This is a genomic window from Streptomyces sp. NPDC059166, assembly GCF_042755185.1.
GTDB lineage: Bacteria > Actinomycetota > Actinomycetes > Streptomycetales > Streptomycetaceae > Streptomyces.
The window spans coordinates 112,570-169,230 of record NZ_JBHZCI010000005.1 but is presented as its reverse complement, the minus strand read 5'-3'; the positions used below and the strand labels follow the sequence as shown (position 1 = coordinate 169,230).

Here is a 56,661-nt window from a genome sequence, read left to right as displayed (position 1 = left end):
GGCGTCGCCGGGTGCTGCAGCTGGCCCGCGGGCTGGCAGGTGTGGCGCTCGTCGGACTCGGGCTCGCCGCCTTCATGGTGGTGCGGGGCTCGGCCGCCCAGCTGGGGACCGCTCTGACCGCGGCCGTCGCCGTACTGACCGGCATCGCGCTTCTCGCCGGCCCCTACCTCGTGCGGATGACCCAGGACCTCTCCGAGGAGCGCCTGATGCGCATCCGGGCCCAGGAGCGCGCCGAGGTCGCCGCCCATGTCCACGACTCCGTCCTGCACACGCTCACACTGATCCAGCGCAACGCGGACGACGGCGCGGAGGTCCGCAGGCTCGCCCGTGCCCAGGAGCGGGAGCTGCGCAACTGGCTGTACGACCCGCAGGGCACCGGCAAGGACGAGGCGGAGGGGCCGTCGACCCTCGCCGAGGCCGTCAAGCGCGCCGCTGCCGAGGTCGAGGACAAGCACGGCGTCCCGCTGGAGGTCGTCGTCGTCGGTGACTGCCCGCTCGACGAGAAGCTCACGGCGCAGATGCAGGCCGCACGCGAGGCGATGGTCAACGCCGCGAAGTACGGTGGCGAGGGCGGCGCCGTACAGGTATTCGCGGAGGTCGAGGGCCGCACGGTCTTCGTCTCCGTACGGGACCGGGGGCCGGGATTCGACCTGGACGCCGTACCGGCCGACAGGATGGGCGTACGAGAATCAATCATCGGCCGGATGCAGCGCAACGGCGGTACGGCGCGGCTGCGTTCGGTGCCCGGCGGGGGCACAGAGGTCGAGCTGGAGATGGAGAGGTCGGGCGAATGACCGAGAACACCGAAGCGACCGGGGGCCCGGAGCGCCGGGTACGGGTCGTGCTCGTCGACGACCACCGGATGTTCCGCACCGGGGTCCAGGCCGAGATCGGCCGCACCGAGGAGACCGGGGTCGAGGTCGTCGGAGAGGCCGCCGACGTCGACCAGGCGGTGACCGTGATCACCGCGACCCGCCCCGAGGTCGTCCTGCTGGACGTCCACCTCCCGGGAGGCGGCGGGGTGGAGGTGCTGAGGCGCTGCGCCCCGATGATGGGCGCGGTCGAGAACCCGGTGCGTTTCCTGGCGCTGTCCGTGTCGGACGCCGCCGAGGACGTCATCGGAGTCATCCGGGGCGGCGCCCGGGGCTACGTCACCAAGACCATCACAGGGTCCGACCTGGTCGACTCGGTCTTCCGGGTGCAGGACGGCGACGCGGTGTTCTCGCCGAGGCTGGCCGGGTTCGTCCTCGACGCCTTCGCCTCGACCGACGCCCCGCCGGTCGACGAGGACCTGGACCGGCTGACGCAGCGCGAGCGTGAGGTGCTGCGGCTGATCGCCCGGGGATACGCGTACAAGGAGATCGCCAAGCAGCTGTTCATCTCGGTGAAGACGGTCGAGTCACATGTCTCGGCGGTGCTGCGCAAGCTCCAGCTGTCCAACCGGCACGAGCTGACCCGGTGGGCGACGGCGCGACGGCTGGTCTGAGCCCGGGGCTCCGCGGGCGGGATCCGGATACGGCCGTCGCCCTGGCGCGGCCTGGTCCCGGCTGTTCGGGCCGGGTCCCGTGTCCCGGCCGGGTCCCGTGTCCCGGCCGGTCCCGTGTCCGGGCCGGGGTCCTTCCCGTGTGTCCCGGCCGGTTCCGTGGCCCGTAGGCGTTCGCCGGGCGCGGACTCGGAGGGGCACCTCTCGGCCGGTTCCGCGCCGGAGTGCCCGGGGTGCTGCCCTCAGCGGGGAACCAGCGAGATGTTGAGCTTCTCGCCGGCCCTGCGGTACCCGATGCGCGCGTAGACCCGTTCGACGTCCGGTCCGCCCGGTTCCAGCCACACGCTGCGGAAGCCGCGGTCGAAGGCGGTACGGGTCAGCCAGGCGGACAGCGCGGCGCCGACACCGCGGTTGCGGTAGGACTCGGCGACGGCGAGACCGGCCAGTTCGCCGATGCCGCCGACCGGGGCCGAGCAGCCGCCCGCGCCTGCGGGGAGGTCGTCCACCGTGGCCAGTGCCGCGACCCCGCCGCTCGCGGCCGCCGCACGCAGCCACGCGATCTCGCCGTCGTCGGGGCCGCCTTCGCCGCCGAAGCCGGTGTGCTGGACGGCGGCCGCCGAGGCGAACTCGTCGGCACCGGCCGGCTCGGAGATGCGCAGGCCGTCCACCGGCTTCGGTGCGAGGAGTGTCCCCGGGGTGCAGACCATGACCGGAGCACGGCTCTCCTCGGTGAAGCCCGCGGCCAGCAGGGCCGGTTCGACCGCGGGCGCCCAGGAGGGCAGGTACTCCAGCCTGGGCAGCCGGTCACGCTCCCGGAAGGAACCGACCAGGTCGGCGACGTCCCGCGCGCTGGGTTCGGCTCCCTCGTCGGGGATCGCGTAGTTGGCGAACTTCAGCTCCCACTGCGGGTTGTGGCGGACCGTGAAGGGACCCACCCGGTAGTGGCCCGGGGAGCGGCGGGTGAGCGCCAGAGCGTAGTCCTGGATGGCTGTGTCCATGAGGACCGGAGCCTACGCGACCCGGGTGGCTCCCACGAAGGGCATGTCGTCGAGCGACGCGAACCGGACCGGGGCCCCGGGGCGTGGGGCGTGGATCATCTGGCCGTTGCCCACGTAGAGCCCCACATGCGTGACACCCGGATAGAAGAACACCAGGTCCCCGGGAGCCAGTTCGGACCGTGAGACGCGACGGCCCGCGTTGATCTGGGTGTAGGTGGTACGGGGGAGTGACACCCCGGCGGCGCGCCAGGCGGCCTGGGTGAGACCGGAGCAGTCGAACGAGGAGGGCCCGGTCGCGCCCCAGACGTACGGCTTGCCGAGCGCGCCGTGGGCGAAGGCGATCGCCTCGGCCGCACGGGCGTTGGGGGCCGCGACGGAGCCGCGCGGGCCGCCCCGGTCGGCGCGGGCGGCTCCGCCGTGCGCCGCGTCGGCCGAGCGCTCGTAGTCGGCGCGCTGCTCGGCGGTCAGGGTGGCCAGCAGCCGCTGCGCGTCGGCGAGCCGGGTACGGACGTCGTCCTTGTGCTTGCGCAGCGCGGTGCGCTGCGATGCGAGCAGGTCGAGCTGGTCCTGGGCGCGGGCGCGCAGCTGGGCGATCTCGTTGATCTGCCGCCGTACGCCGTTGATCGCGCCGGCCTGGCGGTCGCCCGCCCGGTCCTCGTAGGAGGCCCGCTCCAGGTATTCGTCCGGGTCCGAGGAGAGGGCCAGCCGGACGGCGGGGTCGATGCCCGCACTGCGGTACTGGGCGGTGGCATACGCCCCGAGGGCGTCGCGCGCGGTGTTGAGGCGCTCCGTCCTGCGAGCTGCCTCGTCCCGCAGGGCGTCGAGGGACTTCTCGGAGGCCTCCGCGGCCTCCTTGGCGCCGTTGTACTTCTCGGTGGCGGCCTCGGCGTCGTGGTAGAGCCGGTCGACCTTCGCCTTGACCTGCGCCGCGGAGAGCTGGGGGTCCGCCTGGGCGGAGCCCTCGAGGGCTGTCGCGGTGGCGGCACCGGCGAGGGCGAGGGTCGCCGCGGTGCGGGCAGCAGGCCCGGTGAAGAGGCGCTGCTTCGGTTTGCGGTGAGCGGCTTCTCGATGGGCGGGCACGGGGGTGGTGCGTCCTTCCGTTCGGCTGCCCGGCGGGGGGTGCCGGCGGGCCCGCCGGGGTCCGGCGGCGGGCCACCACAGGGGGGAGTGGCCCGCCGCCGGATTCCTGGCGGGGCGACCGGGGGTGCCGCCCGGTACGGGGGCGGCGGTGCAGATCCGGTCACCTGGGAGGGACGCTAAACCCGGCACACGCGGAAGAGGCGTAATGACAGCTATTGCCCGCATGTGCTGTTTCGTTTCCCTCGGATGACCGCGAAGAGTATGCGGAGTCCGGCATTTCGCGCAGATCCGGGATGCGCTCATCGGGAAGTCGTACCTGGCCGAAGAGTGCTGATATGGGCACGGTTAGGCTGCGGCCATGGACGTACTCATCAATGTCTTCGTGGCCCTGCACATCATCGGTATCGCCTCCCTGCTGGGCGGTTTCCTCACCCAGATGAAGGCCATGGGGGCCGGTACGGCCAGGTTCGTCCCGGCCATGCTGCACGGTGCGCTCACCATGCTCGTCACCGGTGTCGCGCTGGTCGGCCTCAACCAGGCGGACGACCAGACCGTGAACAACGTCAAGATCGGCGTCAAGCTGCTGGTCCTGATCGTGATCCTCGCGCTCGTGTACGTGAAGCGCGACGAGGAGAAGGTGAGCAAGGGCGCTTTCGCCGCGGTCGGCGGGCTGACCGTCGCCAACATCTTCATCGCCACCCTCTGGACCTGAGCCCGGCGGCCCGGGAGTCCGGACTCCCGGCAGCCCGGCGGCCCGGCAGCCCGGAATCCCGGGCCCCCGGGGGCCTGTCACTCCGAGCCGTGGTGCCCGTGCCGAAATTTAGTAGCCATGGACATAGTGGCTATGTACCCTATATTCATGAGCATGGGTTCACCGGGTCCCACTCCCGGCTTCCTGGTGTGGCGGCTCGCCAACAAGTGGCGTGTCGCCGTCGATCGCGCGCTGGCTCCACTGGGGCTCACGCACGCCCAGTACTCGCTGGTCGCGTCGCTGTACGGCATGCAGCGCGCGGGCGAGCGGCCCAGTCAGCGCAGGCTCGCCGACCACACCGGCCTGGAGGCGCTGTACGTCTCGAAGCTGGCGCGCGCGCTGGAGTCGGCGGGCATGGTGGAGCGCACCCGTGATCCCCGCGACCCCCGCGCCGTGCAGCTCGGGCTCACCGATCAGGGTGAGGCGGTCACGCGGCGGGCGGTCGAGGTGGTCAGGGAACTGCTCCAGCAGTTGCTGGAGCCGCTCGGCGGCCTCGACTCCCCGCGCACGAGGGCGTTCACCGACGAGCTGACGACCCTGCTCGACGTGAGTCTCGCTCCATCCGTACCGATCGACGAGAGCAATCGAGGGGCCACACCATGACTTCCGCGTCGACCACCGCACCCGCCGCGAACGCGCGCGACCTCGCCCTGGCCCATTACGCCGCCCGCGGCGTCCTGGAACACGTCCTGGCCGGGCACGGCGTCACCTTCCAGCAGCAGATCACCCTCCGTGCGGCCGCCACCGGCGAAACCCCGCTGACGGAGGACGGACTCCTCGCCCAGGTCCAGGGGTTCCTCAAGGCCGACCAGGCCGGGATACGGGCGACGATCGACGAACTGCTCCAGCGACGGCTGCTGGCCGCCGAGGGCGGACACCTCGTCCCCTCGGACGCGGGGCGCGAACTGCTCGCCGCGACCGGCGCCGAGGTCGCCCCCCTCAGCGCCCGCATCTGGGGCGGGATTCCGGCGGAGGACCTGGCCGCCGCCGGCCGTGTCCTCGCCCTGGTCACCGAGCGGGCCGAGGCGGAACTCGCGGCGCTGAACGCCTGACGGGCCGGCCGCCGCGCGCCTGGGGCGGCCGGAGCCCTCGAGGGTACGGGCTCTCCGGGAGGCCGAAGGGGCGGTACCCGCCGCGGTCCGGCGTCGGACGTACCGCCCCGCGAGGCCGTCCGGCGGAGTCCCGCGAGGCCGGCCGGGTGCCTCAGGCCGGGCGCACGCTGCCGTAGATCGGCATGTAGTAGATCGACTCCTCGCGCACGTTCGCGCCGGGCTTCGGGGCGTGGATCATCATCCCGTCGCCCTTGTAGATGCCGACGTGACTGATGTCGTCGTAGAAGAACACCAGGTCACCGGGCTGGAGATCCGCCGTGGCCACCCGGGTGCCGACCTCCACCTGGTCCCACGTGGTGCGCGGCAGGTCGACGCCGGCCGCCTTCCACGCGGCCTGGGTGAGCCCCGAGCAGTCGTACGAGGACGGGCCCGTCGCCCCCCAGACGTACGGCTTGCCGATCTGGGCGCGGGCGAAGGCGAGCACCTTCTCCGCCTTCGTGGCATAGCCGCTGTCGGAGGCCGTGCCACCCGTTTCGGTGCCGGTCCCCTCCTGTGAGGCCTCTTCCTTCGCGGCCTGCTCGGCCTTCTCCTTCTCCGCCTGCTGCCTGGCGAGCTCCTCGGCCTTCCGCTTGGCCTCGGCCTCCTTCTTGCGCTCCAGCTCCGCGAGCCGCGCCTTTTCCTCCGCGGTCAGCTTCGACAGCAGGGTGCGGGCCTCGGTGAGCTTGGTCTGCACCTGCTGCTTGCTGGTGCGCAGGGAGGCCTGCGACTCGGTCAGCTCCTCCAGGCTCTTCGTCGCCTCGACGCGCTTGGCCGCCGCTTCCTTCTGCTGCGTCCGGAAGTCGGACACCGCCTTCTGCTGCCGGCTGGTCATGCGCGCCATCAGCTGGTCCTGGTCGAAGTACGACTGGGGGTCGTCGGCCAGGAAGAAGGTCGCGGTGGGGGCGATCGCCCCGCTGCGGTACTGCGCGGCCGCGTAGCTGCCCAGCTCGCGACGGGTCTCGTTGAGCTTGTCCGCCCGCTTGGCCGCCGCCTCGAGCAGGGCGTCGACCTCGGCCCGCTGCCCGGCCGAGGCGGACTTCGCCTCGTTGTACTTCTGCGTAGCCGTGCCGGCCTGCCGGTAGAGGTCGTCGACCTTCTTCTGCACTGCCTCGATGCTGGGCCTCGGCTCGGCGGGAGCCGCCGTCGCGCTCTGGGTGGAGAGCAGGGTGACGGAGGCGAGCGCCGCGGTCGTGAGACCGACGGCGGGAGTGGTGGTGCGCACGCGGGTGCGCGGCTTGCGATGCGATGCCAAGGCCGGCATCTCCTTCCCTGGACCGCCTACCGGGTCAGCGACGGGGGTTCCCCTCAGACCGTTCGGGTCCTGGGGGAGGGTTCGGGCGGAATGGGAGGCTGCCCTACGGTCCGGTGGACGCGGACCGATTCACCCCGGTGCTTCGTGTGGGTCCCCGGTTCCGGACTCCCGTCGGGGAAGTACGGATTCGGCGGGGGCACCCGTGCGGCGCGGTTCGCCTCAAGGGGGTACGGGGCACCCGTCGGAGCACGCTAGCCAAACCGTGGTGTCCCTGTGAAGGTTGATGTTCGATATGCCCGATACATTTCCGTGACCTTTTCCGTGTGACGGCCGGCGTGGCCGGTTCCGCCCCCGGAATCTCACGCTCCGTGGGCGCTCCGTCCTGTTACGCGTACGGGTGCGCGGCCCTTGTCGCCGATGCGGCCCGGGCTGTCGGTGCGGCCGCCTAGACTCGTGAGGCGATGAGCAGCCTCTTTGACGACAGTTTCCTGACCGGCCTCCAGCAGGGCGAGGACGGCCCCCCGCCGCCGCCCGAGGAGCACGCGCCCGAGGCGGTGCCCGAGGGTCTCTTCGAGGACGTCTTCGACGCGCCTCCGCCGCCGCGTGACGCCTACTACCGCGACGGCGCACCGCGCCCCGTGATCGACCCGGCGGCGCTGCTCGAAGGGCTGAACACCGAGCAGCGCGCCGCCGTGGTGCACGCCGGCTCCCCGCTGCTCATCGTCGCCGGGGCCGGATCGGGCAAGACCAGGGTGCTGACCCACCGGATCGCCCATCTGCTGGCCGAGCGGGGCGTCCACCCCGGGCAGATCCTCGCGATCACGTTCACCAACAAGGCCGCCGGTGAGATGAAGGAGCGCGTGGAGGACCTCGTCGGTCCGCGCGCCAACGCGATGTGGGTCATGACCTTCCACAGTGCCTGTGTGCGGATCCTGCGTCGGGAGTCGAAGCGGCTCGGCTTCACCTCGTCGTTCTCGATCTACGACGCCGCCGACTCCAAGCGCCTGATGGCGCTGGTCTGCCGCGATCTGGACCTGGACCCCAAGCGCTACCCGCCGAAGTCGTTCACGGCGAAGGTCTCCAACCTCAAGAACGAGCTCATCGACGAGGAGACCTTCGCGGGCCAGGCTGCCGACGGCTTCGAGAAGACGCTGGCCCAGGCGTACGCGCTCTACCAGGCGCGGCTGCGCGAGGCCAACGCCCTCGACTTCGACGACATCATCATGACCGCGGTCCACCTGCTGCAGGCCTTCCCCGATGTCGCCGAGCACTACCGGCGCCGCTTCCGGCACGTCCTGGTCGACGAGTACCAGGACACCAACCACGCCCAGTACACGCTGGTGCGCGAGCTGGTCGGCCCCGCCGGCGAGGGCGACGCCCCCGGAGAGCTGTGCGTCGTCGGTGACGCGGACCAGTCGATCTACGCCTTCCGCGGCGCGACCATCCGCAACATCCTCCAGTTCGAGGAGGACTATCCGGACGCGACCACGATCATGCTGGAGCAGAACTACCGCTCCACCCAGACGATCCTCTCCGCGGCCAACGCCGTGATCGAGCGCAACGAGAGCCGCCGCCCCAAGAACCTCTGGACGAACGCCGGAGCCGGCACCCGGATCGCGGGCTACGTCGCCGACACCGAGCACGACGAGGCGCAGTTCGTCGCCGACGAGATCGACCGGCTGACGGACGCGGGGGAGGCGAAGGCGGGAGACGTCGCCGTCTTCTACCGCACCAACGCGCAGTCCCGTGTCTTCGAGGAGATCTTCATCCGCGTGGGGCTCCCGTACAAGGTTGTCGGCGGGGTGCGCTTCTACGAGCGCAAGGAGGTCCGGGACGTACTCGCGTACCTCCGGGTCCTGGCCAACCCCGAGGACACCGTGCCGCTGCGCCGCATCCTCAACGTGCCCAAGCGCGGGATCGGCGACCGGGCCGAGGCGATGATCGACGCGCTGTCGATGCGCGAGAAGATCTCCTTCCCGCAGGCGCTGCGCCGCGTCGACGAGGCGTACGGGATGGCGGCCCGCTCGGCCAACGCCGTGAAGCGCTTCAACACGCTCATGGAGGAGCTCCGCACGATCGTCGAGTCCGGCGCCGGACCGGCCGTGGTGCTGGAGGCGGTCATGGAGCGCACCGGTTACCTCGCCGAGCTGCAGGCCTCCACCGACCCGCAGGACGAGACCCGGATCGAGAACCTCCAGGAGCTCGCCGCCGTCGCCCTCGAGTTCGAGCAGGACCGGGCCGATGACGAGGGCGCGGGGACTCTCGCCGAGTTCCTGGAGAAGGTGGCGCTCGTCGCGGACTCCGACCAGATCCCGGACGAGGACGAGGACGGCTCCGGTGTCATCACCCTGATGACCCTGCACACGGCCAAGGGCCTCGAATTCCCCGTGGTCTTCCTGACGGGGATGGAGGACGGCGTCTTCCCGCACATGCGGGCACTGGGGCAGGTCAAGGAGCTGGAGGAGGAGCGCCGGCTCGCCTATGTGGGAATCACCAGGGCCCGCGAGCGGCTGTACCTGACCCGGGCGGCGATGCGCAGTGCGTGGGGGCAGCCCTCGTACAACCCGCCGTCACGGTTCCTCGAGGAGATCCCGGACGAGCACCTGGAGTGGAAGCGGAAGGGCCCGATGGCCGCTCCGGCGGGGCCGACGTCCGGCATCACCTCGTCGCTGTCCGCGTCGCGTGCGAAGTCGGGACCGTCGGGATTCGCGACCCGGCGTACCTCGGAGAAGCCGGTCGTCACCCTCGTGGTCGGCGACCGCGTCACGCACGACCAGTTCGGGCTGGGCACGGTGACGGCGGTCGACGGCTTCGGTGACCAGGCCAAGGCCACGGTCGACTTCGGGGACGAGCGGCCCAAGAAGCTGCTGCTGCGGTACGCGCCGGTCGAGAAGCTGTGAGCGCGGGCGGCGCGCCCCGTGGGGGGTGCGGCCGCCACGCGGAGGGCTCCGGCCCCGCCCTCCCTCTAGGGAGGTGCGGGGCCGGAGCCCTCCGTGCGTGCTGTGGTTGTCCGTCCCTCTGGCCGGGGCGGTGTCAGTTCGGGTTGAGTCCGTGGCTGCGGAGCCAGGGCATCGGGTCGATCGCGGAGCCCCCGCCCGGCCGGACCTCGAAGTGGAGGTGCGGGCCGGTGGAGTTGCCGGAGCTCCCCGAGTAGGCGATGACGTCGCCCGCCTTCACCGAGCCCGAACGGATCCTGGTGGAGCTGAGGTGGCAGTACCAGGTCTCGGTGCCGTCGGGCGAGGTGACGATCGCCATGTTCCCGTAGGCGCTGTTCCACTGGGTGCGCACGGTGCCGTCGGTCGCCGCCATCACGGGAGTCCCGTAGGAGACGGGGAAGTCGATGCCGGTGTGCACGGACATCCAGTTCACGCCGGCCTGACCGTACATGGCGCTCAGACCGTGCTGCTTCACGGGCAGGACGAACTTGGGCCGCAGGGCCTCCCGGCGGGCGGCCTCCTCCTCGCGCTTCTTCTTCTCCGCCGCCTGGCGCTCCTTCAGGTCGATGCGCTCCTGGGTGCGGCTCGCACGGTCGGCGAAGTTCTCGGCGTCGGCACTGAGGTTGGCGAGCTGGGCGTCCAGCTTGTTGTTGGCCACGGCAGGCTTGACGACGTCGGCCGCGGCCATGGACGTCGTCTCGTCCTTCGTCTCCTCGGCGTCACCGACCCCGCCGACGGAAGCGGCTGCGATGCCCGCGACGCTCATCACGCATGCGGAGGGCACGGCGACGGTGAGCAGAGCGGAACGCTTCGCCGGGGTGCGGCGCCTGCCCCGGCCGCCACCACGCGGGCCGACCGGCCGGCCCGCCGTGCGTGCGGAGACCGACGGGTGGGCGGCGTCGTGGGTGGTGTCGAGTGCGTCCGGGAGGGGGGCGGTCCCGTCGTCCTCGCCTGCCTCGCTCCGTGTCTCGGCGTACCCGTCGGGCTCCAGGCCCGGGCCGTCGGGGCCGTCGGTGGCGTCCGCGGCGGACGTACCGATGGGGCCGGCGTGGTCGAACGGGCTGCCGTGGTCGTACGCGTCGGTGTGCTCGTACGGGCCGACGTCCGACGGGTCCAGGAGGCCGTGGGCGCCGGTGTCGCCGGGCGGGGCGAAGTCCGCCGCCCCGTATGCCTGGTAGGAGGCCGTGTCCTGGTCGTGCAAGGGGTACGAAGTCTGTTCGGGGGGGTACGCGGCACTCTCGGGCGCGGCGCCGGTGTTCCAGGCGGTGGCGTCGAACGTCCCTGTGTCGGGTGCGTAGTTCTCGTGCTCGGAGGTCCCGAAGGCGGGAGCGGCATAGGAGCCGGTCGCATAGGCCGTGGTGTCGAACGTGGTGGTGGGGAAGGCGCCGGTGTCCCCCGCCGCCCACTCGCCGTCGGTGCCGGAGTGCCGGCCGGCCACGTCCCACTCACCCGCGGCGCCGTCCGCGGTGGCCGCCGGACCGGGCATCCAGGTGCCGGTCGTGTCGTAGGTCTGGGACATCTGCGGGTGGGCCTGCGCGCCGTAGGCGTCGTAGGAGGCCTGCCGATGTGCGCCGGTGTCCCACTGGCCGGTGTCGTAGCCGTCGCCGTAACCGGCCTCGTACGCAGGGGCGTAGCCGCCGCCGTACGTCGTCTCGTGGCTGCCGTCGTACTGGCCCGGCAAGGACCCGAAGAGCGGGTCGGTGTCGAAGCTGCCGGTGGAAGGACTGTCGTATCCGGCATACCCGGCGTGGGGGTGCTGGTCGTTCACCAACTTCTCTCTCGCCTCGGCAGCAGGACCTGTTCCGGGGGCCGGATCGGGGGACCCCGGGTGAGCAGTGGCCGCGACTGTACCCGGCGGTAGGAGGGGACGACAATCTTCGAGGGCTCCCGGCGGCTCGGGAAAGGGGCAATCGGCCGTCTTTCGGCGGACTGTCCACAGAGCCTTGGCCCTATGTTCGAGGGTTGTTCTATTCGGTGGGTGATTCGTGGCCGATCCGCGCCGGATGCCGGGCCACGGAGACGGTGTCGGATGCCCGGACACGGCGGTCGCGCGCGCCGGCGGAAGCCGGGGGCACGGAGGCCGGGCGGCTGCGGAAGCCGGGTCATGGAGACCGGGCGTAGGCGGAAGCCGGGTCATGGGGGCCGGGCGTGGGCGGAAGCCGGTCTTGGCGGTTGCGCGTCGGATGGCGGGCCGGGGCGGTCGCGCGTCGGCGGAAGCCCGGTCGCGGCGGTTGTGCGTCGGATGTCAGGCCACGGAGGCCGCGTCGGCGATGCCGGTGACCGTCCCGCCCGACTCGAGCGCCTGACGGATCGCGGACGCCACCGCAGGATGCACCGGCAGGGCCAGATGGCCGATACCGGTGACGCGCACGTTCACCGCGTCGAGGTCCGGATGGTCCACACAGGCCGTCTCGACCGGAAGCATCACCCGGTCCAGTTCGCTCCAGAAGCTGACGAAGCGGGTCCGGCACCCGGGGGCGGGACGGCGAAGCTCTCCGATCAGGTCGGAGCCGCCGCGCATCTGTCGGACGATGGGATGTGCGCCCGCGAGGGGGGCGGCTGCCGTGCCGCCGTGCGGCGTACCGAGGGTGACGAGCGTGCGCACCCGGCGGTCCCCACCGAGGCGCTGCACGTAGTAGCGGGCGATGAGCCCACCGAGGCTGTGGCCGACGATGTCGATCTCTCTGCTGCCCGTGCGGGCGCAGATCTCCTCGACATGGCGGTCCAGCAACTCGGCCGCCGTGCGGATGTCGCAGGTCAGCGGGGAGTAGTTGAGCGACTCCACGTGGCGCCAGCCGTGCCGTGCCAGGGAGCGCCGGAGCAGGACGAACACCGAACGGTTGTCGATGAACCCGTGGAGCAGGACTACGGGTGGCCGGTCGTCGGCCGAGGTGGGCAGGGGGGTGGCACGGGTGGCGTCCGCCGGACGGGTGATCCCGCCGGAGCCGGTGACCGCGGTCGGACCGTCCTCCTTGTCCGCTCCGGCCCTCCTCCTGCGGCCGGCCGGGTCCTCGTCGCCGTGGCCGCCGTCGCGTACGTGCGGACGAGGGCCCGGGCCGCCGGGCAGTGGCGCGGGCGTGGGCCGGCGGCGCTCCGGGGCGAGGCCGGACGGGTAGATGAGCACGTGACCGGCGAGTACGACCAGTTCGAGAGCGGTCGCCCTGAGCAGCGTCGACGACAGCCACGCGGGGCGCAGGCACTGCCTGCGCAGCAGTGGGGGTAGGAAGGACAGGACCTGCATGGGCCGACCTCCTGCACTGGCACGCGGGGAGGCGGCTCCCTGTCCCGCACGCCCTCACGGGGTCGCTTCGGAGGAGGACCGGCGCCCTGACGCCGGAGGCCGTACCACCGTGCCGTGCGGCTGACGGCACGGTGGTACGGCGACCTCGTTGCGGCTCCCTCGACGCCGCTTCCCGCGCGGCCCGTGAGCCGCTCGGTGCGGGAATCGACGCCGGCGAACATGTCCCTCTGTGTGATTTCCCCCTCCCGGTCCACCGCGAAACAGCACCGTGCGGGATGCTGTGGATAACGTTCGTTCACATCACCGGCCCTCGGGGCGCGGGAAACGCATGTGGAGGCATTGATGGGTGTGACCGGTCCGATTCGTGTGGTGGTGGCCAAGCCGGGCCTCGACGGCCATGACCGTGGGGCGAAGGTGATCGCGCGGGCGCTGCGGGACGCGGGCATGGAGGTCATCTACACGGGGCTTCACCAGACCCCGGAGCAGATCGTGGACACGGCGATCCAGGAGGATGCCGACGCCATCGGGCTCTCGATCCTCTCCGGCGCCCACAACACGCTCTTCGCCAAGGTCATCGAGCTGTTGAAGGAGCGCGAGGCGGAGGACATCAAGGTGTTCGGTGGCGGCATCATCCCGGAGGGGGACATCTCCCCGCTGAAGGAGCTCGGTGTCGCGGAGATCTTCACCCCGGGTGCCACGACCGCCTCGATCGTCGACTGGGTAAACGCCCACGTCCGGCAGCCGGCGGGGGCCTGAGCCCTCCCGGAGGGGCCGACGGGGCGGGGAGCCGGCCCGGAACGGCGCTCCGGTGCCATGGCCTGGGGCCGGGTCCGGGTGCTGTGCGCTCGGTGTCCGGTGCCCGGTGTTCCGCCCGGGGGCCTCGGCTCAGGACGAACCGGCCCGGGGCCGCTCGCCCGCGACTGTGGACAGGTGGTGCCGGTCCAGCGGTCCGGGCCCGTGTCCGTCGGCACGGCATGCTGCCGCGGAGTGCTGGTCCGTGGCCGTCGTTGCGGGGTACGGGACGCCGGTCACTCCGGGTGTTGTGTCCCGCGCCGGCAGGCGCAGTCCACTCGGCTGCGGCGTGGCTGCGGCCGCGTCGGGACGTTCCTCTGCCACGACGGGGCACATCCGGGGGCGCGCGGCCGGCGCTGACGCGCTGCGGCGGGTGCGATCGGGCAGGTGGAACCGGCCAGATGCGTCAGGCGGCCTCATCGAGCCGCGCCCTCCCCAGCCGGCTCCGCCTGCGTCCCAGCCAGCTCCGCCTCCATCTCGGCGCGCAGGCGCAGCGTGGACACCAGGCGCTGGAAGGCCTCCGACCAGTAACCGCCCGCGCCGGGGGAGGCGTCCGCCGGTTCGTCGGGGGTGGTGGTGAGGACCGCGAGCCGGTCCGCCTCGGCCGGATTCAGACATCGTTCGGCGAGTCCCATGACTCCGCTGAAGCTCCAGGGATAGCTTCCCGCGTCCCGGGCGATGTCCAGCGCGTCGACCACCGCACGGCCGAGAGCTCCGTCCCAGGGGACGGAGCAGACCCCGAGGAGCTGGAACGCCTCGGACAGGCCGTGGGCCGATATGAAATCGGCTACCCACAAGGCCCGTTCGGCCGGAGGCAGGATGGCGAGGAGCTGAGACCGCTCCGCCAGCGACGCGGTTCCCGGACCGTTCGCCGGAGGTGTCGAGGGTGTGCCGAGCAGTGCCCGCGCCCACTCGCCGTCGCTCTGTCGTACGGCCGCGCGGCACCAGGCCGCGTGCAGTTCGCCTTCCCAGCCGTCGGCGACAGGCAGGGATACGAGCTCGTGCGCCGTCCGCCCGTCGAACCTCCCGCGCCAGATCCCCAGGGGGGCCGATTCCACCAACTGGCTGAGCCACCAGGAGCGTTCGCCGCGCCCTTGAGGGGGTGCCGGAACCACGCCGTCGCGTTGCATCGCGGGGTCGCACTCGTGCGGTGCTTCGACGGCGATGGACACCGCCCCCTCCGTACGGTCGGGGTTCACGCAGGACATGGCACGAGCCGCCATGCGCCTGGCGAGCCGGGAGCCGGGAAGCGCGGAGAGCAACTCGGCAGCGGTGGCGCGGACGTTGCGACTCCGGTCCGCCAGTGCCTGTTCCAGGAAGTCCTCGTCGGCGTGCGAGAGCCCGGAGCGCAGCGAATCCAGGAACATCAGCCGGTCCTCGGCGCGCTCGGTGGTCCAGGTGCTGGTGAGCAGGCTTCGGGCTTCGCCGGGATCCCGCTCCCGCAGGGCTCCGAGCAGGGCGACCCGTTCGGCGAAGAGCCCTTCCTCCCAGAGCACACGCACCACCTCGGGATCGGATATGTCCGGGCGCTGGGCGCCACGGGAGGACGGGCGCAGCGCGAATCGCCACTCCGGATTGAGAGCGGCCAGCCAGAGCCCGCGCGGTCCGGCGAACGGCAGGACGTAGGGACGGAGGTCCGTGCGGGCTCGCGCCGCGTCCAGCAGGGGTGGCAGCAGTTCGGCGGGCGCGCGGTACCCGTGCGCGCTCGCGGACGCCAGCCACTGGGGGATGAGTTCGGTGAGGTCGGGAGCCGTTCCTCTGCGGCCGTTCGGCGGGGACGAACGGTCGGCGAGCAGTCGCGCGAGTCTGCGCCGGGCGGCCGCGGGCAGGGACGGCCGCGGGTCTGCGGGCGCGGGTGCGAGCGGCTCCGCGGCCGCCGCCCCCGGCCGCAGCGCCGCCCTGCGCCGCACGGTGTGCACGGCCGCGGTGGCCAGGAGTTCGGCCGGTGTGGGGGCGGAGCCGTCCGCCCGGGGGAGCGGGCGCCGGTCGGTGCCGAGCAGCGCGGAGGTGACCAGCTCGTCCCACGTGGCGTTCACGGGGGCACCGGTTGGGGCGGTCGTGGACATCGGGACCCTTCCTGTGGGCTGGAGCCGTGGGCCTTGGCGTGGGCCGTGAGCTCTGGGCTTCGGGCGTGGAGCGATCGACGGGTGGGAGGGGCTACGGCCTCTCCCCGGCCTCGTCCGGAGAGGGGCTGCCTCTCCCCGGCCTCCTCCGGCCCGTCGGCCTGTGATCCGTCAGGTACGTGCGGTATGCGCCGTGCGGCGGGTGGCGTGCGATGAGTGGCGGGCAGGAGGGTGTGCGATGTGGTGCGTACGTCTGTCGTGGGTAGGGCGTACCGAGTGCGGAGCGCGGTGTCCACGGCGTTCGCCTGCCGGCAGGAACAGGGGTGGTTTCAGGCGAGCACCACAGGCGTGTTCGCGGCGCCGTCGTCCGGGCACCAGGCCGCGCGAGGGTCGAACCCGCGGTGCCCGCACTCGCCGAAGACCGTCAGAGGTCCGCCGCCGGAGAGGGCCACGAGTGTCCACAGGCCCGGGCGGCTCAAGGCTGCGGGCGTCACCGGCAGCGAGGACCCGTCGGCCGCGCCGGTGAGCTGCCAGCCGTCCCCCGACGGCACGGGTATGACATCCCGCAGGACGGCGGGCCAGGCGTCCAGCCAGGGATCGTCCCGCAGGGCGTGTCCGTAGGCGGTCAGAGCCTCGGCCGCCGTGACCCCCGCTGGTGGCTCGTCGGCGGCGACGGGCTCGGTGAACCGTGTTCCCAGCTCGGCGCGGAGTCCTGCCCCGCTCGGATAGGGCGTCATCTCGGCGTCGATCACCGCGCCCACCGGCAGGGCCTGAGCGGGGGCGCGCCCCGGCGCCACGTACGACAGCAGCAGCACGATCCGTCGTGACCGGCGACCCTGCAGCCATGTACGGCGGGTGACGATCCGTCCGTCCGGGGTGTCGTACCGTGCGAGGACCAGCCAGCGGTCCCTGAGGGCGGGGTCGTCGGCTGAGGCCGTCAGGCCCACGCGTGCGCGGACCGTCGCCGCCAGCGGGCGGGGGAGTCCTCCGACCCCGAACCACGCCGAGTCCAGCAGATGCAGGAGAGCGCACTCCTCGAGGAGCCGCCCGGGCCAGCCGGGCCCCGACGCCGCTACCGTGCCCAAATCACGTACCCGTGAAGCGAGTCCCGGCGCCTGGGCGTCGACCATGCGGGCCGCGGTCTCCTCCCACAGCCCGAAATCCGGCCGTTCGGCCGCCGCGAGGCCTCCGCGCAGCAGGTCGGCCAGCCGCCGTTCCAGCTCCTGTGCGCCCGCAGTGATGCGCTCGGCCCTGCGCCCGGCGCGGCGAGCGGCCGCGCGTGAGGCCGCGTCAGGATCGCTTCCCGGCGCGTGCTCCGACGGGACCTGGGACACCGGTTCGGTGGCCCGCCCGCGTTCTCCCCCGTGAGATAGCACCATGGGAACGACGGTAGACGGGACCACTGACATCGATGCTGATCCTCAGGTCCCGGTGGTCGCGGCTCCCCGGCGGCCGGGCCGCGAGTCCGTGCAGGGGCACGGCGCCCGGCCCGCGGCCGAGCGCGCATGTGTTCCTCGCCGGGGCGGGCACCGGCCCGGGGCGGCAGGGGTGTCGGGAGGGGCGCCGGACAGGTCGCGTTCCGCCCGGCCGGAGCCGTGAGCAGAGCGCCCGGGACCGTACGTGACGAGGGGGAGGGCGACCCGGCGGGGCGTCGGGCACGGCCTGGTGCCGCCGCCCTCGGGCCGGGATGCCGGCAGCGATGTCGGTGCCACCGCGCTCGGACACCGACGGCGATGTCAGTGCCGTGGTGCACGGTGGGGACAGCATCGGATCGACCGATCCGGAGGGGGATGAATGACCGTGCCCGTACAGACCAAGGAATCCGTCGGCGAGGCGCTGAGGCCGCATGCGGAGCATGCCTTCGCCGATGAACTGAAGGCGCTCGCCGCCGCCGACGACCGTCCACGGCCCGCGCGTTGGAAGCTCTCGCCGTGGGCCGTCGCCACGTATCTGCTGGGCGGGACCCTCCCGGACGGCACGGTGATCACACCGAAGTACGTGGGCCCGAGACGCCTTGTCGAGGTCGCCGTCACCACGCTCGCGACGGACCGGGCACTGCTGCTCCTCGGTGTCCCGGGGACGGCCAAGACATGGGTGTCCGAGCATCTGGCCGCAGCAGTCAGCGGCGACTCGACCCTCCTCGTGCAGGGAACCGCGGGCACACCCGAGGAGGCCGTGCGCTACGGATGGAACTACGCGCAGCTGCTGGCGCACGGCCCCAGCCGTGAGGCACTCGTGCCGAGCCCCGTCATGCGTGCGATGGCCGAGGGCATGACCGCCCGGGTGGAGGAGCTCACCCGTATCCCGGCCGACGTGCAGGACGCCCTCATCACGATCCTCTCGGAGAAGACCCTTCCCGTCCCCGAGCTCGGCCAGGAGGTTCAGGCGGTCAGGGGGTTCAACCTGGTGGCCACGGCGAACGACCGGGACCGCGGGGTCAACGAGCTGTCCGGTGCGCTGCGCCGGAGGTTCAACACCGTGGTGCTCCCGCTGCCGGCCACTCCCGAGGCCGAGGTCGACATCGTGTCCCGCCGGGTGGCCGGGATGGGACGCGCGCTCGACCTCCCCTCGGTGCCCGACGGCCTCGCCGAGATCCGGCGCGTCGTCACGGTCTTCCGTGAACTGCGCGACGGCGTCACCACGGACGGCCGCACCACACTCAAGTCCCCCTCCGGGACACTGTCCACGGCCGAGGCCATCTCCGTCGTGACCGGAGGGCTCGCCCTGGCAGCCCATTTCGGGGACGGCGTGCTCCGGCCGGGGGACCTCGCCGCAGGTGTCATCGGCGCGGTCCTCCGCGACCCCGTCGCGGACCGGGTCGTCTGGCAGGAGTACCTGGAGACCGTCGTCCGCGAGCGCGCGGACTGGAAGGACTTCTACCGTGCCTGCCGGGAGGAGGCCGGATGACCCGCTCCGGCACCCCGTCCACCGGGGACCCGTCCACCGGTGTCCCGTCCACCGGCACCCCGTCCACCGGCACCCCGTCCACCGGGGACCCGTCCACCGGTGTCCCGTCCACCGGCACCCCGTCCACCGGGGACCCGTCCATGGCGGTCCGGGCCTCCGAGGGGCCGCTGCTGCTGGGCGTACGTCACCACGGCCCCGGTTCCGCCCGGGCGGTCCTGGCCGCGCTGGAATCCGTGCGGCCTGCCGCGGTACTCGTCGAAGGCCCGCCCGAGGGCGACGCGTTGCTGCCGCTCGCGGGACACCTCCGGATGCGCCCGCCGGTCGCGCTGCTCGCCCACGCCGTGGACGACCCGGGCCGCTCGGCGTTCTGGCCCTTCGCGGACTTCTCTCCCGAGTGGGTGGCGATCCGCTGGTCACTGGCCCGCGGAGTCCCCGTCAGATTCATGGACCTGCCGGCCGCCCACTCCCTCGCGCTGACCGACCGGCGGGAGGAAGGGGCCGGGGAGGACCGGGCCATCGACCCGATCCGGATACTCGCCCGGACCGCGGGGCACGACGACCCGGAGGGCTGGTGGGAGGACGTCGTCGAGCACCGGGGCGCGGACGGCCGGCCGCCGGCGGACCCGTGCGCCCCATTCGCCGCTCTTGCCGAGGCGATGACGGCACTGCGGGAGGCTCACGGGGACGGCGGCCACCCGCAGGAAGCGGTGCGGGAGGCCTGCATGCGCCTGCGTTTGCGCGCGGCCCGCAAGGAGTTCGGGGACCGTGTGGCGGTGGTCTGCGGAGCGTGGCACGTGCCCGCGCTCGCCTCCGGGGCCAAGGTCGCCGCCGACCGCGCCCTGCTCAGGGGAATGCCCAAGGTCAGGGTGGAGCTGACCTGGGTGCCCTGGACCCATCGCCGGCTCTCCCGGTACAGCGGATACGGCGCGGGGATCGATTCCCCCGGCTGGTACGCGCACCTGTTCGCCTCCCCCGACCGTCCGGTCGAACGCTGGATGACGCGGACCGCCGGTCTCCTGCGTGACGCCGACCGGCCCGTGTCCGGGGCCGATGTCATCGAGGCGGTCAGGCTCGCGGATGCCCTTGCGGTCGTGCGCGGCCGTCCTGCCGTGGGCCTGGCCGAGGCCACCGACGCGGTCAGGGCCGTCATGTGCGAGGGGTCCGACGTACCGCTGGCCCTCGTGCGCGACGAGCTCGTCGTCGGCACGACGCTGGGCGAGGTGCCGGACACCGCTCCGGCCGTCCCCCTCCAGCGCGATCTCGACAAGCAGCAGCGCAGGCTGAGACTGCGGCCCGAAGCGGCGCGGCGGGAGCTGGAGCTCGACCTGCGCAAGGACACCGACGCCGCCCGCAGCCGTCTCCTGCACCGGCTGCGGATCCTGGGGGTGGACTGGGGCGCACCCGCGGCGGGCCGGGGGAGCACCGGGACGTTCCGGGAGAGCTGGCGGCTGCGCTGGGAGCCGGAGCTCTTCGTCCGGATCGCAGAAGCGGGGGTCTGGGGCACCACCGTGCTGGACGCGGCGACCGCCAAGGCCGAATCGGACGCCGTGTCGGCCAGGGTCCTCGCGGAGGTCACCGGGCTCGCCGAGCGCTGTCTCCTGGCAGGTCTGACCCGTGCGCTGCCCGTCGTGATGCGAGCCCTCGCGGACCGGGCCGCCCTCGACACGGACGTCCGGCACCTCGCCGACGCCCTGCCCTCCCTGGCCCGCTCCCTGCGCTACGGGGACGTCCGGTCCACCGGCACCGCGGCACTGGGGGCGGTGGCCGTCGGCCTCGCCGAACGCGTATGCGTGGGCCTGCCTCCCGCCTGCACCGGGCTCGCCCCCGACGCGGCGGCGGAGGCGTTGCGCAGGCTGGACGGCACGCACACGGCGATGGGCATGCTCGCCGGCGCCGACGGGGCCGAGGGGCTCCCCGAGCGGTGGGTGGAGGTGCTGCGCGGACTCGCCGTCAGGGAGGCCGTCGCCGGGATGGTCCGGGGCCGCGCCACGCGTCTCCTCCTGGACGACGGACGGCTCACCGAGTCCGGGACGGAGAGGCTGATGAGCCAGGCGCTCTCCCCGGGCACCCCGTCCGCCGAGGCCGCCGACTGGATCGAAGGCTTCCTCGGCGGAGCGGCCGGCGGCGGTCTGCTGCTGGTCCACGACGAGCGGTTGCGGAGGCTCGTGGACTCCTGGCTGACCGGCCTGCCTGCCGACGCGTTCACGGGCGTACTGCCCCTGCTGCGCCGCACATTCGCGGCCTTCCCACCCGGCGCCAGACGCACCCTGGGCGACCTCGTCCGCCGCGGCGGGGCGGCGGAGCACGCAAGCGGGAAGGACACGCCCGCCGCGCCCGGCTTCGGCGCGGCACTCGACGAGGAGCGGGCCGACGCGGTCGTCCCGGTGCTCCGGCTGCTCCTCGGTCTCGACCCGCCCGACCCGCCGTGCCGCGCGGAGACAGACCGCACGGAACCCGGCGGCGCGGATCCTGACCGCCCGGCGTCGGACCCGACGGACGCGTGCCCCACGGAGCTCGGGCCCGGAGTGCAAGGCCGTACGCAACCGGGCCGTCCGGGCCTCCCCGGGCAGCGGGCGGCGACCGGATGAACACGTCGGACACGGGAGGGGAGGGCGCAGGGGTGGACACGAGCGGGAGGGAGGGCCCGGTGGGCGAGCACGGCACGACCGCCGAAGGGGAGCGGCTGCGGCGCTGGCGCCTGGTGCTCGGCGGGGACGCGGCCGAGGCCACGGGCCAGGCACTCTCCGGGCGCGACGCGCAGATCGATCACGCGCTGGACTCGCTGTACGGCGAGAACCGTCCCCAGGGCCGGGGCGGGACGGGACGGACAGCCGGGCTCGGGGCCTCGGCGCCGTCCGTGGCGCGCTGGCTGGGCGACATCCGTACGTACTTCCCGAGCACGGTCGTCCAGGTCATGCAGCGCGACGCGATCGACCGGCTCGGGCTCGGGGCCCTGCTGCTGGAGCCGGAGCTGCTGGAGGCCGTCGAGCCCGACGTACACCTCGTCGGCACACTGCTCTCCCTCGGCAAGGCGATGCCGGAGACGACGAAGGAGACGGCCCGGAAGGTCGTACGCAAAGTCGTCGAGGACCTGGAGCGCAGACTTGCCCCGCGCACGAGGACCACGCTCACCGGTGCCCTGGACCGCTCGGCGAGAGCGCGCAGACCGCGCCCGCGGGACATCGACTGGGGCCGGACGATCCGCGCCAACCTCGGCAGACCCCTGGCTCTCCCGGACGGCGGAAGCACGGTGGTCCCCGAGCGGCTCGTCGGCTACGGGCGGGCGGACCGGTTCCTGAAGAAGGACGTCATCCTCTGCGTCGACCAGTCCGGTTCGATGGCCGCCTCCGTCGTCCACGCCGCCGTCTTCGGGGCGGTGCTCGCCTCCGTGCGGGCCCTGTCGACGCGGCTCGTCGTGTTCGACACGTCGGTCGTCGATCTCACCGACCAGCTCGACGACCCGGTCGACGTCCTGTTCGGTACACGGCTCGGCGGCGGCACGGACATCAACCGCGCGCTCGCCTACTGCCAGTCGAGGATCACCCGTCCGGCGGACACCGTCGTCGTCCTCGTCAGCGACCTGCACGAGGGAGGGATCCGGGACGAGATGGCCGCCCGCGCGGCGGCGATGACGGCGTCCGGGGTGCGGCTCGTGGCCCTGCTGGCGCTGTCCGACGAGGGCACGCCCTCCTACGACCGGGAGCACGCCGCGACGCTGGCGGCGCTCGGCGCGCCCGCCTTCGCCTGCACCCCCGATCTCTTCCCCGAGGTCATGGCGGCCGCGATCGAGAGCCGCCCGCTGCCGGTGCCGGACACCGCCGGGTGACCCGGGCCGCGCCGGCCGGGGCCGTCTCCGGGGGAGCGCCGACCGGTTTCGGCGGACGCCGTTTTGTCCTTGACATCCGGGCCGTCTGCGGGATCTGTGACCGTTATCACCGCTCAGGTGTGATCCGCAATTTAGGGTCCGGTGCGGCACGGGGGATAACCTGCCGGATGGACATGCCGCGTACCGGGTCACCCTGTGCGCCTCCCCTGTGACCGCGCAGTCACGTTGCCCTCGCGGCACGCCCACGCAGAAAACGAACCGCGAGACCACTAAAAGGGACGGACGCGCGTGGACCTGTTCGAGTACCAGGCGAGGGACCTCTTCGCCAAGCACGGTGTACCGGTGCTGGCCGGTGAAGTCATCGACACGCCTGAGGCAGCCCGCGAGGCGACCGAGCGGCTGGGCGGCAAGTCCGTCGTCAAGGCGCAGGTGAAGGTCGGCGGCCGCGGCAAGGCCGGCGGCGTCAAGCTGGCGGCCGACGCGGACGAGGCGGTCGCGCGCGCGACCGACATCCTCGGCATGGACATCAAGGGCCACACGGTCCACAAGGTGATGATCGCCGAGCTGTCCCCGGAGATCGAGGCGGAGTACTACGTCTCGTACCTCCTTGACCGCACCAACCGCACCTTCCTCGCCATGGCGTCGGTGCAGGGCGGCATGGACATCGAGGAGGTCGCGGAGAAGACCCCCGAGGCCCTCGCGAAGGTCCCGGTCAACGCCGTCGACGGCGTCGACATCGCCAAGGCGCGCGAGATCGTCGCCCAGGCGAAGTTCCCCGCCGATGTGGCCGAGGGCGTCGCCGAGGCCATGGTGACCCTGTGGGACACCTTCGTCGCCGAGGACGCGCTCCTCGTCGAGGTCAACCCGCTGGTGAAGACCAAGGACGGCCGCATCCTGGCCCTGGACGGCAAGGTGTCTCTCGACGAGAACGCCGACTTCCGTCAGCCCGGTCACGAGGAGCTCGAGGACAAGGCCGCGGCCAACCCCCTCGAGGCTGCCGCCAAGGCCAAGAACCTCAACTACGTCAAGCTCGAGGGCGAGGTCGGCATCATCGGTAACGGTGCCGGTCTGGTCATGTCGACCCTGGACGTCGTCGCGTACGCCGGTGAGAAGCACGGCAACGTGAAGCCCGCCAACTTCCTCGACATCGGTGGCGGCGCCTCCGCCGAGGTCATGGCGAACGGCCTCGAGATCATCCTCGGCGACTCGGACGTCAAGTCCGTCTTCGTCAACGTCTTCGGCGGCATCACCGCCTGCGACGAGGTCGCCAACGGCATCGTCCAGGCCCTGGAGCTCCTCAAGTCCAAGGGCGAGGACGTCACCAAGCCGCTGGTCGTGCGCCTCGACGGCAACAACGCGGAGCTGGGTCGCAAGATCCTCTCCGACGCCAACCACCCGCTCGTTCAGCGTGTGGACACCATGGACGGCGCGGCCGACAAGGCCGCCGAGCTCGCCGCGGCTGCGAAGTAAGGGACGAGGGACTCCAACACCATGGCAATCTTCCTCACCAAGGACAGCAAGGTCATCGTCCAGGGGATGACCGGCGCCACGGGCATGAAGCACACCAAGCTCATGCTGGCCGACGGCACCAACATCGTCGGTGGCGTGAACCCGCGCAAGGCGGGCACCTCCGTCGACTTCGACGGCACCGAGGTACCCGTATTCGGCTCCGTCGCCGAGGCGATGGAGAAGACCGGCGCCGACGTGTCCGTCCTCTTCGTGCCGCCGGCCTTCGCGAAGGCCGCCGTCGTCGAGGCGATCGACGCCGAGATCCCGCTGGCCGTCGTGATCACCGAGGGCATCGCGGTCCACGACTCGGCCGCCTTCTGGGCGTACGCCGGCTCGAAGGGCAACAAGACCCGGATCATCGGTCCGAACTGCCCCGGCCTCATCACCCCCGGCCAGTCCAACGCCGGCATCATCCCGGGCGACATCACCAAGCCCGGCCGCATCGGTCTGGTGTCCAAGTCGGGCACGCTGACCTACCAGATGATGTACGAGCTCCGTGACATCGGCTTCTCGTCCGCCGTCGGCATCGGTGGCGACCCGGTCATCGGCACCACGCACATCGACGCCCTCGCGGCGTTCGAGGCGGACCCCGAGACCGACCTCATCGTGATGATCGGTGAGATCGGTGGCGACGCCGAGGAGCGTGCCGCCGACTACATCGCGAAGAACGTCACGAAGCCGGTCGTCGGCTACGTCGCGGGCTTCACCGCCCCGGAGGGCAAGACCATGGGCCACGCCGGCGCCATCGTCTCCGGCTCGTCCGGCACCGCCGCCGCCAAGAAGGAGGCCCTCGAGGCCGCCGGCGTGAAGGTCGGCAAGACGCCGACCGAGACCGCCAAGCTGGCGCGCGAGATCCTCGGCGGCTGACACCGCAGGGCGTCGCCGCCTCATCGCGGAAACGGCGCGGGCCTTCATCCTGTCCTCGTGGCGGGGTGAAGGCCCGCGCCGTTTCCGTGTCCACGCGGGCGGCGCATCCGTCAGGGGATCCGAGGGACCAGCCGTTCCGGACCGTGGGTGAGCTCCTCCCGCAGGGACTTCTGCAGTTTCAGATCCTGGGAGGTCAGCTTCCCCGGTCCGCTCAGCGGCGGAACTCCGCCCACCCGGTGGGGAGGTGAGAGCGGCTGCTCGTAGTGGGTGGGTGCCGTGTGCAGGGTGTAGCCCGTCGCCCCGATCAGCAGGACCCCGAAGCAGATCGCGGCCCGTGTCCAGAGTTCCGCGACGCGCTCGCCCCCCTTGCGTACCGCGGGAGCTGACGAGGGCTCGGCCACCTGCTCGGCCAGTGCGAGCGCCCCGAGCCGCTCCTGGAGCAGCGCGGTACGCGCCCCGGAATCCTTCGGGCGGCCCAGCTCCGGGAGCACCTCGGAGACGGCGGCCCGTGCGTTCAGCAGCCGGCTCGCCGCGGCGAGCGTGCTGGCCTCGGTCTCGGCGGCCGTCTCCGGCAGGCCGAGTCCCACCCCGTCGTGGAGCAGCAGCGTGCGGCGGTTGGCCGGGGGCAGGGCGAGCAGGGCGCCGAGCAGCGCGCGCCGTCCGGGGTCCTCGGGGAGGGCGTCGGGCCTGCGGTGGGTACGCCGCCACCGGTGCCAGGGAGACATCGCGTACTCGTACGAGACGGCCCGGACCCAGCCCGCGGGGTCCCGGTCCGTGGCCACCTCCGGCCAGCGCTGCCAGGCGACCCGGAAGGCGTGCTCGACCGCTTCCCCCGCCAGCTTCCGGCGCCCGGTCAGCAGATACATCTGACGTGTCAGCCCGGGGGCCGTGCGGGCGTACAGGGTGTCGAAGGCGTCCTCGGCGGTGAGCGCGTGCCTGGACCGGGGCAGAGCGGGCGGAGGCTCGTCGGGTGGTGGGCCGTCCTCGGCGCCGGTGTCCTCGGCCGCGGTGCGTCCGGCCCAGGTGGTGTCGGCACAGGTGGTGTCGGCACAGGTGTCCTCGGCCGCGTCCGGTGCGTCCGTGTCCGGTGCGGCCGCCACGTCCGCCTCATCGGCCGTGCCCGGGGCCGGGGCCGGGGCCGGGGTGGCGGCGGGGGCCGCGGTCGCGCCGGCGGCGGGGCAGGGCGGGCCCGGAGGCGTCTGCCCGGTCGTGGCGGATCCGGCCGGCGGGTCGGGCATCGCATCCCCGTCGGCACAGCCGATCAGCCTGGCGTACGCGTCGCGCCGCCGTCCGCGTGGATCGGTGCGGCCCGCCTCCCAGGCGCGGACGGTTCCGGGGGTGACCCCCACGGCCTCGGCGACCTGTTCCTCACTCAGCGCTCGGGCCTCGCGCAGCCTGCGGCGCTCCTCGGGGGAGGGCAGCGGGGTGGCGGGGGCCGGGCCGGTGGTGCTCCGCGTCATCTCCTGCCTCCGTTCCCGGGGACACTGCAACGGGTGAAAAAGTACATAAACATATATTGAGCGACACAGCGGCTGTTGGCCCGTTACACGAAATAGGTGCGTGTCGTTGGCAGCATGGCGGGGTGACCCAAGTGACCGAGCGCAGCCCGATGTTGCCGGCCGAGCGGAGCAGGACCGCCGTCCTGGCCTCCGCCTTCGTGCGCGGGGTGCTCGCGGCGGGGCTCGGGCTCGGGGCGCTGGCCGTCCTGGTCATGCTGCTGTGGGTCACCTCCCCCTACCCCGACAGCGGGCCCGGCGGGGCGCTCCATGTGGCGACCGGGCTCTGGCTCCTGGCCCATGGCGCCGAACTGGTCAGGGCGGACACGGTGGGCGGACACCCCGTACCCGTGGCGACCGTCCCGTTGTTGCTCGTCGCGCTCCCCGTGTGGCTGCTGTACCGGGCCGGCCGGGACTCCGCCGAGTTCGACGGTGACGGTGAGACCGCGGCCGATCATTCGGCGTTCGGGGCGTTCTGCGCGGTGAGTGCCGGGTACCTGCTGGTGGCGCTGGCATCGGTGGCGTACGCGCAGGGCGGTGCGCTGCCCGTCGACCGTGCCACCGTCGGTTTCCCCCTCTCCTTCGTGGTGGCGGGCGCCGCCGCCGCGGGCGTGTGGGCCGCGCGCGGGCACACCCTCGGTCCGCTGCTGGTCTGGGCGCCGCTGACACTGCAGGAGGCAGCCGCCCGTCCGCGGTTCAGGGCGGGTACGGCGGTGACCCTGCGGTCGGCGGCCGCGGGTGTGCTGACACTGCTCGGCGGCGGGGCGCTGCTCGTCGCCGTGGCGCTGGCATGGCATTCGGGGGCGGCTCGGGAGTCCTTCCTCGGTCTGGCGGGCGACTGGTCCGGCCGGGTGTCCGTGCTGCTCCTGGCTGCGGCCCTTGTGCCGAACGCGGCGGTGTGGGGCGCGGCCTACGGCCTGGGTCCGGGGTTCTCCCTCGGTACGGCGTCGACGGCGGCCCCGCTCGCGTTCACCGGGCCACCCGCCCTTCCCGACTTCCCGCTGCTCGCCGCTGTGCCCTCCCACGGTCCGGGCACCGCGGCGAACTGGGCAGCCGTCGCGGTGCCGTTCGTGGCGGGTCTGACGGTCGCCCGGTTCGTGGCCAGGGGCGCGGCTCCTGCGCCCGACGCGCGCGAGGAGTCCTGGGGCCAGGGCCGGACCGCGCTCGTCGCGGGGCTGGCGGCCCTCGGCACCGGAGCGGGGGCGTCCGCGCTCGCCGCGGCCTCGGGCGGTCCGCTGGGCAACGGCGCGTTGGCGGAATTCGGCCCGGTGTGGTGGCTGGTCGGTCCGGCCGCCTTCGTGTGGACGGCCGTCATCGGTGTGCCGACCGCGCTGCTCTTCAGGGCGTGGCGACTGCGGGAGCACCGGTGGGGCTGGCGGTGGGAGACCGCCTCGGCCGACCCGGCGCCGGCGGGATCGCGACCCGACCGAAAGGGCGGCCGCGGCCGGGCGACGGTGCGGCCCGCTGAGGCTGAGAGCGGAGCGGCGGACGAGCAGATCGAGGCGTACGACTTCCTGTCGGCGGACCCCTGGCACGGCGAGCAGGCCAGGGAGGCACGCTGGGCGGCGCTCAGGAAGAACTCGGGCGGGCTGATGGCCGCCTTCCCCGCGCGCGAGGGGTTCCCGTCCCCCGCAGCGGCTGCCGAACCGGGTGGGTCTGCCGAGTCGGGAGGGCCCGTGCAGGCCGGCGGGTCGGTGCGGGCGTCCGAGCCCGTGAGGCCGGACCGTTCGGTGAAGAGCTCCGGGGCCGCGGAGCCCGTACAGCCGTCCGAGCCCGTACAGCCGTCCGATCCCGTGAAGCCGGCCCGGTACGCGACGATCGAGGAGCAGTCCCCGGAGCCCCCGAAGCCCGCTGAGCCCGTTGAGCCCGCGGAGCCCGTGAGGCCGGAGGGACCCGTGGAGCCCGCCGGGCCCGTGTCCGTCGGCGCTCCTGGCGGTACGGCCGGTCCCGCGCCGGTGCTTGGCCCTTCGCGCGCGGCTGACCAGGGTGCCGGGCCCTCGGCGGCTCCCGAGGGCCCGCCGTCGGCGGACCCGGGTGAAGCCGAGGGGCCGGATACGAGGTCCGGCCGGGTTCCGGACGCCGAGGAGCGTCCGGAACCCGGCCGGGAGGCCGCTCCGTAGCGGAGCGAGTGGCGCGGAGGTTACTTCCTGACGCCGAAGAAGGGCTCCAGCGGGTCGGGCAGTCTGTCGTTGCAGGAAAGGGCTCCGGACTTGGTCAGCGCGTCGTTCACGCACGTGTAGTAGTCGCGGTAGACCAGCTGGACCGTGTAGCCGGTGGCCACGATCGCCAGTGCGAGCAGCGCCGTCACCAGGCCGCTCACGGCGGCGGTCGTCTGCTGGCGCTTGCTGATCTGAGGGGCGCCGGAAGCCTGGCCGGGCACCGGGGGAGCGGCGGGGCGATCCGGAGTGCCGGTGGCGGTGGCCGTCGCGGTGCCGGGGGCCGGCGGCTTCTGCGGGGCGCCGCGGAGGGAACTGATCGCCCAGTACACGGAGAGGGCGCCGAGGAGCATCGCGATCTCGGGGAGATCGAAGAGGGCGAAGAAGAACGCCCACATCCCACCGAGCACCGCGTAGCGGGCGCGACGCTGGACGGGGTCGGTCGGATCCCAGCGCAGACCGCCGGGGTTGCCCTCCGGCCCGCCGCCCTGGCCGCCCTGCCCGGGGCCGCCCGGACGGCCGCCGAAGCCTCCGCTCTGGCGGCCGGGCTGCTGGTCGCTCCACCGGCCGCCCCAGACAGGGCGGTCGTCGCTTCCGTCACCACTGCCGCCGTCGCCGTGGTTCCCGGGGGTGTGGGAGGGGTGCCGAGGCTGCCACGGCTGGTCGGGCCGGTCCTCGGGCGGTGCGGCGAAGGGGTTGTCGTCGGACGGACCGGGCGAGGAGCCGCGTCGGCCGGGTGACCCGGAGGACGCCCCGGACCCCCGGGAGGAGCCCGAACCCGACGAGGAGTCCGAACCCGACGAGGAGCCGGAGCCCGTGCCCGACGAGGAGTCCGGTGATGAGGACTGGCGTTCCCGCATCAGCGTGGATGCCCGCTCGGGCAGCGGATGGCCAAGGGCGGTGCGGAGGCGGTCCGGCATGTGGTGAACGTCTTCCCCATCTCGTCATTTCCGCCCGGGGGCGGTTCCCTGTCCCCAGACGCTACCTCCCGGTCGCGCCCCCGTCCCGTGGGGGCCGCCGGGTGTGCCGGTATCGTTGCTGACGGTCGGACCGTTCGTAGAGTCCCCCGTATCGGGGGACCGGCTTCTTTCGTACGACCACACAAGCGCACCTCCTGTACATCGCGTACCCGCTCCATCACGCGAGAAAGGGCCCTGCCGTGGCCTCCCCGCCCCCCTCCGCCGCTCCTGCCCGTGTGGTCGTACTGGTCTCCGGATCAGGAACGAATCTCCAGGCACTCCTGGACGCGATCGGTGACGATCCAGAGGGCTACGGAGCCCGGATCGTCGCGGTCGGCGCCGACCGCCACGGCACCCTCGGTGCCGAGCGGGCCGAGCGGGCGGGGCTCCCCACCTTCGTGTGCAAGGTCGGCGAGTACGAGAACCGCGAGGCGTGGGACGAGGCGCTGACCGCCGCAGTGGCCGGGCACCGCCCGGACCTCGTCGTGTCCGCGGGTTTCATGAAGATCGTGGGCAAGCACTTCCTCGCCCGTTTCGGGGGCCGGGTCGTCAACACCCACCCCGCCCTGCTCCCCAGTTTTCCCGGCGCCCACGGGGTCCGCGACGCGCTCGCGTACGGCGTGAAGGTCACCGGGTGCACCGTCCACTTCGTCGACGACGGCGTCGACACCGGTCCGATCATCGCGCAGGGCGTGGTCGAGGTGACCGAAGAGGGAACGGAGGAGGGCGAAGCCGCCCTCCATGAACGCATCAAGGAAGTCGAGCGCAAGCTGCTCGTCGAGGCCGTGGGGCGGCTCGCCCGTGACGGCTATCGCATTGAGGGACGAAAGGTTCATCTCGGTCATGTCGGTGAATAAGCCCATCCGTCGCGCCCTGGTCAGCGTCTACGACAAGACGGGGCTCGAAGACCTCGCCCGCGGTCTGCACGAGGCGGGTGTCGAGCTGGTGTCCACCGGCTCCACCGCCGGGAAGATCGCGGCCGCCGGCGTGCCGGTCACCAAGGTCGAGGAGCTCACCGGCTTCCCCGAGTGCCTGGACGGCCGGGTCAAGACCCTGCACCCCCGCGTCCACGCCGGCATCCTCGCCGACCTCCGCCTGGACGCCCACCGTGAGCAGCTCGCCGAGCTGGGTGTGGAGCCCTTCGACCTCGTGGTCGTCAACCTCTACCCCTTCAAGGCGACCGTCGCCTCCGGCGCCTCCGACGACGAGTGCGTCGAGCAGATCGACATCGGCGGCCCGTCGATGGTCCGCGCCGCCGCCAAGAACCACCCGTCCGTGGCGGTCGTGACCAGCCCGGAGCGTTACGCCGACGTGCTCGCCGCGGTCAAGGCGGGCGGATTCGACCTGACCGCCCGCAAGCGGCTCGCGGCCGAGGCCTTCCAGCACACCGCCGCGTACGACGTCGCGGTCGCCGCCTGGTTCGCGGACGGCTACGCGGCCGCGGACGACTCGGGCCTGCCCGAGTTCCTCGGCGACACCTTCGCGCGCACGAACGTGCTGCGCTACGGCGAGAACCCGCACCAGCCCGCCGCGCTGTACACCTCCGGCGAGGGCGGCCTCGCCGGTGCCGAGCAGCTGCACGGCAAGGAGATGTCCTACAACAACTACACGGACACCGACGCCGCACGCCGCGCCGCGTACGACCACGACGAGCCGTGTGTCGCGATCATCAAGCACGCGAACCCGTGCGGCATCGCCATCGCCGACGACGTCGCCACCGCGCACCGCAACGCCCACGCCTGCGACCCGCTCTCCGCGTACGGCGGTGTCATCGCGGTCAACCGTCCGGTGACCGTCGAGATGGCCGAGCAGGTCGCGGAGATCTTCACCGAGGTCATCGTCGCCCCGGCGTACGAGGACGGCGCGGTCGAGATCCTCGCCCGGAAGAAGAACATCCGGGTGCTGCGCTGCCCCGAGGCGCCGGCCGCCGCGCTCGAGGTGAAGCCGATCGACGGCGGCGCACTGCTCCAGGTCGCCGACCGCCTCCAGGCCGAGGGCGACGACCCGGCCAACTGGACCCTCGCCGCCGGTGAGGCCCTGTCCGCCGAGGAGCTCAGGGAGCTCGCCTTCGCCTGGAAGGCGAGCCGTGCGGTCAAGTCCAACGCCATCCTGCTCGCCAAGGACGGCGCGTCGGTGGGTGTCGGCATGGGCCAGGTCAACCGCGTCGACTCCGCCAAGCTGGCCGTCGAGCGGGCCGGCGAGGAGCGGGCCAAGGGCTCGTACGCCGCGTCCGACGCCTTCTTCCCCTTCCCCGACGGCCTGGAGATCCTGACCGCCGCCGGCATCAAGGCCGTCGCCCAGCCGGGCGGGTCCGTCCGTGACGAGCTGGTCGTCGAGGCCGCGAAGAAGGCCGGCGTGACCATGTACTTCACCGGCACGCGCCACTTCTTCCACTGACACCTGCACCCAGGTCGGATCCAGCACCGCAGGCCGTACCCGCCCGGGTACGGCCTGCGGTGCGTTCCGGAACGGACGTGCGGTGAGAGCCTTCGGCGCGTCCCGGCCTACGGAAATCGCTCGGCCCTCTGTTCTAATGAATGGCCTTGCCGGGCCGTAGCGGGCGGGACCGGTGTGACCGGCAGTGACCACCGAGGGATTCCGTTGCGGGGGCATCGTGCTTGACGTGAAGCAGAGCGAGACCGACGTGCCCGGGGAGCAGGCTCCCGAGCCGGCCGGGGGCGTGACGCACCCTGCGCCCCTGCGCCCGTACCTGATCGCGGCGGCCGTACTGTGCGCGCTCTACTTCCTCTACGAATACCTGCGGTTCAGCCACTTCGAGTCCCCCTCCTGGGACCTGGGGATCTTCGAGCAGGAGGTGCGGGCCTACGCCGGTTTCGACGCCCCCGTCGTCGACATCAAGGGCCCCGGCTTCCTGATACTCGGCGACCACTTCAGCCCGCTGGTCGCCCTGCTCGTCCCGCTCTACTGGATCTGGCCGTCCGCGGTCGCGCTGCTGTTCGCCCAGGCCGCGCTGTTCGCCGCCTCCGCAGCCGTCGTCGGGCGCACCGTCCAGCAGATGCTGGGCGGCCGTTCCGGCCTCTGCGTCACCGTCGCCTACGGGCTCTCCTGGGGCCTCCAGGAGGCGGTCAAGGCCGACTTCCACGAGATAGCCCTCGCCGTCCCGCTGCTGGCCCTGGTCTGCCGGGCGCTGCTCATGGAGCGGTGGCGGGCCGCCGTCCTCTGGTCGCTGCCGCTGGTCCTGGTCAAGGAGGACCTCGGGGTCACCGTGGCGCTGGTGGGCGTGCTGCTCGCACTGTACGGGCGCCGGGTCCAGGGCTTCCTGCTGGCGGCGTTCGGGGTGCTCGCCTTCGCGCTGACCGTGCTGGTGCTCATACCGGCGGCCAGCAGCGCGGGGCAGTACGACTACTGGAAGAAGATCGAGGAGAACGGGGGGCAGCAGGTCTCCCTGCTCGACTCCGTCCTCGGCGTGTTCAACTCCCAGGTCAAGCTGGAGATGCTGGTCTTCCTCGTCGGGATCACGGCCTTCATGGCGCTGCGCTCCCCCCTGATCCTGCTCGTGCTGCCCACCCTCGGATGGCGCCTCCTCTCCCAGGACTCCAACCACTGGGGGATGGTCTGGCACTACAGCGCGATCCTGATGCCGGTGGTCTTCCTGGCCATGGCCGACGGCATCCGCCGCAGCAAGGGATCGAAGCGCGGCTGGCTGGTCTCCTACGCGAACGTCGCGGTCCCGATGGCCGCCGCCGTCGCGATCGCCCTCACCCAGCACCTGCCCTTCCGCGACCTGCTGCGCCCGGAGACCTACCGCTCCGACGCCCGCACCCAGGCCGCCGAGGAGGCCCTGGACGCGATCCCCGTGGGCGCCCGGGTGGAGACGGACATCACGCTCATGGCGCACCTGACCGCCGACCGCACGGTCTACTGGGTGGGCGGGGCTCCCGGCACCGCCCCCGACGTCGTCGCCATCAACCTGGACTTCGGCTGGTCGCGCCCGATCGACGACCCGGTCGCGTACGCCCACCAGCTCCACCCGGAGGCGACGTACCGGGTCACCCGCCGGGCCGGCTCCTTCGTCGTGATGGAGCGGACCTCGCCCGTGCCCGGAAAGGGCTGAAGGCCGCACACCCGCGGATCAGCGGGTGCCGCGGCCTTCACGCGCGGGTGTTGCGGAGCAGGTCAGTGCTGCCGCTGACGGGTGAACCAGGCCCCGCCGTCGGACTTCGCCACGAAGACGACGACCAGGATGGCGAGGACCGTGTGGGCCAGGCCGATCACGATGAACGGGTAGATACCGAGGATCGCGGTGATCACACCGAACACGATCGTGGTGATGCGCACCCCGTTTCCGCCCTTGCCGAACTTGGCGGCCAGGACGACGGCGAGGACGCCCCACACCAGGGCGAAGACGGTGATGCCCCAGAGCGCGTTGCCCGAGTAGTCGGCGAGCTGCTGGAACTGCACGTCCTCCTGCAGCGTCGCGTCGTTCTTGGCCGCGTTCACGGCAGCGGCGGCGAGCGCGACGAAGATCGCGCCGATGACCTGGAGGCCCGCGATCACGTAGAGCATGACCCGGGCGGCCTTCACGCCACCGGGCATCTCGGTCGGCCCGCCCGGGTAGCCGTAGCCGCCCGGGACCGGAGGAGCCTGCGGGTAGCCGTAGCCCTGCTGGGGAACGCCCTGGGGCGCCTGCTGGGGGTAGCCGTAGCCCGGCTGCCCGCCCTGCTGCTGCTGGCCGTAGGGGTTGTTGGGGTCGCCGAAGCTCATGGCGAGGTTCCTCCGTTGCGAAGTGCGGGGACGACGCGGCCCGGACGGAGGAATCGTGTGCAAGCAATCAGAACGGTGGTCCCCCCGACACTGTCCGCGGTGATGCGGGCCCAATCGTCATCTTGGCGTCCGCTTCTTGTCCAGCGGATTGTCCAAGGTGTTGTGCAAGTGCAATCTCGAGTCCACCTGGCAAGCAGGAATTGGTATGCGGGCGGGGTCATCCGCGAGGATGGGTGCCATGACTGCCCAGATTCTCGATGGCAAGGCCACCGCAGCTGCGATCAAGTCCGACCTGACCGTCCGCGTGGCGGCCCTCAAGGCACAGGGCATCACCCCGGGCCTGGGAACCCTGCTCGTCGGGGACGACCCCGGCAGCCGCTGGTACGTGAACGGCAAGCACCGTGACTGCGCCCAGGTCGGCATGGGCTCCATCCAGCGCGAACTCCCCGACACCGCCTCCCAGGAGGACATCGAGGAGGTCGTACGGGAGCTCAACGCCAACCCGGAGTGCACCGGTTACATCGTGCAGCTGCCGCTGCCCAAGGGCATCGACACCAACCGCATCCTGGAGCTGATGGACCCGGCGAAGGACGCGGACGGGCTGCACCCGATGAACCTCGGCAGGCTCGTGCTGAACGAGGCGGGCCCGCTGCCGTGCACCCCGCAGGGCGTCGTCACCCTGCTGCGCCGCCACGGCGTCGAGATCAACGGCGCCCACGTGGTGGTCGTCGGCCGCGGTGTCACCATCGGCCGCCCCCTGCCGCTGCTGCTGACCCGCCGCTCGGAGAACGCCACCGTGACGCAGTGCCACACCGGCACCCGTGACCTCTCGGCCCACCTCAGGCAGGCCGACATCATCGTCGCCGCCGCGGGTGTGCCCCACCTGATCAAGCCCGAGGACGTGAAGCCGGGGGCGGCCGTGCTGGACGTCGGCGTCAGCCGCGACGAGAACGGCAAGATCGTCGGAGACGTCCACCCCGGTGTCTCCGAGGTGGCCGCCTGGGTGGCACCGAACCCGGGCGGTGTCGGCCCCATGACCCGTGCGCAGCTGCTGGTCAACGTGGTGGAGGCGGCCGAGCGCGCTGCCGCCGAGGCCTCCGCCGTCTCCGCCGGCTGACCTGGACCGGAGGACGTCATGGGCGCTGGTACGAGTCCCACGGGCGGCACGAACGCGGACGGTACGAACGCGGACGCTACGGAGTTGGGCGGTACGGGGGTGGACGCCGCGCACCCGGACGCCATGCATCCGGACGCCGCGCATCCGGACGCCGCGCATCCGGACGCCGCGCATCCGGACGGGCCCGCGGATGAGGCCACGCCGTCCGGGGCCGAGGCGGCCGGAGAGGTCGCGGAGCCCGTCGCGGCCGTTGCCGGTGCGGAGCCCGGGGGCAGTGGTTCCACCTGGGCACCGTCACGCCGCTTCTCGTTGACGCGTGACACCGCGCGCCCCGAGGGCGGCGGCCGAGCGGCGCCCGGGGACGCTCCCGCTCCCGCGCGGCAGTGGCCGCTGCTCACGGTGCTCTGCACCGCCGGGCTGGGGCTGCTGATCGTGGGGACCAACGCCTTCGAGGAGGCGTTCAGGATCGGCGCGATACTCATCGGCGTCGCCCTGCTCGGCGGGGCGGTGCTGCGCTGGGTGGTCCCGTCCGTCGGCATGCTCGCCGTGCGGTCCCGGTTCACCGATCTGGTCACGTACGGCCTGATGGGCGCGCTGATCGTGCTGCTGGCGCTGATGGCGCAGCCCAAGCCCTGGCTCACCGTCCCGTTCCTGCAGGACGCGGTCCACTTCACGATCCGCTAGAGCCCGTTCGGCGAGGCTCGGGCCGGGCTCCGTGGACGAGTGGTGTCCGTCCCCTCCCCCGAGAAGGGACGGACACCGGACAGGTGCCGGTGCAAGAAGCACCGGAATGCGGTGACTTGAGCGGCCTTGCCCTGTCCTGAGACAAGCGTCATGGACATGAGGGGTCGGGTTCAAGGTCCGCCCGGTCCCTGTGGCACGGAGGTGACCATTCCGCCACGGTGTGATCGTCACGCAACGGATGCGCCATCCCGTCCGGGGCGCACGGGGCGACCCGCGTGCGGCCGCGACCGGCACCTCGTGTCGGCCGCGACCGGCACCTTGCTCCCCCGCGCGAAACGGAAGCCGGATGTCCGTGCGGGCGCGCGTCTTTCTGGGTAGTGCGGTTGGCGGGGGCCGACGGTGGCACGACCGGGGGGACGCGATGGCTCGGTGGAAGGCGTTACCGGACGAACTCGATCCGCAGATGCGGGAGTTCGTGCTGCGATTACGTGTGCTGGTGGACCATGCGGGTCTGAGCATCGCCGCCGTCGCCGACCGCACCGGTTACAGCAGGGCGTCGTGGGGGCGCTACCTCGGCGGCACCCTGCTGGCACCCAAGGGCGCGGTCGTGGCTCTCGCCGAGGTGACGGGCACGCCGCCCCAGCACCTCGCAGCCCTGTGGGAGCCCGCGGAGAGGGCTTGGAGCCGATCCGAGGCGCGCCATCGGATGACGATGGAGGTCATCGGTGCCGCCAGGGCGCGTACGGCCCACGAGAACGCCGGTGAGCCCCCGAGGGCCCCGGTCGCCGGGGCCGCGCCCGGCGGCACGGCGGTCCCCTTCGCCGCCGACCAGGTGAACGGCGGGCGCGGCACGGTCCGTTCCTCGCCTCCACCCGCCTCGGGCGCAGCCCCACGGGCCACCCGTGCGGTCCCGGGACAGCGCGCTCCGGCCGCCGGGCCGGCACCGGATGCCGGGAGCGGAGGTGATGCCGCCGGACCGCGGAGGGCTCGCGGCCAGCCCCGCCGCCGCCCGGTGCTTCCTGCGGCGATGCTGGCCGGTGTGCTCCTCCTCGCGGTGGGCGTGACGCTGGCGTACGACCGGGGCGGGGACACCGGCGCCCGACCCTCCACCGGGGCACCGCCGCCCGGACCCGCCACCTCCGGCCCCCGGGCCGCTTCCGGCGCCGGCTGCGCGGGGGCCGGTTGCACCGGGCTGGATCCCGAGGCCATGGGCTGCGGCCGGTCCGCGAGCACGGTCGCCAGTGCCGCGGTCGGCAGCGGTCTCGTCGAGGTCCGGTACAGCAGGGCCTGCGGAGCCGCCTGGGCCCGGATCACGCGGGCGTCCGCGGGCGACACCGTACGGATCGCGGCGGGCCGTATAAGGCAGGACGGCGCGGTGGGGGCCGAAGCCGCGGCCCGCACCCCGATGGTGGCCGTGGAGAAGGCCTCGGAGGCCGAGGCGTGCGCCACCCTCGTCTCCGGGGTCACCGGCTGCACCGCACCCGAGTGATGACCGGGGGCGGCTGCGCTGCGTAACCGGGTGTGTGCGGTCCCACAGGGGGGTGGGCGGCCCGGGCGGCGAGGGTCGGATAGCCTGACCGCTGGATATCTCTTCACGTCAAGATTCAGAGGTGTCCCGCACCAGGGGCAGGAAACCCCCACCGCCAGCTGTCTAACGGAGATCGCCATGACCCGCACTCCCGTGAATGTCACCGTGACCGGCGCAGCCGGCCAGATCGGCTACGCGCTGCTCTTCCGCATCGCCTCCGGCCACCTGCTCGGCCCGGATGTGCCGGTCAACCTGCGACTCCTCGAGATCCCGCAGGGCCTCAAGGCCGCCGAGGGCACCGCCATGGAGCTCGACGACTGCGCCTTCCCGCTGCTGCGCGGCATCGAGATCACGGACGACCCGAACGTCGGCTTCGCCGGCGCCAACGTCGCCCTCCTGGTCGGCGCCCGCCCGCGTACGAAGGGCATGGAGCGCGGTGACCTGCTCTCCGCCAACGGCGGCATCTTCAAGCCGCAGGGCAAGGCCATCAACGACAACGCCGCGGACGACATCAAGGTCCTCGTCGTCGGCAACCCGGCCAACACCAACGCGCTGATCGCCCAGGCCGCGGCCCCGGACGTACCGGCGGAGCGCTTCACCGCGATGACCCGCCTGGACCACAACCGCGCGATCTCGCAGCTGGCCGCCAAGACCGGCGCCGCCGTCTCCGACATCAAGCGGCTGACGATCTGGGGCAACCACTCGGCGACCCAGTACCCGGACATCTTCCACGCGGAGATCGCCGGCAAGAACGCCGCCGAGGTCGTCAACGACGAGGCGTGGCTGGCCGACACCTTCATCCCGACCGTCGCCAAGCGTGGCGCGGCGATCATCGAGGCCCGTGGCGCCTCCTCCGCCGCCTCGGCCGCCAACGCCGCTATCGACCACGTGCACACCTGGGTCAACGGCACCGCCGAGGGCGACTGGACCTCGATGGGTATCCCGTCGGACGGCTCCTACGGAGTCCCCGAGGGCATCATCTCGTCCTTCCCGGTGACCACGAAGAACGGCAAGTACGAGATCGTCCAGGGCCTGGACATCAACGAGTTCTCCCGCGCGCGCATCGACGCCTCGGTCAAGGAGCTCACCGAGGAGCGCGACGCCGTTCGCGAGCTCGGCCTGATCTGACCGGCCTGACGCGACCGGCCTGACGCGGCCGGTCGGACCCGGTGGTCCGACCGCGTCCACTGCGGCCGGTCACCCGGACCGCGGCCTCGGCAGAGGCGGGCCGGGTCTCGGCTGATGTGTGAGAGCGCCCCCGCGGCTGTGTGGGCGGATTCTCGGGGTCCTCGCAACACCTGACGGTCTATGCGGTCGTCAGTAGATCACGCAGGCGCTCGGCTGGGGTTTTCCAGCCGAGCGTTTTGCGTGGTCGGCCGTTGAGTTGCTGGGCGACGTGTTCGAGATCCTCGGGACCGTGCACGGACAGATCGGTGCCCTTGGGGAAGTACTGTCGCAGCAGACCGTTGGTGTTTTCGTTCGATCCTCGCTGCCAGGGCGAGTGCGCGTCGCAGAAGTAGACCGGCACCCCGGTGGCGACGGTGAACTGCTTGTGCGCGGCCATCTCGCAGCCCTGGTCCCAGGTCAGCGAGCCGCTCAGGTGTCCGGGCAGGGATTGGATCAACGGCACGAGCACGTCGCGGACCTCCTCTGCGGTGTGCCCGCCGGGAAGGTGTCCGAGCAGGACGTAGCGGGTGGAGCGCTCGACGAGGGTGACGATCGCGCTCTCGCTGCGGGGACCGACGATCAGGTCGCCCTCCCAGTGGCCGGGCACCGGCGTTCAGGGGCCGGAGCAGTCGGCGTGCCTGGGCGTTCAGGGGCCGAGCAGCCGGCCGGCGAGTTCGCGTACCGCGTCCGTTGCCTGCCGCTGGAGCTTGGGGCCGAAGGTGATCCGTGAGGCGCCCAGGGAGCCGAGACGGCGTGCGGTGGCCGGGCCGTCGGGCGTGCCGAGGGCATTGACCGGTACGGGGACGGACTCCGCCAGCCGGGGGAGCGCGGCCTCGGGGGCCATGATCGGGTAGACGCAGTCCGCGCCCGCCTCCACGTAGAGGCGCGCCCGGTCCACCGTGTCCGTGAGCACGTCCTTGGCTCCCCGCTCACCGTGGATGTACGTGTCCACGCGGGCGTTGAGGAAGAGCCGGTCGCCTGCCGCGGCGCGCACCGCGGCGAGCCGCTCGGCATGGATCAGCGGGTCGACGAGCACGCCGCCGGTGGAGTCTTCGAGGTTGCATCCGACCACCCCTGCTTCGAGGAGGCGCTCGACGAGTTCCTCCGGGGCGAGCCCGTACCCGTCCTCGACATCGGCCGACACCGGGACGGACACGGCCCGGGTGATGCGTCCGACCGCCGCGAACATCTCCGCGGCGGGTGTCCTGCCGTCGGCGTGGCCGAGGGCTGCCGCGACGCCCGCGCTGGGCGTGGCCAGAGCGGGGAAACCGGCCTCCTCGAACGCCCGGGCGCTCGCGGCGTCCCACGGTCCCGGCAGGACGAGGGGATCCCCCGGCCCGCAGCCGTGGTGCAGGGCTCGGAAGACGGGCGCGGGGTCGTACATCGGGCCTCCGGGGCGCTTCGATTCGTCGGCGGGTCGTGGGCGGGCCGCCGGGGAGTCCCGCCCGGCTGCCCGCCCACGCCGGGCGATGGTCCTGGTGTCCGGCGGCGACGGTGCCGGTGTCCGGCACAGGGGAGTGTCCGACGGCCAGGGCGGTACAGCCCTCAGTGCTTGATGTCGCCGGGCGTGTAGTGCCCCGGAGCCAGCCGCGCGGTCACACCGAACCGGTTCCAGGCGTTGATGACCGTGATCGCGGCGATCAGCTGCGCGAGTTCGGCCTCCTCGAAGTGCTTGGCGGCCTTCGCGTAGACCTCGTCCGGCACGAAGCCGTCGGTGAGGACGGTGACGGCCTCCGTGAGCTCGATCGCCGCGAGCTCCTTCTCCGTGTAGAAGTGCTGGGACTCCTCCCAGGCGCTGAGCTGGATGATCCGTTCGACGGACTCCCCGGCCGCGAGGGCGTCCTTCGAGTGCATGTCCAGGCAGAGGGCGCAGTGGTTGAGCTGCGAGGCGCGGATCTTCACCAGTTCGAGCAGCGTCGGGTCGAGCCCCTTACGGGCCGCTGCGTCGAGCCGGACCATCGCCTTGTAGACCTCGGGGGCGAGTGCGGCCCACTGTAGACGGGCGGGGTGCTCGGGGGCGTTGACGCTGGGCGTGTGATGTGTGTGCGTGGTCATGAGAACGACGCTAGCGCTCAGGTGGCGCACCGGTATGGTCCATTTCCATGACTGATTCATGGGCCGCTTTCGGTGCCGACCTCCACATCGAACCGGTCGGTGCGGGGCTTCGCAGCGGGCTGATGCACGCGCTGCGGGAGGCGGTCCGCACCGGGCGGCTGACGCCGGGCACCCGGCTGCCCTCCTCCCGGACCCTTGCCGCGGATCTCGGGATCGCGCGCAACACCGTTGCCGACGCCTACGCCGAACTCGTGGCGGAGGGCTGGCTCACCGCGCGGCAGGGTTCCGGCACGAGGGTGGCGGAGCGGGCCGCGGCTCCCGGAGCCGTCAGCCGGGGCCCGAGGCCCAGGCCGGTACGGCGTCGGCCGGCCCACAACTTGATGCCGGGCTCCCCCGACCTCTCGGCGTTCCCCCGCGCGGAGTGGCTCAAGGCCGCCAGGCGGGCCCTCGCGGCCGCGCCCGACGCGGCCTTCGGGTACGACGACCCGCGGGGCCGTGTCGAGCTGCGGACGGCGCTCGCGGACTACCTGGCGCGGGCGCGCGGGGTCTACACCGATCCGGAACGCATCGTGGTCTGCTCCGGGTTCGTCCACGGGCTCACGCTCATGGGGAAGGTCCTGCGGCGGCACGCGGTGCTCGGGACGGCCGTCGAGTCCTACGGGCTGGACATCCACTGGAACCTCCTGGCCGAAGAAGGTCTCGGCACGCCGTGCATCCCGGTGGACCGGCTCGGGGCAAGGACGGGCGCCCTGGAGGGCACACCGGGCGTGGGGGCGGTGCTGCTGACCCCGGCACACCAGTTCCCCACCGGGGTTCCGCTCCACCCCGACCGGCGGGCGGCCGCGGTGGACTGGGCGCGTTCCTCGGGCGGTCTGATCCTGGAGGACGACTACGACGGCGAGTTCCGCTACGACCGCCAGCCGGTGGGCGCCCTCCAGGGGCTCGACCCGGAACGGGTCGTCTACATGGGGACGGCCAGCAAGTCGCTGGCGCCCGGGCTCCGGCTCGCCTGGATGGTGCTGCCGGAAGAGCTCGTGGCGGAGGTCTGCGACGCGAAGGGCGGATTCGACTGGATGTCGGCGGTGCCGGACCAGCTGACCCTGGCCGAGTTCATGGCATCTGGGGCGTACGACCGGCATGTGCGCGCGATGCGACTGCGTTACCGGCGTCGTCGGGACCAGCTCGTCGCGGAGCTCGCCGAGCGGGCGCCCGACGTCAGGGTGAGCGGGATCGCCGCGGGTCTGCACGCCGTGGTCGAACTGCCCGAGGGCACCGAGCAGTCCGTCGTCCAGGCGGCCACCTGGCAGGGCTTGGCGCTGGAGAGGCTCAGCCGCTTCCGCCACCCCGGTGCGGAGCGGGTTCCCGACGGACTGGTCGTCGGCTACGGAACTCCTTCGGAGAGCGGCTGGGCGGGCGCGCTGGAAGCCCTCTGCCGCGTGCTTCCGTAAGCCCGCTCCCGTACCCGCTGCCTGAGCCCGTCGCCTGAGCCCGCTGCGTGAGCCCGCCGCCTCCCGGGACCGGCTGTTCCCAGCGCCGACCGCCATCGAGGGCCGGGCCCCGGCGTGGAGGTCCGGCCGTCGGACGGTTCCCGAATCGGGGAGTCCCGGCCAGGCGATCGGAGGCCCGCGGAGCAGGGCATGCCGGTATGTGTGCTGCGGATCGTGGACACCGGCTTTCAGCCGACGGTGCCGTGCATCTAATCTGACGTGCGGTTCGCGACTGGGCGGACACGGGTTCAAGAGCACGACGGGGGAGAAGAGAACATGGACAGGCGCAGGCTGAGGTCGAGCACGGTCGTGCTCGGCGGCATGGGAGTGCTCGCGGCGACGCTCACCGCGTGCAGCTCGGAGCCGGACCGGAGGTGTGTGGATCCGGTGACCCACGAGATCCTGCCGAGCTACGAGTGCGAGGACAGCAACGGCACCGGCCGCTACTACTACGGCGGAAGCAGTCACAAGAACCGCGTCTCGGGCGGAAGTTACGACAAGTCCGCCGTCGAGCGCCATGGATTCGGTTCCTCCGGCTCCAGCGGCGGCTGACGCCCCGTGGAGCGCCGCACCACTCAGCCTCGCCCCGGATGGCAGGAGACGGTCGAGGAGCAGGGGCTGATCTACCCCCTGACCCGCTACCCGGACGGATCTCTGCGTCCGTACTGGGACGAGAGCGCCTACTACGTCTTCTCCCTGCCCGAGGTCGAGGCACTGGAGGAGGTCGTCGAGGAACTCCACACGATGTGCCTGGCGGCTGCCGCCCACATCGTGGAGCACGACCGCTTCGCCGACCTCGGCATCACGGACGCCCGGCTGGCCCGCCTGGTCGCCGAATCCTGGCGCCGCCGCACCGAACTCCCCTCCCTGTACGGCAGGTTCGATCTGCGGTACGACGGGAACGGGCCCGCCAAGATGCTGGAGTACAACGCGGACACCCCCACGTCGCTGGTGGAGGCCGCCAGCCCGCAGTGGTTCTGGATGGAGGACCGCTTCCCCGGGGCCGACCAGTGGAACTCGCTCCACGAACGTCTCGTCGAGGCATGGAGGCGCCAGGCCCCCCTGCTGCCGCCGGGCCCCCTGCACTTCGCCCACTCGGACGGGGACGAGCTGGGCGAGGACCTGATGACGGTGGCCTATCTGCGGGAGACCGCCGCACAGGCGGGGATCGACACGGAGGCGCTCTCCGTCGAGCGGATCGGCTGGGACAGGCTGTCCGGGCGTTTCGTCGACGAGAAGCTCCGCTTCATCCGTAGCTGCTTCAAGCTGTATCCCTGGGAATGGCTGGCCACCGACCGCTTCGGGCCACATGTCCTGGACACGCTCGACAACGGCGGTGGCACGGGCAGCACCTGCTGGATCGAGCCCGCCTGGAAGATGCTCCTCTCCAACAAGGCGCTGCTCGCCATCCTCTGGGAGCTGTACCCCGGGCATCCCAACCTCCTTCCCGCCTACCTCGACGGTCCCCGTGAACTTGCCGGTCCCGGAGGCCCCGGTTACGTCGCCAAGCCGCTGCTCGGCCGTGAGGGCGCCGGAGTCACGGTCCACGAGCCGGGCAGTGACCCGGAGACGCGCGACGAACCCTGCTGCTACCAGGAGCTGGCGCCCCTGCCGGACTTCGACGGCAACCGGGTGGTGCTCGGTGCCTGGGTCGTCGAGGACGAGTCCGCCGGGCTCGGCATCCGGGAATCTGCGGGGCTGATCACGGACGAGTACGCCCGCTTCCTGCCGCACGTCATCCTCTGAGCGTCCGCGTCGCCGTCCAGGCGCAACGGCCGACCCGCCAGGCCGCCGTCCCGGCGGGGCAGCCGGTCCGCGGACCGGCTGCCCGGGGGCCCCGCGGCCACGAACGGCACCCCCGCGGCCACGAACGGCACCCCCGCGGCCACGACCGGCGCCCCCGTGACGGCAGGACCGGCGCCCCCGTGACGGCAGGACGGTCCCCCGGGGGTCGTGGAGGTCCCGCCGTGTCATGCCGTGCCCGGCTTCAGCCGGCCAGGACACCCCGGAGGTGTTCCAGCCCCCAGTCCAGGTCCTCCTTGCTGATCACCAGTGGCGGGGCGATCCGGATGGTGGAGCCGTGGGTGTCCTTGACCAGTACTCCCCGGTCCATCAGCTTCTCGGAGATCTCCCGCCCGGTCCCGAGCGCCGGGGAGATGTCGACCCCGGCCCACAGGCCCCGGCCCCGCACGGCTTCCACGGCACCGCCGCCGACCAGCAGCCCCAGCTCATGGTGGAGGTGGTCTCCCAGCTCCGCCGCCCGCTGCTGGAACTCCCCGGTCCGAAGCATCGCGATCACCTCCAGTGCGACCGCGCAGGCCAGCGGATTGCCGCCGAACGTCGACCCGTGCTCGCCCGGCCTGTGGACGCCGAGCACGGCGGCCGAGGACACGACGGCGGACACGGGCACCACCCCACCGCCCAGCGCCTTGCCCAGCACATACATGTCGGGCACGACCCCCTCGTGCTCGCACGCGAAGGTCCGGCCCGTACGGCCGAGACCGGACTGGACCTCGTCCGCGATGAACAGGACGTTCCGTTCGCGGGTCATCTCCCGCACCCCGGCGAGGTATCCGGGCGGCGGGACCAGGACCCCGGCCTCGCCCTGGATCGGCTCCACGAGCACCGCGACGGTGTTCTCCGTCATCGCCTCCGCGAGGGCGGTGAGGTCCCCGTAGGGCACGATCTCGAAACCCGGCGTGTACGGACCGTGGTCGGCCCGCGCCTCCGGGTCCGTGGAGAAGCTGACGATCGTCGTCGTGCGCCCGTGGAAGTTGTCCGCCGCCACGATGATCTTCGCCATGCCGTCCGGGACGCCCTTGACGCGATAGCCCCACTTACGGGCCGTCTTCACCGCCGTCTCCACCGCCTCGGCGCCGGTGTTCATGGGCAGGACCATCTCCATGCCGCACAGCTCGGCCAGTCGGCCGCAGAACTCGGCGAACCGGTCGTGGTGGAAGGCCCGGGAGGTCAGTGTCACTCGTTCGAGTTGTGCCTTGGCCGCGTCGATCAGGCGCCGGTTGCCGTGTCCGAAGTTGAGCGCCGAGTAGCCGGCGAGCATGTCGAGGTAGCGACGCCCCTCGACGTCGGTCATCCAGGCGCCGTCCGCCGTGGCGACGACGACGGGCAACGGGTGGTAGTTGTGCGCGCTGTGCGCCTCTGCGGAGGCGATGGCGGTTTCCGTGGTCGACACGGGATCTCCGTTCGTCGTGCGGAGCGGGCGGGGGTGTGCCCACTTTGTATCGTCGGTCGGATTCACGGCACGGAAACCTTCGCCGCGCGGCGCGCCCCCGCCCGGCACCGCGGTGCCGGGAACCCGCACCGCGCGGGCGTCCTCCGCCGCCGTGGTTCCCGGCTCCCCGCGCGGCTCCGGCGTCGGCTCCGCGAGGATCTGCGCCAGGACCCGCTCGGCCATCGTCGCTCCGTCGGTACCGGGCACCTCCATGCCGCCGCCCAGCGCCATGAGCTCCGCCCGCAGCCATGACCGCCGCCCGTCCGCCGGCTGCCCGGCCCCCGCAGTGGCGCAGTGGTCCTCGAACTCGCTCATCGCCCGCACTCCCTTCCCCGCCCGGCCGGTTCGTCCTTCCCGGTCCCACCGACCGGGTCCTGCGGATCCTCCCGCCGCTCCGGGGCGTGTCGCCGGTCCTTCCGCTCCGGGGCCAGCTGCCCGTCGAGCCGCCCCTCCAGCTTCCTGAGCGCTCGGTTCAGCCTGGACTTGACCGTCCCCCGCGGCCAGCCGAGTGCCCGGGCCGTCTCCGCCTCGCCCATCTCCAGGAGGTAGCGGCAGGTCACCACCTGGCGCTGCTCCTCGCTCAGCTCGCCCAGCGCGGCGACCAGGAGAGCCCTTCGCTCCTGCGCGAGGGTGGCCTCGGCCGGGTCCACCGCATCCGGTATCACCGGATGCGGGCCCAGGCAGAAGGCCTCCCGCCCGGCGGCGGCACGGGCACGGCCCGCTGAGCGGACCGCGTTCCTCGTCTCGTTCATCACGATGCGCAACAGCCAGGGCCGGAAGGGCTCGCCGTCCCTGAACCCGCCCAGCGCGCGGTAGGCCTTGAAGAAGGCGGCCTGCACCACGTCCTCCGCGTCCGCACCCGCCCCGAAGGCGACCGCCGCCCTCAGGGCGACGCCGGTGTGCGCGCGCACGAGCTGTGCGTACGCCTCCGTGTCTCCGGCTCGCACCCGGGCGATCACCGAGGCCTCGCTGTCGGTACGCCCACCGGCGGGTTGCCCGGCGGGCTCCCGGGCACCGCCCCCGCCCCTGTCGGCGAAGGTGCGGAGCGCCTCCGTGCTCGTCCTGCGAACTGCTTCCCGTGTCCTCACATCTTTCCTACACCGGTTGCCGGAGATCGGTTCCGCACCTGAGACAATGACTTCATGGCCTCTGATCGACCCCGTGTGCTCTCCGGAATCCAGCCCACCGCAGGCTCGTTCCACCTCGGCAACTATCTCGGTGCGGTGCGCCAGTGGGTGGCGCTGCAGGAGTCCCACGACGCCTTCTACATGGTGGTGGACCTGCACGCGATCACCGTGCCGCAGGACCCGAAGGAGCTCCGGGCCAACACCCGGCTCGCCGCGGCCCAGTTGCTGGCGGCCGGGCTCGACCCGGAACGCTGCACCCTCTTCGTCCAGAGTCACGTCCCCGAGCACGCCCAGCTCGGCTGGATCATGAACTGCCTCACCGGGTTCGGTGAGGCCTCCCGCATGACGCAGTTCAAGGACAAGTCCGCCAAGCAGGGCGCCGACAGGGCGACGGTCGGGCTCTTCACCTACCCGGTCCTCCAGGTCGCCGACATCCTGCTGTACCAGGCCAACCAGGTGCCGGTCGGCGAGGACCAGCGCCAGCACATCGAGCTCACCCGCGACCTCGCGGAGCGTTTCAACGGCCGCTTCGGCGAGACGTTCACCATCCCGGCGCCGTACATCCTCAAGGAGACGGCGAAGATCTTCGATCTGCAGGACCCCGCGGTCAAGATGAGCAAGTCGGCCTCCACGCCGAAGGGCCTCATCAACCTCCTCGACGATCCGAAGGCCACGGCCAAGAAGGTCAGGAGCGCGGTGACGGACACGGACACCGTGATCCGCTACGACGCGGAGAAGAAGCCCGGCGTCAGCAACCTGCTGAGCATCTACTCGACCCTCACCGGCACCGCCGTCACAGATCTCGAACAGAAGTACGAGGGCAAGGGGTACGGCGCGCTCAAGACGGACCTCGCCGAGGTCATGGTGGAGTTCGTCACCCCGTTCCGGACCCGGACCCAGGAATATCTGGACGACCCGGAGACGCTGGACGCCCTGCTGGCCAAGGGGGCGGAGAAGGCCAGGACCGTGGCCGCCGAGACACTGGCGCAGACCTACGACCGGATGGGCCTTCTGCCTGCGAAGCACTGAGTCCAAGGACCCTGGCGGGACTACGGGCGGAGGGGCCACACTGGCGTCGGCACGACCGAGGAACGACCTTCGACGATTTGAGGAGACCGATGTGGGGACCGTAACGCTTGGCGTTTCGATCGCGGTCCCGGAGCCGTACGGCAGCCTGCTCCAGGAGCGGCGCGCGAGCTTCGGGGACTCCGCCGCGTACGGCATCCCCACCCACGTCACCCTCGTCCCGCCGACGGAGGCCGAATCGGCGGACGTCCCGGCGATCGAGACCCATCTGTCCCAGATCGCCACGGCCGGGCGCTCCTTCCGGATGCGTCTCTCCGGCACGGGCACCTTCCGTCCGCTCTCGCCGGTGGTCTACGTCCAGGTCGTCGAGGGCGCGTCGGCCTGCTCCTGGCTCCAGAAGCGCATGAGGGAGGCGTCCGGGCCCCTGGTGCGTGAACTGCAGTTCCCGTACCACCCCCACGTCACCGTGGCGCACGGCATCCCGGAGGAGGCCATGGACCGCGCGTACGAGGAGCTCTCCTCGTACGAGGCGGCCTGGACCTGCGGTTCCTTCGCACTGTACGAACAGGGCCCGGACGCCGTCTGGCGCAAGATCAACGAGTTCCCCTTCGGGGGCGGTGGCGGCGCGCCCGCCGTCCCGGCCCAGGGGGGCAGCTCCATGAGCCGGCCCTCCCTGCGCCCCTGACCCGGCCCCCCACGCACCCGCCACGGCCTCGGTGCGGGTGGAGGTGACCCCCGGAGCGAACGGCCACCGCACCCCCGTGAGGGACCCGTCCCTGGCCGCGTCACGACGCCCCGTGTGACCGTGTGGCCGTCCGGAACCGGGCGGAGGTCCCGCCGGAAGCCGCGCCCGCGCAGGCGGGCTCCCTGCCCCATGACGTCACCTGGTCGGCCCGGAAGCCGCGCCAGTGCAGGCCGCCGCTACCGCACCGGCAGCCGCCGGAAGAGCGGGCGCGGGACGTGCCTGAGGGCCGCCATGACCACCCTGAGCGCTCCGGGCACCCATACCGTCTCCGACCGCCGTCGCAGCCCGGTCACGATGGCGTCCGCCACCGCGCCGGGCGTCGTCGCGAACGGCGCCTCCTCACGGCCGGCCGTCATCCGTGACCGTACGAAGCCCGGACGGACGACCATCACATGCACCCCCGTGCCGTGCAGCGCGTCCCCGAGCCCCTGGGCGAAGACGTCCAGGCCCGCCTTGCTCGATCCGTAGATGAAGTCGTCCCGCCGGGCACGTTCCCCCGCGACCGAGGAGAGCACCACCAGCGATCCATGGCCCTGCGCCTGGAGCGCGCCGGCGCACACCAGGCCCGCGGAGACCGCCCCGGTGTAGTTGGTCTGTGCCACCCGGACCGCGGACAGCGGCTCCTCCTCGTCCCGGGCCTGGTCGCCGAGGACGCCGAACGCCAGTAGCACCATGTCGATGTCGCCGTCGGTGAACAGCTTCCCCAGGACCTCCTCGTGGGAGGACGGGTCGAGCGCGTCGAAGGCCACGGTACGGACGCCGGCGCCCAGTTCGCGCAGGCCCTCGGCGGCGCGTTCCAGGGCGGGGGACGGCCGTCCGGCCAGCAGCACGCTTCTGGTGCGGCGGGCGATCAGCCGTCGCGCGGTGGCGAGCCCGATCTCCGAGGTGCCGCCGAGGACGAGCAGGGACTGCGGGGCACCGAAGGCGTCCTTCACGGGATAACTCCTAGCGGGATGGGCGGGGCGTGGGGGTGCGGCGGCATGCCGACAGGGGCCGGCCGGGAGGGCGGGGAGCTGCACACGGGGCTGACCGGGGCGGGCGGTGGGCCGGCCCGCGGGGCGCGGACGACGCCCCACGGACCGGCAGGCGCCAGTGCCGGCCTGCCCGGGGGCACATCCACCGCCACATGGCCGTCGGCTCCCGGGAGGTCACACGCCCGGAGCACGACGAGCCGGGAAGGGGCCGACCCGGACCAGGCCCCACCCGGCGGAAGCGGCCCGCCGGGACGGGGGGCGGGTGCCGTGCGCCGGGCGCGCGCCGGGAGCGGGCCGCAGGGCGGTCGTCGGGGCGGTGCGGCCCCATCCGGTCATGGACACCGTGTCGGCGGACATGATCGTGACGGTATCGCCCACGGAAACCTATATGCGGCATTTGTTACAAGGCTCACCGGAACGGGTGACCGGCGTTCCGAAGCGCGCCGACCCCGGTCCCGTGCCAGGAGGGAGCGTGAGCTGCTGCCGGGCGGCGGTGCGCGGGCCGGGTGCGTAGGGGTGAGCGGACGGTGATCTGCGGCGTGGGCCGGTGACCACCCGTCACTCCGGGCGGATCATCGGGATCGGGCCGCGCGCCCCAGGGGTTGCCGGCCGGGCGCTGGGGGCGACCGCCGCCCGGGCGCACCGGACCGATGCGCAGGGTTGCCGGCCGTCCGGGCCGGGCCCGCACCTCGGGCATCCCGGCCCCCGCACTACCGGACCGCGGACACGGTTCCCGCCGCCGGAGGTGCCGTACGCGGGAGGTCCGGGACATCCAGCACCGTTCGGGGCGCCCGCGGCGACCAGGAATGGGTACAAGACCCACGCCTGCTCACCGAAGAGGAACGGTACGCGTACGTCATGGACTGGCTGAAGAAACTCCCCGTCATCGGGCCGCTCGTCGCACGGCTGATGGAGACGCACGCATGGCGCTCCTTCGAGACGCTGCAACGGGTCCACTGGGCGAGGCTCGCCGCGGCGATCACCTTTCTCAGCTTTCTCGCCCTCTTTCCGCTGATCGCGGTCGGTGCCGCGGTCGGGGCCGCGCTGCTCTCCACCGAGCAGCTCGACAAGATCGAGGACAAGCTCGCCGACCAGGTGCCCGGAATCTCGGACCAGCTGGGCATCGACAACCTCGTGGCCCACGCGGGCACGGTCGGGGTGGTCGCCGGTGCGCTGCTGCTGTTCACCGGCATCGGCTGGATCGGTTCGATGCGGGACTGCCTGCGCGCGGTCTGGGAGAAGGACGACGTGGACGAGGGCAACCCCGTCCTGCGCAAGGTCAAGGACGCGGGGCTGCTGCTCGGCCTGGGCGGCGCGGCGCTGGCGACCCTCGCCGTGTCCACGGTGGCCTCCACGGCCATCGGCTGGACGGTGGACCGGCTGGGCATCCCCGAGAACGGTGCCGGCGGGGTGCTGCTACAGGTGGCCGCCGTGGTCGTGGCGATCTTCGCCGACTTCCTGATCCTGCTCTACCTGCTGACCCTGCTGCCGGGCGTGGAACCGCCGCGCCGCCGCCTGATCGTGGCGGGGATGGTCGGCGCGGTCGGTTTCGAACTGCTCAAGCTGCTTCTCGGCAGCTACATGCGGGACGTCGCCTCGAAGAGCATGTACGGCGCGTTCGGCGTCCCGATCGCCCTCCTCCTGTGGATCAACTTCAGCGCCAAGCTGCTGCTCGTCTGCGCCGCCTGGACGGCGACACCGAGCAAGGACGAGGAGCCGGGCGAGGAGCCGGGCGAGGAGGGCGGTGCGACGGAGAGCGGTGTGGCACGCCGGCGCCGCGAGGTCAGCGACGGGGAAGGCGGCGCGCCAGGTCCGGCAGGGGCCAGCGCCGGTTGACCAGGAACACCCCGCCCGCCAGGACCACCAGCAGTCCGCCCGCGATCGAGAGGGCCGTCCAGACGCCGTTGGTGCCCGCCGGTCCGGCGGCCGCGGCCGCCGCCGCGTGCTTCTTCTCGTCCTTGTCCGCACCGGCGGCCGCAGGCGGGGAGTCCTTGGGCTTCACGGCGGACCTCGGCGGGACCAGTTCACCCACCGGGGTCACCTTCCCCTCGGCCTCGAAGCCCCAGTCGAGCAGGTGGGCCGCTTCCTTGTAGACCGCGTGGCTCTCCTCCGACGTGGGGTGCATGACCGTCACCAGCAGGACCTTGCCGTCGCGTTCGGCGATGCCGGTGAACGTGTTGCCCGCCTGGGTCGTGTAGCCGTTCTTCACCCCGGCGATCCCCGGGTAGGGGTCCACCCCGGTGTCCCCGGTGATCAGCCGGTTGGTGTTCTGGATCTCGAAGCTCTCCCGCTTCTTCCCCTTCTTCTGCTCACCGGGGAACTCCGCCGTGGCCGTCGCCGCGTACTCACGGAAGTCGGCCTTCTGCATCCCGCTCCGGGCGAACAGCGTCAGGTCGTACGCGCTGGAGACCTGGTGCGGGGCGTCGTAGCCGTCGGGCGAGACCACGGTCGTGTCCAGGGCCTGGAGCTCCTCGGCGTGCTGCTGCATCGCGCCGACCGTCTCGGGGACACCGCCGTACATCTCCGACAGCACGTGCACCGCGTCGTTGCCGGAGCGCAGGAACACGCCGAGCCAGAGGTCGTGGACCGTGTAGGTGTGGTCCTCCTTCAGCCCCACCAGGCTGCTGCCCGCGCCGACGCCTGCCAGTTCCTCCTCGGTGACCAGGTGGGTCATCGTCTTCGGCTGCAGGGTGGGCAGGACGGTGTCGGCGAACAGCATCTTGAGGGTGGAGGCGGGCGCCAGCCGCCAGTGGGCGTTGTGGGACGCGAGCACCTGCCCGTCCTCCGCGTCCGCGACGATCCACGAGCGGGCGCTGAGGTCCTTCGGGAGGACCGGGGCCCCGGGGCCCAGCTGTACCTGGGTCCCCACGTTCCCCAGCCGGTCGCCGCCCACGGTCGACATGGGACCGGTCGGCTTCGGTTCGTCGGTCTTGTCCTTGTCTGCCGCCCCTGCGGGACTGATGGCACTTACGGACAGCAATGCGGCAGAGAGGACCGTCAATACGGTCTTTTTCAGAGCAGGCACGGTCGGAAACGTACATGGCCTTGCTGAGGATGGGGACCCGGATGGGCTGACCCGCCGTGCAGACCGCCGGGACAGCCCACCCCGGACGAGGGCGCGCGGACGCGGCGGAGATACTGATGCCATGAAGCTCAGCCGCCCCGTCTCCTGGTTCCTGCTCGTCTTCGGAGCGTGGAGCTGGGTCATCTGGGTCACCTTCGTCAAGAATCTCTGGAAGGACGGCAGCGGGCTCGCGTTCGACGACGCGGGAGACCCGACCGCCTACTTCTGGGTCCATCTCCTGCTCGCCGTCACCTCGTTTCTCCTGGGGACGGCCGTGGGGGTCATCGGGTTCCGCGGGGTCAGGGCCCTGCGTCGCGCGGAGGACTGACCGGGCCGGGGCGCAGGAGCGTACGGGAGGGTTCGTGACGGCGGGGGAGCGTACGTGATCGTGGTCTTCGTGCTCGTGCTGATCGTGGTGCTCGCGCTGCTCGCGGGCGTCCACCGGTACCTCTGGCGACGGCTGATCGGCGACACGACGCGCAAGGGCGGGCTCGCTCGCCGTGCCGGTACCGTCGCCGCCTTCCTGCTGCCGCTGCTGACCCTGGGGGCCTTCGTGTCCTCCCGCGCGGGGGTTCCCTTCCCGGTGCAGCAGGTGCTCGCCTGGCCGGGCTACCTGTGGCTGGCGGCCCTGCTCTACCTGACACTCGCCCTGCTCGCCGGAGAGGCCGTCCGCCCCCTGCTGCTCAGAGCGCTCGCCCGCCGGACCACGGCCGCCCACCCCGGCCCCGGCGAGGACGCCGCACGGACCACGGCCGCCCACCCCGGCCCCGCCGAGGAGGACGCCACTCCCGCGGAGCGCACCCGGGCGGAGGGGGATGCCACACGCACCTCTGCCGCGGCGGACGCCACGTCCGGCGGGCGCGCCGGGCAGGCCACGGGCACCACCGCCGCGGGAACGCCCGCGGCCGGTGCCGCCCTCACCCGTACGGATGATGTGCCGGCCCCCGGTACCCCCGCCCAGTCCCTCACCGAGCGGTCGCGCCGGCTGTTCGTCGCCCGAGCCGTCGGAGGGGCGGCGGCGCTCGCCGGGCTCGGCACCGTCGGCTACGGCACCTACGGGGTCCTCCGCGGCCCGCGCGTCAAGCGGGTAACCGTCCCGCTCGCCGGACTGCCGCGCTCCGCCCACCGCTTCCGGATCGCCGTGGTCAGCGACATCCACCTCGGCCCGATCCTGGGGCGCGCCCACACCCGGCGCATCGTCGACACCATCAACGCGACCGACCCCGATCTGGTGGCCGTGGTCGGGGACCTGGTGGACGGTTCCGTCGCCGACCTCGGTTCCGCGGCCGAGCCGCTCGCGCGGCTGCGGGCCCGGCACGGGAGTTACTTCGTCACCGGGAACCACGAGTACTTCTCGGGCGCGGCGCAGTGGGTCGACCACGTGCGTGAGCTGGGGCTGCACCCACTGGAGAACGCCCGTGTCGAGATCGCGGGCTTCGACCTCGCCGGGGTGAACGACGTGGCGGGCGAGAGCGAGGGGCAGGGGCCCGACTTCGCCCGCGCGCTCGGCGACCGGGACCGCTCCCGCGCCTCGGTCCTCCTCGCCCACCAGCCCGTCGTCATCGACGACGCAGTCGAGTACGGGGTCGGACTCCAGCTCTCCGGGCACACCCACGGAGGGCAGCTCTGGCCGGGGAACCTGGTGGCGGAGCTGGCCAACCCGACCGTCGCAGGGCTGGAACGCTACGGCGACACCCAGCTGTACGTCTCGCGGGGCGCGGGCGCCTGGGGGCCGCCGGTGCGGGTCGGCGCGCCCTCCGACATCACCGTGGTCGAGCTGGCCTCCCCGCAGGCCTGAGCCACCGTCCGGCGGCCCCGCACCGTCAGCTCGCCCCGCCGTCCCGCGCGCGGGGCGGCCGGGCGCCGGAAGGCGGCGCTCCCGGCATGAACTCCACCAGTACGTCGTGGATCTGCCGCACGAGCGGTCGCAGCACCCGGAAGCGGGACAGGGCGATGGCGCGGGCGGCGATCGGGGCGGTGCGCTCGACGAGCCGTCGGCTGCGCTCGGTGTCCTGCGACCGGTCGTAGACCCAGAAGAGCACCAGCCCCATGTGCATCAGCCACATCAGCTGTGGGAGCAGGGCGGCCAGTTCCGGGTCGGCCTTGGCCGAGGAGCCCGACAGGCAGCGTTCGTGCACCGAGACGACCGCCTCGCGGGCCGCCGCCGAGTCCTCGGAGAAGGGGGAGAGCGGACTGTCCGGGTCCGCGGCGTTCTTGAAGAACTGCGCGGCGAAGCGGTGGTACGGCCACGCGACGTCCAGCCAGGTCAGCAGTACCCCCCGCATGCGTACGCCGAGGTCCACGTCCCCGGCGAGCACGGGCTGGACCGCGGCCTCGTGCTCGGCGGCGAGACGGTCGTAGAAGCCCTGGACCAGGTGCTCCTTCGACGAGAAGTAGTAGTAGGCGTTCCCGACGGAGACGCCGGCCTCCTGGGCGATCGCCCGCATCGTCGTCCGGTCGTACCCGCGCTCCTCGAAGAGCCGGAGCGCGGTCTCCAGGATCAGTGCGCGGGTTTGCTCGCTCTTCGGCGCCTTCGCCGTCTTCTCGTCCTTCGGCACGCCGACCAGGTTAACGGGGTGCCGCGTGCGGCCCGGGCGAGCCCATGGCTCCTCGGAGGACCGCCCGCGGCGCGTCGGGGCCGGACCGGCACCGGCGAGTGCCCCGGCCCCCACCTGGCGGCGGCCCCGTCCACGCCGGAGCGGACGCGTACGGAGGACCGGGACGGGGCCGGAGCGCGGGCGTACGGGGTTCCGCCCGCGCACGGTCCGCGGCCGCCACGACGACCGCGGGGCGCGGGGCGCGGGCGTGGCACCCCTCGGGTCAGGCGCTCATCGAACGCGCGGTGTTGACCTGCGCCATGACCCACTGGAAGGTCTCGGGACCCGTGGCCGGGATCATCGTCTGGTGGTGCCGGCCGCCGCTCGTGACGGTGACCTGCACGAAGCCGGTGGTGCGCTTCTCCTTCATCAGGAGGAAGAGCAGACCGATCAGGCAGAACAGCGCGAAGACGATCGCCAGCACGATGCCCACGGTCGGGATCTTCTCCTCGGTCCGCGACATGTCGGTCGCGGTCCACACCGCGCCCTTGAGCGGCAGGGTGCCCGACGGGGTGACGATGCCGTCGTTCATCACGGTGATGTCGCCGAGTGCGAGCATCGGCGTGCCGCCGTGCGGAGCCGGCAGGTTGAAGCCCGGCTGGGTCGGCTGTCCGGCCGGCCCCGGGTAGCCGTAGCCGGGACCGGGCGTGGCCGCGGACTCGGGCAGCGGCTGGGGATAGCCGTAGGCGGGCGTCGCGCCCGGATAGCCGTAGCCCTGTCCGTCCGGCATCGTGGGCGGGTTGCCCTGCGGCTGGGGCGGGCCCCACTTGTACGAGTCGTCCGCGTACGGATTCGGATCGCTCACAGCGCCCCCGTTCATCGAGCCATCTGCTCCCGGGCCGTGTCCGGGCCGGGAGAGCCGAGCCGGTCGATGGCTCCGCACGACCGTACCGTTCCTGCCCCCACGCACGCAGCAGGAGGCCCCGCTTTCCGCAACGGACCGTGCGGAAAGCGGGGCCTCCTGGGCGACGCGTGCGTCAGAAGCGGCGGGTGATCAGGGCCCGCTTCACTTCCTGGATCGCCTTGGTGACCTCGATGCCACGGGGGCAGGCGTCCGTGCAGTTGAACGTCGTGCGGCAACGCCACACACCGTCACGGTCGTTGAGGATCTCCAGGCGCTGCTCACCGGCCTCGTCACGCGAGTCGAAGATGAAGCGGTGCGCGTTGACGATCGCCGCCGGGCCGAAGTACTGGCCGTCGTTCCAGAACACCGGGCACGAGGACGTGCACGCGGCGCACAGGATGCACTTGGTGGTGTCGTCGAAGCGCTCGCGGTCCTCGGGGGACTGCAGGCGCTCGCGGGTCGGCTCGTTCCCCTTAGTGACGAGGAAGGGCATGACATCGCGGTAGGCCTGGAAGAACGGGTCCATGTCGACCACGAGGTCCTTGAGGACCGTGAGGCCCTTGATGGCCTCGACCGTGATCGGCTTCTCCGGGTTGATGTCCTTGATCAGCGTCTTGCAGGCGAGCCTGTTCTTGCCGTTGATCCGCATCGCGTCGGAGCCGCAGATGCCGTGCGCGCAGGAACGGCGGAACGTCAGGGTGCCGTCCAGCTCCCACTTGATCTTGTGAAGGGCGTCGAGCACACGCTCCTTCGGGTCGATCGAGATCTGGAAGTCCTGCCACTGGACCTCGTCGGAGACCTCGGGGTTGAAGCGGCGGATCCGGAACGTCGCCGTGATGTACGGGGTGTCGGCGAAGCCCGCCTCGGCCTCGCCGGTCTTGT

The 56,661-nt window shown here is 72.4% G+C and carries 48 protein-coding genes and 1 pseudogene (2 of these 49 cut by a window edge); 28 read left to right on the top strand and 21 right to left on the bottom strand.

Translation table 11 applies throughout. The features are described from left to right. Together ACFXOA_RS05905 and ACFXOA_RS05900 are read left to right on the top strand one after the other, a co-directional pair. Positions 1–794: the 3' portion of a PspC domain-containing protein gene (locus tag ACFXOA_RS05905; protein ID WP_385023030.1), read on the top strand. 499 nt of this gene lie to the left of the window's left edge; only the last 794 of its 1,293 coding nucleotides appear in the window; its start codon lies off the left edge, out of view; the stop codon is at positions 792–794. After that, positions 791–1,486 (top strand): LuxR C-terminal-related transcriptional regulator, encoded by a 696-nt coding sequence (locus tag ACFXOA_RS05900; RefSeq protein WP_385023028.1) that lies wholly within the window; start codon positions 791–793, stop codon positions 1,484–1,486. The genes ACFXOA_RS05905 and ACFXOA_RS05900 overlap by 4 nt, the downstream gene beginning before the upstream one ends. Positions 1,487–1,725: 239 nt before the next feature. On the opposite strand, the gene ACFXOA_RS05895 is transcribed toward ACFXOA_RS05900, so the two are convergent. Both ACFXOA_RS05895 and ACFXOA_RS05890 read right to left on the bottom strand, forming a co-directional pair. Continuing rightward, on the bottom strand, positions 1,726–2,481 hold the full coding sequence (locus tag ACFXOA_RS05895; protein ID WP_385023026.1) for a GNAT family N-acetyltransferase: 756 nt from the start codon (positions 2,479–2,481) through the stop codon (positions 1,726–1,728). A 12-nt stretch (positions 2,482–2,493) separates the two neighbouring features. Then, positions 2,494–3,561: an NlpC/P60 family protein gene (locus tag ACFXOA_RS05890; protein ID WP_385023024.1), complete on the bottom strand. Its 1,068-nt coding sequence runs from the start codon at positions 3,559–3,561 to the stop codon at positions 2,494–2,496. A 358-nt stretch (positions 3,562–3,919) separates the two neighbouring features. Between ACFXOA_RS05890 and ACFXOA_RS05885 the strand changes: the two genes are divergently transcribed. From ACFXOA_RS05885 to ACFXOA_RS05875, 3 genes are all read left to right on the top strand, one after another. After that, a complete protein-coding gene (locus ACFXOA_RS05885) occupies positions 3,920–4,273 on the top strand; it encodes a hypothetical protein (RefSeq protein WP_385023022.1) in 354 nt (117 codons plus the stop codon). Positions 4,274–4,420: 147 nt separating this feature from the next. After that, entirely contained in the window at positions 4,421–4,915 is a 495-nt protein-coding gene (locus ACFXOA_RS05880; RefSeq protein WP_385023020.1) for a MarR family winged helix-turn-helix transcriptional regulator, read from the top strand. Further along, complete coding sequence (locus ACFXOA_RS05875) at positions 4,912–5,364, top strand: MarR family transcriptional regulator (protein ID WP_385023018.1); 453 nt, start codon at positions 4,912–4,914, stop codon at positions 5,362–5,364. Before ACFXOA_RS05880 ends, ACFXOA_RS05875 begins: the two co-directional genes overlap by 4 nt. A 151-nt stretch (positions 5,365–5,515) precedes the next feature. Here the strand turns inward: ACFXOA_RS05875 and ACFXOA_RS05870 are convergent, their stop codons facing one another. Continuing rightward, positions 5,516–6,664, bottom strand: a complete 1,149-nt coding sequence (locus tag ACFXOA_RS05870) for an NlpC/P60 family protein (protein WP_385023016.1) — start codon at positions 6,662–6,664, stop codon at positions 5,516–5,518. A gap of 452 nt (positions 6,665–7,116) precedes the next feature. Here ACFXOA_RS05870 and pcrA point away from each other — a divergent pair, with 452 nt between their 5' ends. Next, on the top strand, positions 7,117–9,555 hold the full coding sequence (gene pcrA / locus ACFXOA_RS05865; protein ID WP_385023014.1) for a DNA helicase PcrA: 2,439 nt from the start codon (positions 7,117–7,119) through the stop codon (positions 9,553–9,555). Between the two features lie 133 nt (positions 9,556–9,688). Here the strand turns inward: pcrA and ACFXOA_RS05860 are convergent, their stop codons facing one another. Both ACFXOA_RS05860 and ACFXOA_RS05855 read right to left on the bottom strand, forming a co-directional pair. Next, entirely contained in the window at positions 9,689–11,359 is a 1,671-nt protein-coding gene (locus tag ACFXOA_RS05860) for a M23 family metallopeptidase (protein WP_385023012.1), read from the bottom strand. 477 nt (positions 11,360–11,836) lie between these two features. Next, positions 11,837–12,832 (bottom strand): esterase/lipase family protein, encoded by a 996-nt coding sequence (locus ACFXOA_RS05855; protein WP_385023010.1) that lies wholly within the window; start codon positions 12,830–12,832, stop codon positions 11,837–11,839. Positions 12,833–13,174: 342 nt separating this feature from the next. Between ACFXOA_RS05855 and ACFXOA_RS05850 the strand changes: the two genes are divergently transcribed. After that, positions 13,175–13,588, top strand: a complete 414-nt coding sequence (locus ACFXOA_RS05850) for a cobalamin B12-binding domain-containing protein (RefSeq protein WP_385023008.1) — start codon at positions 13,175–13,177, stop codon at positions 13,586–13,588. Positions 13,589–14,040: 452 nt separating this feature from the next. Here ACFXOA_RS05850 and ACFXOA_RS05845 read toward each other — a convergent pair whose 3' ends face one another. Both ACFXOA_RS05845 and ACFXOA_RS05840 read right to left on the bottom strand, forming a co-directional pair. Next, positions 14,041–15,690, bottom strand: coding sequence for a DUF5691 domain-containing protein (locus tag ACFXOA_RS05845; RefSeq protein WP_385023006.1), 1,650 nt, complete (start codon positions 15,688–15,690; stop codon positions 14,041–14,043). A gap of 326 nt (positions 15,691–16,016) precedes the next feature. Continuing rightward, positions 16,017–17,096, bottom strand: a complete 1,080-nt coding sequence (locus tag ACFXOA_RS05840; protein WP_385023004.1) for a hypothetical protein — start codon at positions 17,094–17,096, stop codon at positions 16,017–16,019. A 385-nt stretch (positions 17,097–17,481) separates the two neighbouring features. On the opposite strand from ACFXOA_RS05840, the gene ACFXOA_RS05835 reads away from it, so the two are divergent. The 5 genes from ACFXOA_RS05835 to sucD all read left to right on the top strand — a co-directional run bounded on the left by ACFXOA_RS05835 (position 17,482) and on the right by sucD (position 24,796). Further along, entirely contained in the window at positions 17,482–18,594 is a 1,113-nt protein-coding gene (locus ACFXOA_RS05835) for an AAA family ATPase (RefSeq protein ID WP_385023002.1), read from the top strand. Positions 18,595–18,734: 140 nt separating this feature from the next. Beyond that, positions 18,735–21,182, top strand: coding sequence for a DUF5682 family protein (locus ACFXOA_RS05830; protein ID WP_385023150.1), 2,448 nt, complete (start codon positions 18,735–18,737; stop codon positions 21,180–21,182). Positions 21,183–21,241: 59 nt separating this feature from the next. After that, positions 21,242–22,420 (top strand): VWA domain-containing protein, encoded by a 1,179-nt coding sequence (locus tag ACFXOA_RS05825; RefSeq protein WP_385023000.1) that lies wholly within the window; start codon positions 21,242–21,244, stop codon positions 22,418–22,420. A 288-nt stretch (positions 22,421–22,708) separates the two neighbouring features. Further along, entirely contained in the window at positions 22,709–23,890 is a 1,182-nt protein-coding gene (gene sucC, locus ACFXOA_RS05820; RefSeq protein ID WP_362538653.1) for an ADP-forming succinate--CoA ligase subunit beta, read from the top strand. A gap of 21 nt (positions 23,891–23,911) precedes the next feature. Then, complete coding sequence (gene sucD / locus ACFXOA_RS05815) at positions 23,912–24,796, top strand: succinate--CoA ligase subunit alpha (RefSeq protein WP_356737463.1); 885 nt, start codon at positions 23,912–23,914, stop codon at positions 24,794–24,796. A gap of 110 nt (positions 24,797–24,906) precedes the next feature. Here the strand turns inward: sucD and ACFXOA_RS05810 are convergent, their stop codons facing one another. Further along, a complete protein-coding gene (locus tag ACFXOA_RS05810; RefSeq protein WP_385022997.1) occupies positions 24,907–26,256 on the bottom strand; it encodes a helix-turn-helix domain-containing protein in 1,350 nt (449 codons plus the stop codon). 149 nt (positions 26,257–26,405) lie between these two features. Between ACFXOA_RS05810 and ACFXOA_RS05805 the strand changes: the two genes are divergently transcribed. Then, positions 26,406–28,412: a DUF6350 family protein gene (locus ACFXOA_RS05805; protein ID WP_385023148.1), complete on the top strand. Its 2,007-nt coding sequence runs from the start codon at positions 26,406–26,408 to the stop codon at positions 28,410–28,412. Positions 28,413–28,432: 20 nt separating this feature from the next. Here the strand turns inward: ACFXOA_RS05805 and ACFXOA_RS05800 are convergent, their stop codons facing one another. Continuing rightward, complete coding sequence (locus ACFXOA_RS05800) at positions 28,433–29,368, bottom strand: hypothetical protein (protein WP_385022995.1); 936 nt, start codon at positions 29,366–29,368, stop codon at positions 28,433–28,435. Between the two features lie 239 nt (positions 29,369–29,607). On the opposite strand from ACFXOA_RS05800, the gene purN reads away from it, so the two are divergent. The 3 genes from purN to ACFXOA_RS05785 all read left to right on the top strand — a co-directional run bounded on the left by purN (position 29,608) and on the right by ACFXOA_RS05785 (position 33,482). Next, on the top strand, positions 29,608–30,264 hold the full coding sequence (purN, locus tag ACFXOA_RS05795; protein ID WP_385022993.1) for a phosphoribosylglycinamide formyltransferase: 657 nt from the start codon (positions 29,608–29,610) through the stop codon (positions 30,262–30,264). After that, the gene (purH, locus tag ACFXOA_RS05790; protein ID WP_385022991.1) at positions 30,251–31,804 is read left to right on the top strand and encodes a bifunctional phosphoribosylaminoimidazolecarboxamide formyltransferase/IMP cyclohydrolase; all 1,554 of its coding nucleotides are present in this window, start codon (positions 30,251–30,253) and stop codon (positions 31,802–31,804) included. The genes purN and purH overlap by 14 nt, the downstream gene beginning before the upstream one ends. A gap of 217 nt (positions 31,805–32,021) precedes the next feature. Then, entirely contained in the window at positions 32,022–33,482 is a 1,461-nt protein-coding gene (locus tag ACFXOA_RS05785; protein WP_385023146.1) for a DUF2079 domain-containing protein, read from the top strand. 62 nt (positions 33,483–33,544) lie between these two features. On the opposite strand, the gene ACFXOA_RS05780 is transcribed toward ACFXOA_RS05785, so the two are convergent. Further along, complete coding sequence (locus ACFXOA_RS05780; RefSeq protein WP_365519076.1) at positions 33,545–34,132, bottom strand: hypothetical protein; 588 nt, start codon at positions 34,130–34,132, stop codon at positions 33,545–33,547. Between the two features lie 238 nt (positions 34,133–34,370). Between ACFXOA_RS05780 and ACFXOA_RS05775 the strand changes: the two genes are divergently transcribed. From ACFXOA_RS05775 to ACFXOA_RS05760, 4 genes are all read left to right on the top strand, one after another. Continuing rightward, positions 34,371–35,249, top strand: a complete 879-nt coding sequence (locus ACFXOA_RS05775) for a bifunctional methylenetetrahydrofolate dehydrogenase/methenyltetrahydrofolate cyclohydrolase (RefSeq protein WP_385022989.1) — start codon at positions 34,371–34,373, stop codon at positions 35,247–35,249. 18 nt (positions 35,250–35,267) lie between these two features. After that, positions 35,268–35,933, top strand: coding sequence for a DUF3017 domain-containing protein (locus ACFXOA_RS05770; RefSeq protein WP_385022987.1), 666 nt, complete (start codon positions 35,268–35,270; stop codon positions 35,931–35,933). 421 nt (positions 35,934–36,354) lie between these two features. Beyond that, complete coding sequence (locus ACFXOA_RS05765; RefSeq protein WP_385022985.1) at positions 36,355–37,422, top strand: DUF2690 domain-containing protein; 1,068 nt, start codon at positions 36,355–36,357, stop codon at positions 37,420–37,422. 177 nt (positions 37,423–37,599) lie between these two features. Then, positions 37,600–38,589 (top strand): malate dehydrogenase, encoded by a 990-nt coding sequence (locus ACFXOA_RS05760; protein ID WP_385022983.1) that lies wholly within the window; start codon positions 37,600–37,602, stop codon positions 38,587–38,589. A gap of 178 nt (positions 38,590–38,767) precedes the next feature. Here ACFXOA_RS05760 and ACFXOA_RS05755 read toward each other — a convergent pair. From ACFXOA_RS05755 to ACFXOA_RS05745, 3 genes and pseudogenes are all read right to left on the bottom strand, one after another. Continuing rightward, a pseudogene (locus ACFXOA_RS05755) lies at positions 38,768–39,235 on the bottom strand (IS30 family transposase); the annotation flags it as partial. Between the two features lie 39 nt (positions 39,236–39,274). Continuing rightward, positions 39,275–40,012 (bottom strand): isocitrate lyase/phosphoenolpyruvate mutase family protein, encoded by a 738-nt coding sequence (locus tag ACFXOA_RS05750; RefSeq protein WP_385022981.1) that lies wholly within the window; start codon positions 40,010–40,012, stop codon positions 39,275–39,277. 161 nt (positions 40,013–40,173) lie between these two features. Beyond that, positions 40,174–40,683 (bottom strand): carboxymuconolactone decarboxylase family protein, encoded by a 510-nt coding sequence (locus ACFXOA_RS05745; protein ID WP_385022979.1) that lies wholly within the window; start codon positions 40,681–40,683, stop codon positions 40,174–40,176. 47 nt (positions 40,684–40,730) lie between these two features. On the opposite strand from ACFXOA_RS05745, the gene ACFXOA_RS05740 reads away from it, so the two are divergent. The 3 genes from ACFXOA_RS05740 to ACFXOA_RS05730 all read left to right on the top strand — a co-directional run bounded on the left by ACFXOA_RS05740 (position 40,731) and on the right by ACFXOA_RS05730 (position 43,916). Beyond that, positions 40,731–42,131, top strand: a complete 1,401-nt coding sequence (locus tag ACFXOA_RS05740) for a PLP-dependent aminotransferase family protein (protein WP_385022977.1) — start codon at positions 40,731–40,733, stop codon at positions 42,129–42,131. Between the two features lie 315 nt (positions 42,132–42,446). Further along, the gene (locus ACFXOA_RS05735) at positions 42,447–42,722 is read left to right on the top strand and encodes a hypothetical protein (protein WP_385022975.1); all 276 of its coding nucleotides are present in this window, start codon (positions 42,447–42,449) and stop codon (positions 42,720–42,722) included. A 6-nt stretch (positions 42,723–42,728) separates the two neighbouring features. Next, positions 42,729–43,916: a glutathionylspermidine synthase family protein gene (locus ACFXOA_RS05730; RefSeq protein WP_385022973.1), complete on the top strand. Its 1,188-nt coding sequence runs from the start codon at positions 42,729–42,731 to the stop codon at positions 43,914–43,916. A 241-nt stretch (positions 43,917–44,157) separates the two neighbouring features. Here ACFXOA_RS05730 and rocD read toward each other — a convergent pair whose 3' ends face one another. Together rocD and ACFXOA_RS05720 are read right to left on the bottom strand one after the other, a co-directional pair. Continuing rightward, positions 44,158–45,363 (bottom strand): ornithine--oxo-acid transaminase, encoded by a 1,206-nt coding sequence (gene rocD / locus ACFXOA_RS05725; RefSeq protein WP_385023144.1) that lies wholly within the window; start codon positions 45,361–45,363, stop codon positions 44,158–44,160. 350 nt (positions 45,364–45,713) lie between these two features. Next, a complete protein-coding gene (locus ACFXOA_RS05720) occupies positions 45,714–46,490 on the bottom strand; it encodes an RNA polymerase sigma factor (RefSeq protein WP_385022971.1) in 777 nt (258 codons plus the stop codon). Between the two features lie 54 nt (positions 46,491–46,544). On the opposite strand from ACFXOA_RS05720, the gene trpS reads away from it, so the two are divergent. After that, complete coding sequence (trpS, locus tag ACFXOA_RS05715; RefSeq protein ID WP_385022969.1) at positions 46,545–47,558, top strand: tryptophan--tRNA ligase; 1,014 nt, start codon at positions 46,545–46,547, stop codon at positions 47,556–47,558. Between the two features lie 91 nt (positions 47,559–47,649). Then, complete coding sequence (locus ACFXOA_RS05710; RefSeq protein WP_385022967.1) at positions 47,650–48,240, top strand: 2'-5' RNA ligase family protein; 591 nt, start codon at positions 47,650–47,652, stop codon at positions 48,238–48,240. Positions 48,241–48,476: 236 nt separating this feature from the next. Here the strand turns inward: ACFXOA_RS05710 and ACFXOA_RS05705 are convergent, their stop codons facing one another. Beyond that, positions 48,477–49,235, bottom strand: a complete 759-nt coding sequence (locus tag ACFXOA_RS05705; RefSeq protein ID WP_385022965.1) for a decaprenylphospho-beta-D-erythro-pentofuranosid-2-ulose 2-reductase — start codon at positions 49,233–49,235, stop codon at positions 48,477–48,479. Positions 49,236–49,448: 213 nt separating this feature from the next. Further along, entirely contained in the window at positions 49,449–49,631 is a 183-nt protein-coding gene (locus ACFXOA_RS05700; RefSeq protein WP_385023154.1) for a hypothetical protein, read from the bottom strand. A 501-nt stretch (positions 49,632–50,132) separates the two neighbouring features. Between ACFXOA_RS05700 and ACFXOA_RS05695 the strand changes: the two genes are divergently transcribed. Beyond that, positions 50,133–51,110 carry a YihY/virulence factor BrkB family protein gene (locus ACFXOA_RS05695; protein ID WP_385022963.1) on the top strand — a complete coding sequence of 326 codons (978 nt, stop codon included), beginning with the start codon at positions 50,133–50,135 and terminating at the stop codon, positions 51,108–51,110. On the opposite strand, the gene ACFXOA_RS05690 is transcribed toward ACFXOA_RS05695, so the two are convergent. Further along, on the bottom strand, positions 51,058–52,299 hold the full coding sequence (locus ACFXOA_RS05690) for a D-alanyl-D-alanine carboxypeptidase family protein (RefSeq protein ID WP_385022961.1): 1,242 nt from the start codon (positions 52,297–52,299) through the stop codon (positions 51,058–51,060). The genes ACFXOA_RS05695 and ACFXOA_RS05690 overlap by 53 nt on opposite strands. 121 nt (positions 52,300–52,420) lie before the next feature. On the opposite strand from ACFXOA_RS05690, the gene ACFXOA_RS05685 reads away from it, so the two are divergent. Beyond that, positions 52,421–52,666, top strand: coding sequence for an SCO4848 family membrane protein (locus tag ACFXOA_RS05685; RefSeq protein ID WP_365519061.1), 246 nt, complete (start codon positions 52,421–52,423; stop codon positions 52,664–52,666). 60 nt (positions 52,667–52,726) lie between these two features. Continuing rightward, entirely contained in the window at positions 52,727–54,136 is a 1,410-nt protein-coding gene (locus ACFXOA_RS05680; RefSeq protein WP_385023142.1) for a metallophosphoesterase, read from the top strand. Positions 54,137–54,161: 25 nt separating this feature from the next. Here the strand turns inward: ACFXOA_RS05680 and ACFXOA_RS05675 are convergent, their stop codons facing one another. From ACFXOA_RS05675 to ACFXOA_RS05665, 3 genes are all read right to left on the bottom strand, one after another. Then, complete coding sequence (locus ACFXOA_RS05675; protein ID WP_385022959.1) at positions 54,162–54,896, bottom strand: TetR family transcriptional regulator; 735 nt, start codon at positions 54,894–54,896, stop codon at positions 54,162–54,164. 262 nt (positions 54,897–55,158) lie between these two features. Then, positions 55,159–55,740, bottom strand: a complete 582-nt coding sequence (locus ACFXOA_RS05670) for a hypothetical protein (RefSeq protein ID WP_385022957.1) — start codon at positions 55,738–55,740, stop codon at positions 55,159–55,161. A gap of 172 nt (positions 55,741–55,912) precedes the next feature. Continuing rightward, positions 55,913–56,661, bottom strand: partial view of a succinate dehydrogenase iron-sulfur subunit gene (locus ACFXOA_RS05665; RefSeq protein ID WP_385022955.1) — the 3' portion only. The gene runs 19 nt beyond the window's last position; the window shows 749 of its 768 coding nt (coding positions 20–768); its start codon lies beyond the right edge, outside the window; it ends in the stop codon at positions 55,913–55,915.

Coding starts and splice junctions, on each gene's coding strand:
- ACFXOA_RS05885 (WP_385023022.1), top strand. CDS start 3,920: ATGGACGTACTCATCAATGTCTTCGTGGCCCTGCACATCATCGGTATC.
- ACFXOA_RS05770 (WP_385022987.1), top strand. CDS start 35,268: ATGGGCGCTGGTACGAGTCCCACGGGCGGCACGAACGCGGACGGTACG.
- ACFXOA_RS05695 (WP_385022963.1), top strand. CDS start 50,133: ATGGACTGGCTGAAGAAACTCCCCGTCATCGGGCCGCTCGTCGCACGG.
- ACFXOA_RS05850 (WP_385023008.1), top strand. CDS start 13,175: ATGGGTGTGACCGGTCCGATTCGTGTGGTGGTGGCCAAGCCGGGCCTC.
- ACFXOA_RS05800 (WP_385022995.1), bottom strand. CDS start 29,368: ATGCCGGACCGCCTCCGCACCGCCCTTGGCCATCCGCTGCCCGAGCGG.
- ACFXOA_RS05805 (WP_385023148.1), top strand. CDS start 26,406: ATGTTGCCGGCCGAGCGGAGCAGGACCGCCGTCCTGGCCTCCGCCTTC.
- ACFXOA_RS05740 (WP_385022977.1), top strand. CDS start 40,731: ATGACTGATTCATGGGCCGCTTTCGGTGCCGACCTCCACATCGAACCG.
- trpS (WP_385022969.1), top strand. CDS start 46,545: ATGGCCTCTGATCGACCCCGTGTGCTCTCCGGAATCCAGCCCACCGCA.
- ACFXOA_RS05735 (WP_385022975.1), top strand. CDS start 42,447: ATGGACAGGCGCAGGCTGAGGTCGAGCACGGTCGTGCTCGGCGGCATG.
- ACFXOA_RS05895 (WP_385023026.1), bottom strand. CDS start 2,481: ATGGACACAGCCATCCAGGACTACGCTCTGGCGCTCACCCGCCGCTCC.
- ACFXOA_RS05745 (WP_385022979.1), bottom strand. CDS start 40,683: ATGACCACGCACACACATCACACGCCCAGCGTCAACGCCCCCGAGCAC.
- ACFXOA_RS05875 (WP_385023018.1), top strand. CDS start 4,912: ATGACTTCCGCGTCGACCACCGCACCCGCCGCGAACGCGCGCGACCTC.
- ACFXOA_RS05775 (WP_385022989.1), top strand. CDS start 34,371: ATGACTGCCCAGATTCTCGATGGCAAGGCCACCGCAGCTGCGATCAAG.
- ACFXOA_RS05810 (WP_385022997.1), bottom strand. CDS start 26,256: ATGACGCGGAGCACCACCGGCCCGGCCCCCGCCACCCCGCTGCCCTCC.
- ACFXOA_RS05855 (WP_385023010.1), bottom strand. CDS start 12,832: ATGCAGGTCCTGTCCTTCCTACCCCCACTGCTGCGCAGGCAGTGCCTG.
- ACFXOA_RS05780 (WP_365519076.1), bottom strand. CDS start 34,132: ATGAGCTTCGGCGACCCCAACAACCCCTACGGCCAGCAGCAGCAGGGC.
- ACFXOA_RS05685 (WP_365519061.1), top strand. CDS start 52,421: ATGAAGCTCAGCCGCCCCGTCTCCTGGTTCCTGCTCGTCTTCGGAGCG.
- ACFXOA_RS05880 (WP_385023020.1), top strand. CDS start 4,421: ATGAGCATGGGTTCACCGGGTCCCACTCCCGGCTTCCTGGTGTGGCGG.
- ACFXOA_RS05765 (WP_385022985.1), top strand. CDS start 36,355: ATGGCTCGGTGGAAGGCGTTACCGGACGAACTCGATCCGCAGATGCGG.
- pcrA (WP_385023014.1), top strand. CDS start 7,117: ATGAGCAGCCTCTTTGACGACAGTTTCCTGACCGGCCTCCAGCAGGGC.
- ACFXOA_RS05830 (WP_385023150.1), top strand. CDS start 18,735: ATGGCGGTCCGGGCCTCCGAGGGGCCGCTGCTGCTGGGCGTACGTCAC.
- ACFXOA_RS05900 (WP_385023028.1), top strand. CDS start 791: ATGACCGAGAACACCGAAGCGACCGGGGGCCCGGAGCGCCGGGTACGG.
- ACFXOA_RS05870 (WP_385023016.1), bottom strand. CDS start 6,664: ATGCCGGCCTTGGCATCGCATCGCAAGCCGCGCACCCGCGTGCGCACC.
- ACFXOA_RS05750 (WP_385022981.1), bottom strand. CDS start 40,012: ATGTACGACCCCGCGCCCGTCTTCCGAGCCCTGCACCACGGCTGCGGG.
- ACFXOA_RS05760 (WP_385022983.1), top strand. CDS start 37,600: ATGACCCGCACTCCCGTGAATGTCACCGTGACCGGCGCAGCCGGCCAG.
- ACFXOA_RS05835 (WP_385023002.1), top strand. CDS start 17,482: ATGACCGTGCCCGTACAGACCAAGGAATCCGTCGGCGAGGCGCTGAGG.
- purH (WP_385022991.1), top strand. CDS start 30,251: ATGTCGGTGAATAAGCCCATCCGTCGCGCCCTGGTCAGCGTCTACGAC.
- ACFXOA_RS05700 (WP_385023154.1), bottom strand. CDS start 49,631: ATGTCCGCCGACACGGTGTCCATGACCGGATGGGGCCGCACCGCCCCG.
- sucD (WP_356737463.1), top strand. CDS start 23,912: ATGGCAATCTTCCTCACCAAGGACAGCAAGGTCATCGTCCAGGGGATG.
- ACFXOA_RS05840 (WP_385023004.1), bottom strand. CDS start 17,096: ATGTCAGTGGTCCCGTCTACCGTCGTTCCCATGGTGCTATCTCACGGG.
- ACFXOA_RS05845 (WP_385023006.1), bottom strand. CDS start 15,690: ATGTCCACGACCGCCCCAACCGGTGCCCCCGTGAACGCCACGTGGGAC.